Raw genomic sequence first — 56,237 nt, 5'->3', positions numbered from 1 at the left:
AACTGAACCTGCAACCCATCGGCGTGGCCGGCGAGTTGTACCTGGGCGGCGAGGGCGTGGCCCGGGGTTATCTGGAGCGTCCGGCGTTAACCGCCGAACGCTTCGTGCCGGACCCGTTCGGCAAGCCCGGCAGTCGCGTATATCGCAGCGGCGACCTTACCCGCGGGCGTCCGGATGGCGTAGTGGATTACCTGGGGCGTGTGGACCATCAGGTGAAGATCCGCGGTTTCCGTATCGAACTGGGGGAAATCGAAGCGCGCTTGCGTGAGCAAGCCAGTGTCGGTGAAACCGTGGTTGTCGCCCAAGAGGGGCCGACCGGTAAGCAACTGGTGGCCTATGTCGTACCACTGGACCGGACGCTCCTGGATGATGCTGTCGCTCAATCCACCGGTCGCGAAACCTTGCGGCGCGCCTTGAAAACCCGCTTGCCGGACTACATGGTGCCGACGCATTTGATGTTCCTTGAGCGTATGCCGCTGACCCCCAACGGCAAGCTCGACCGCAAGGGCTTGCCGCTGCCGGATGTGAGTCAGATGCAGCAGGTGTATGTGGCGCCCGAGAGCGAGTTGGAGCAACAGGTGGCGGCCATCTGGGCCCAGATCCTGGGCGTGGAGCGTGTCGGTCTGGCCGATCACTTTTTTGAATCGGGGGGGCATTCATTATTGGCGATGCAGGTAATTTCGCGCCTGCGTCAACTGTTGGGTCGGGAAGTACCCCTCAGAACAATGTTTGAGCAACCGCGACTGCAGGGGTTTGTCGAGACCCTGTGCAACTCCCATGAATCACAGGCAAGTGTGCTTCAGATCCTGCCGGTCAGCCGTCAACAGCCGTTGGCGCTGTCTTATGCCCAGGAGCGCCAGTGGTTTCTCTGGCAATTGGATCCGCACAGTGCGGCCTACCATGTACCCAGCACCTTGCGCTTGCGTGGCTGGCTGGATCATGCGGCTTTGCAACGCAGTTTCGACAGTCTGGTAGCCCGTCATGAAAGCCTGCGAACGCAGGTACATCAGGACGAAGGGCAGGCCTTCCAGATAATCCGTGAAAACGGCACTGTGGCCATCCTTCATGAGCAGGTCAATGAGGCGGACATGCAGCGTCGGGTAGAGACCGAGATCGCGCAACCTTTCGATCTGCAGCAAGGGCCGTTGCTGCGCGTAACCTTGTTGCGCCTGGCCGAAGACGACCATGTGTTGGTGCTCGTGCAGCACCATATCGTTTCCGATGGCTGGTCAATGCAGGTGATGGTGGATGAGTTGGTGCAACTTTATGCCGCCTACAGCCAGGGCCAGGACCTGCAACTGCCGGCATTGCCGATTCAATATGCTGACTATGCCCAGTGGCAGCGTGACTGGATGACGGGTGGTGAACGCGATCGGCAAATGGGTTACTGGCAGGCTCTGCTTGGCGGTGAGCCGTCAGTGTTGGAGCTACCCCTTGATCGGCCGCGACCTTCGGTGCAGAGCTTTCGTGGTGCAAGCCTGGAGATCAAGCTTGCACCGGCATTAGTGGAGGGGCTCAAGGCCCTGGCGCAGCGTGAGGATGTCACGCTGTTCATTGTTTTGTTGGCGTCGTTCCAGGCTCTACTGCACCGCTACAGCGGGCAGCAGGATATTCGCGTGGGTGTGCCTATTGCCAATCGTAACCGGGTCGAAACCGAGCGCCTGGTAGGTTTTTTCGTCAACACCCAAGTGCTAAAGGGCGATTTCGATGCGCAGCTGACGGTCACCCAGCTGTTGCAGCAGGCCAAGCACCGGGCGTTGGACGCCCAAAGCCATCAGGACTTGCCGTTCGAGCAATTGGTCGAAGCCCTGCAACCTGAACGCAGCTTGAGCCGCAATCCGTTGTTTCAGGTGCTTTTCAATCATCAGAGTCAAGCGCGTCTAGCCAGTACGAGCCAGCAACTACCCGACCTGAGGATTGAAAGCTTGGAGTGGGGCACGCAAACCGCTCAGTTCGATTTGAGCCTGGACACACAGGAAACCGTCGATGGGCTATGGGCAACCCTGACTTATGCGACCGACCTGTTCGATGCCGCCACGCCCAATCGCATGGCGCGCCATTGGCAGAACCTGTTGCAGGCCATGTTGGATGACCCTCACCAACGTGTCGCTCAGCTACCGCTATTGGAACCTCTTGAGCATCAGGTGATAGTCGAACAGTGGAACGACACGGCGCAGGATTATCGGTTGGAAGACAGCGTGCAGAGGCAGATCGAAGCGCAAGTGCGGCGCACACCGAATGCCCAGGCTTTGGTGTTTGGCGCTCAGACACTGAGTTATACGCAGTTGAATGCACGAGCCAATCGATTGGCGCACCGCTTGATCCAGGCCGGTGTCGCGCCTGATGTGTTGGTAGGTGTGGCGATGGAACGCTCCATTGAAATGGTGGTAGCACTTCTGGCTGTGCTTAAGGCAGGTGGCGCCTATGTGCCGCTGGACCCGGACTACCCGCGCGAACGCCTGGCCTACATGCTGCAAGACAGCAACGTACCGCTGCTGCTGACGCAGGCGCATTTGTTACAGGCCTTACCGGTCAGCGCGCCCTCGCACTGTCTGGTGGTCGAGCCCGACGATCACTGGCTGAGCGAGTATGCCGATACCGATCCTGATGTGGCCGTAGACGCGGAAAATCTCGCTTACGTCATTTACACCTCCGGTTCCACCGGCCAGCCGAAAGGGGCGGGTAACCGCCACTGTGCGTTGACCAATCGGCTGCTATGGATGCAACAGGCTTATACGCTCGGCGCCGAAGATACGGTGTTGCAAAAGACACCGTTCAGTTTTGACGTATCGGTATGGGAGTTTTTCTGGCCCTTGATGACCGGTGCACGGCTGGTGGTAGCGGCTCCTGGAGATCATCGAGATCCATCGAAGTTGGTGGAGTTGATCAATCGGCACCAAGTGACCACCCTGCATTTCGTGCCTTCCATGCTGCACGCATTCCTGCAGGATTCACAGGTGGCCAGCTGTCAGGGGTTGCGTCGTATCATCTGTAGTGGCGAAGCCTTGCCGGTGGGGGTGCAGCAACACGTATTCGCCGAGCTGCCGAATACAGGCTTGTTCAACCTGTATGGACCGACTGAGGCTGCGATTGATGTGACTCACTGGACGTGCGTCGATGAGCATCGTGACAGCGTGCCGATTGGCAGACCCATTTCCAATCTGCGCACTTACGTGCTGGATGCGCAGTTGCAGCCAGTCGCGGTGGGCGTTGCGGGCGAGTTGTACCTGGGGGGCGTCGGGCTGGCACGCAGTTACCATCGACGTCCCAGCCTGACCGCAGAGCGGTTTGTACCGTGCCCGTTCCAGCCTGGCACGCGGTTGTATCGTACCGGCGACCGGGTGCGACAGCGCAGGGATGGCGTGATCGAATACATTGGGCGCCTGGATCATCAAGTAAAACTACGCGGTTTGCGCATAGAGCTGGGTGAGATCGAGGCGCGCTTGCTGGAGCATCCACTGGTGCGCGACGCCTCGGTGCAAGTGCATGAAGGCAAGTATCTCGTTGGGTATGTGGTGCTGCAGGATTCGACACTCGCCTGGCGTGATGCACTGAGCACTCATTTATTGGCACATGTGCCGGACTACATGGTGCCTGCGCAGTGGGTACTGCTGGACCATATGCCACTGAGCCCCAACGGCAAACTGGATCGCAAGGCATTGCCTGCGCCGGATTCAAACTTGCACGAACGGCACTTCGTCGCAGCGCGCAATACGCTGGAGCAAGCACTTGTAGCCATTTGGCGCGAAGTCCTGGAGCTTGAGCAGGTGAGTGTCGAAGATAACTTCTTCGAGTTGGGCGGGCATTCGTTGCTGGTCCTGATGCTCAAGGAGCGCATCCGCAAAGCTGTTGGCGTGGAGCTGTCGGTGAGTCAGTTGATGCTCAATCCGAGCGTCGCAGGGCAGGCGGCTTGCCTTGAGGGAAGCGCTGGCAGTTCGTTGATCGTGAGGCTCAACAGTCAAAGCCGTGGAACACCGTTGTACCTGTTCCATCCCAGCTATGGCTCGGTGCATTGTTACAAGGCGATTGCCCTTGCGTTGCGTGAGCACAGGCCGGTGATGGGGGTGATGTGTCGCGCCTTGGCCGAGGAGGGCAGCGAGGTGCCAGCCTGGGCTGCAATGGTCGAGGACTACACGACGCAATTGTTGAAGGCTCAGCCCGAGGGTCCGTTCCGTTTGGCCGGTTGGTCGCTGGGGGGCAACCTGGCGATGGAAGTCGCCTATGGCCTGGAGCAGGCGGGCCGACAGGTCGAGTGTGTTGGCTGGATCGACGCATCCCCGCCGCAGTGGGTCAAGCCGTTTTGGGATACGGCGGTGATGGTTGACGAAAGAGATATTTCTGCCAATGAACGGCGTGTGGAACTGTTGGAGGTGATGTTCCCTGAGTTCTCCCAGCAGATTCATGCCCACTGGTCCGAGCTGCAATGCTTAGAGGCTGCAGAAGGCGAGCAATGGACTGCATTCAGCCACTGGGCCGAGGAAACCCTGGGCTCGCGTTTTGGCGAGCTCAAGGATGAGTTGCTCAGTGGCCACGAAGCGCAGATTTCCTGGGAGGTTGACCGCATTCTCGGGCAGCGCCTGCACGATGCCGACTTCAAGGCGATCAAGGCACCGATAAGTTGCTGGTGGGCGACCTTGAGTCGTACTGGGGTACATCATCAATTGATTGAGGCGAGCATGCTGGAAGTTGCAGTGCAATCAACGATCGAGCGCTCAGTGTTGATCGAGACCAGCCATGACCGATTAATCGATAACGCAGAGTTCGTCCATAGCTTCGCTGCCGCGATGAGCTGACCAGAGGCCAATATGAAAAGCCCCCAGTCACCTTGAGCGACTGGGGGCTTTTTTATGGCCCTATCTATAATTCGGACAAACAAACCGCCCCGGGCAGTCATTGCCTCGGGGCGTCTGATCCTGCTTTAGAAGTCCCAGCGAGTGCTGAGCATGAAGTTACGGGGTTCACCATAAGCGGCAGAATTGTAGAAGCCGATGTTGGTGTAATAGGACTTGTCGAAAACGTTGTTGATGTTCAGCGTCGCCGACACGTTTTTAGTGAATTGATAACGGGTCATCAGGTCCACCAACCAGTACGCTTCTTGAGAGAACTCCTCGTAGCCACCACGGGGAGAGTTATAGATATTCTGCCAGCCAACGCTCTGCCAGCGAGCGCCACCGCCAACGGTCAACTTGTCAAGATTACCCTTGAGCTTGTAAGTGGTGTACAGGCTGACCTGGTCTTCGGGTTCGAAAGTGGAAATCTTGACGTCTTTGTCGTCACGCACAATCTTGTGGGTATAGCCAGCCTGGAGCTGCCAGCCCGGAGCCAGTTCGCCGGACATCTCCAGCTCGTACCCCTTCGTCACGGCCTGGGTGCCTTTGAACGCGTAGTTCGAGGGGGTAGGTTTCAAGTTGTTGTAGTCATCGTCCGAAACGGAACGGTTGTCTTCATGGATCTCGAAGTAGGCCGCACTGGCGTTTACACGACCATCCAGGAAGTCGGCCTTTACACCCAGCTCCCAATTCTGGCCTTCGTCCGGCTCAAGCAGCTTGTTGTCCCTGTCGCGGTTATAGCTTTCCTGGGGCATGAAAATATCGGTGTAGCTGGCGTAAACCGAGTAGGTGTCATTCAGGTCGTACACCGCACCGACATAAGGTACGAAGCGTCCTGACTCGCGATAGGTAGGGTTGTAGCCGGTCACCGTGTAGTTGACTACCCGGCCACCGAGCAGCAGCTTCAGGTCGTCAGCAAGGTTCAGCCGTGTTGTCATGTACATGCCGGTCTGGCGGACGGTGTCGTCGATTTTCGATTGTGGTTTGCCCCAATCAGGTTGCGGTGCGTTGCCGTGCCAGTTATTGAAGTCCACCAGGTTGGGGGCGAGGTTCCAGTAGCCATTGCCATTCCATTCCGAAGCGCTGATGGAACCGCCGAATACCAGTTCATGCTCCCTGCCTCCCAGGCTGAAGGGGCCGCTTACATACAGATCGGCGGAGTCACTGACGGTTTCACCGGTGTATTTGCCCGAAGTCAGCTGTGACTTACCATCCAATCCCGGGGTGTCACCCTGAATGGAACCCATGAGTGCGTGGTAGCCGTTGATCTTGTGATCCAGTTGCAGTTTGGTTATCCAGCCATCCCCCAGGTCGTGCTCCAACATGGCGAAGACGGTGCGGGTGTATTGCTCCCAACTGCTCCAGTCGGCCGCGTTGTTGAACGAGCGCTTGACGTCGTTGCGATTACCCTGGGCGTCGATCAATGGGAAACTGCCCGACCAGGATGAGCCTTTCGGCAGGCTGTCCTGATAATCGCCGCCGACTGTCAGCAGGGTATCGGGAGACAGGTCGAACTCCATGATGCCGTAGTAAGTCGGGCTTTTGCGCTCGTAGCGGTCCATGAACGAGTGTTTGTCCTGATAGGCGGCGACGGCCCGGCCACGGATATTGCCGGTCTCGGTCAGCGGGCCACTCACATCCAACTCGCTGCGGTAGTTGTCCCACGAACCGGCACCCAGCGTGGCATGACCTTGGAACTCAGAGGTCGGCTTTTTGCGTACCAGGTTGATAGTGGCCCCCAGTGAACCAGCACCGGTCAGCAGGCCAGTCGCGCCCTTGAGTACTTCAACACGGTCGTAGATCGCCATGTCGCTCAGCGTGTTCCCCGCCGAGTAAGCCACGTTGCGTGCGGTGGAAGGGATCCCGTCATATTGGAAGTTGTTGATAGAGAAACCACGAGCATAGTAGTTGCTGCGCTCGGTATCGAAGGCTGAAACGGTAATGCCCGGCGTGTGGCGCATCACGTCGTCGACACTGTTCAGGCCAAAGTCGTCCATGTGCTGACGTGTGACGACGGTCACCGATTGCGGGGTTTCCTTGGGCGTCAGGACCAGGCGCGTTGCGGTGGCAATCGAGCCTGGCGTATAGGAGCCGGTATTCTCGGTGACGTTACCCAGCATGTTGCCAGTGACTTGCGTCGGGCTCAGCTCCAGCCCGCCACCGCTACCAGCAGCAGTGACGGTCAAGGTATTGCCATTGAGGTTATAGGTAGTCTGGCTACCGGCCAGCAATGCAGCTATGGCCTGCTGCGGCTGCATCTTGCCCTTGACGGCGGGGCTGTTCTTGCCCTGCACATCGCCCGGGCTGTAGAGCACCTGCACATTGGTCTGGCGGCCAAATTCCTGCAGTGCGCTCCCCAGCGACTGTGCAGGAATATTCAACTCGATCTCCTGGGCCTGCACATAGCCTGCAATCGGCATCGACACAGCCAACGCCAGGGTACTGGGCAAGAGGTTGATGTTCAGGGCCCGGCGCATGGATAGCGCTTTGCTCAGGGGGCTGAGACCGAGTCGTGCTGGCATGGATGCTTTCTCTTCTATGTTTTAAGTGGGCAATTCTAAGTGTTTATTGAGTTTAGTTCTCATTACCACTAGTGAGACGTTCCTACTTCGCAAAACCGGAAAAAATTATTCCGGTACTTCATGCAGGCTCCATCTCATGCACCACCTGACCGGCGCGCAGGCGCACCAAATGATCGGCGATGTCGAAATAACGGTCGTCGTGGCTGATCACGATGATGGTCTTGCCCAGGCGTTTGAGGTCCGGCAGCAGCTCGGTGTAGAAGATGCGGCGGAAGGCCGGGTCCTGGTCGGCGGCCCATTCGTCGAATACCAGTACCGGGCGCTCCTCCAGCCAGGCATTGACCAGGGCCAGGCGCTTGCGTTGGCCGGTGGACAGGTCAGTGGTGCTGAACACACCGTCCTTGACGCTGACCTTGTGCGCGATTTCCAGGCGCTCAAGGTATTGGGTGGCGCTGTCCAGGGACTGGGTGGCGCTGCCTTGTACCAGGTCATCGAACAGGTAATAGTCGGAAAACACCGTGGTGAACAACTGGCGATAATCATCGCGCGCTGGGTCGGTCACCGCTGTACCGTTGAGCAGGATCTCACCCGCCTGAGGCGGATACAGGCCCAGCAGCAATTTGATCAGGGTGGTCTTGCCGCTGCCGTTCTCGCCGACGACAAACACGATATCGCCTTGTTTGATGCTCAGGTTGATCGGCCCCAGGTGGAACGGTTGGCTGCCTTCAACCGCTGGCGGGCTGTAGCTGACGCCGCGCAGTTCGAGGCTGTTGACCACAGGCTTCGGCGCTTCACTGTCGTCCATCAACAAGTGGGGCTCGGGCGAAGAAAAACGTTCCGACAGTTCGCTGATGCGCCCAAAGGCAATCTTCGCCTTGCCAACGACGGGCAAATAGCCCAGCAGGTGTTCCAGCGGGCCTTTCATATACAGCAGTACCAGCACGAAGCCGGTAATCACGGTGGGATCGGGGTTGGGATTGTAGGCCTGCATCGCCAGGGCCAGGCCGATGACCACGAAGAACAGCATCGAGCCAAAGGTCTTGGCCAGGATATAGATGTTGACCGAACGCACCTGGATATCGCTGATGCGGTCTGCGGTTTCCTGGATGCGGTGGGTGTTCATGCGAAACCGCCGCGGGCGGTGCATGCGCAGTTCCTTGGCGCCAGAAGCAATCGCATTGTAGTAACGCTGCAATTCATCTTCGTGGCTGCGGGCCAGATCGAAGCCCTGAATGCCTTTGCCACCGGCGATGAATTGCACGGCGCTGCCGATGATGATTGCGACCACCATCATCAGGAACATCGGCACGGACAGGTAAGCCAGGTAACCCAGGCATCCCAGGGTAACGGTGGCGGCGATGGCCAGGGGCGTGAAGGCAAAGGAAAAATCGCTGATGGTGTCCACGTCGTGGGTCAGCACCGGGATCAGGCGGTGAGAGCGATATTGCTCGATCTGCCCGATGGGCGCTGACAGCACTTTTTCACCCAGGTCCTTGCGCAGGGCGGCAATGATCCGTTGCCCGACGTAGTTGGTGCCGATGTCGGAAATAATCGAGCTGACCAGCGCCACCACGCACAATGCGGCGAAGGTCAACACCACACCCTGGGTCATGCCCCCCGCCGAATGCAGGGCATTGTTAATCGTCGCCAACAGCAAGGTAATGGCCAGGCCGCCCGCCATGCCAAGGGCGACGGACACCGTCACGATGGTGCGAAAGGGCCTGAGCAATGCGAGCAAACCTTTGAAGGCGCCGCGCTTGGGGTCGGTCATAAATACTTCCCGGAAAGTGAAAAAGAGGGGGCTGGGCACACAGACCCTTACCCATGACAAACGAAGCTGTGGCGTGACTATTTAGCGCGGCGTGCCGGGCGGTGGCAGTGGGCGATAAATTGCCCGGGGCCTGGTTCGTTCTTGTTCTGTAGGCGCACGTGTATCAATGCCGTGCGTGGCCCTTTGAGCGAGAGCGAAACACATGACGAAAAAGAACCTGGTGTATGTCTGGTCCCTGAGAAACGCCGCCGCCGACAAGGCGGGGCAACCGGTGGCCTATAAAGACCACGAGCGCTATATGAAATCGGTGCTGGAGTTTCTGGTGGGCTCGCTCAACGACACGTCGCTGGGCGAGGCTTACAACCTCGTAGGCGTGGTGTATGACGACGATGAGCACAACCCGCGGGACCAGCAGTTGGTGGCGGACTATGGCTTTGCTTACCAGCCGGGTCGCCAGTGGTTGTACCCGGCGGATTTGCGTGTGCAAGGCACGTTGGTCAATGACCTGCTGCTCAGCGTGCCGTCGACCTATCGTCGCCTGCCAGGGGGCAGCGCCGAACATGTCGCCGGCAAGCAGGATTTCGAGCGTCGGCTGCATGACACCCTGGTGGAGTTGAAGGCTGACATCGTGGTGCTGGATGGTTTGCTGGTGATCCTCGACGAACTGGTGCGCCCGGGTGCGCCGTTTGCACGGCGCATCATGAACATTCATCCGGGCATCACCCGCCTCGAGTCGCCTTACGAACGCCGTGGGGCGTACGCCACCTGGAATGCGCTGTACGGCGCACGTGGGCAGGCGATTACCGACTGGGCAACCAAGGCGACTCAGGCGTGCGAGCCGTTGTATTGGACCGGTGCGTCATTCCACTACGTGGATAACGGCATCGACTCGGGAGAGGTGTTCCACGACGTGCTCAAGACCGAGATTTCGCCGGAGGACACCATCCTTGAGCTGCGCTGGAACAACTTCAACAACAGCCTGTTCCCGGCATTGCATGAAGGCTTGGAGCTGTTGGCCAAACAAGGCTGAACCCTGTAGGAGCGAGCAAGAACTAGGCGTCCCCTCGCTCCTACAAGGTATTAGAGTTCGCGTACTACCCGGAACCCAATCCAATCCCCCCGTGTTTGCGGGTAGATGTTGTTGCGATTGCCCGAGCGTGAAAACACCGGCGCCTCGCCCCAGTCATTGCCGCGAATCTGGTAGGCCTCGCAGTTGGGCTCCACCCAGGCACTGCCATCAGTTGGCGCGCCGACGTAGTTCGGATGCTCGCAATCAGCCACCCGCTCATACACATTGCCGTGCATGTCATACATGCCAAAGGCATTCGGTGGGTAGCTGCCCACGGGCGACGAATAGCTGTAGCCGTCCGCCGGGCCGTAGGTGTTGGCGTGCTGGGCGATGCTGTAGCCCTTGCCTTCGTCGAACGGGAAGGGGAACGGGCCGGTGGTGCCGGCGCGGGCGGCGTATTCGCGTTGGGCTTCGCTGACCATCTGGTACGTGTGCCCGGTCTTCTTCGACAGCCAGCTCACGTACTGCTTGATGTCGTCCATGTCCATGCACACCGCCGGCTGACGTGGCCCCTGGGGGTAGCGCGGCTTGCTGGCGATGCATTCGCGGCCGGGGCGGTCGTCGCCATTGGCGATCTTGACTCCGGTCTGGCGCACGTAGCTGTCCCATTCGCCGGCGGTGATGTGGAAGCGGCTCATGGCGAACGGCTTGGCGAAGGTCACGGCATGCATGGGGCCTTCGTCGGGCTCGCGGCCCACTTCGTCTTCCGGGGTACCCATGGTGAAGGTGCCGGCGGGCAGCACCACCATTTCCGGGCAGTCCTTGCAGTCTTTGAAGACCTTGCCCGGTTGTGGGGCGGCGGCATGGGCCAGGCCGGGCAGCAGGGCGCCGCACAGGGCGGTGAGTGCCAGTGCGGTGAGCGGTTTGAGTCGGGATGGCGTCATGGAGGCGTCTCGTTCAAAGGGAAAAGGGGTCATAACCGCTGGCTCAGCAGGGTCATGAAGCGCTGGATCTCATCGGAGTTGTTAAGCAGGCCCGGCGAGGTGCGAATCACCGGGCCAACGTCACGGTCCACCGCGTCCACCACCACGCGGTTTTTCATCAGGTAGGCCGCGACGGCATCGCTGTCCTGGTTCTTGACCCGAAAGAAGGTGAAACCTGCTGACAGCTCGGGGCTGCGCGGCGTGACCAGTTCGATCTGCGGGTGGGCCAGCAGTTGGTCCTTGAGTTCGGTGTTGAGGGCATGGATGCGTGCCTGCACCGCTGCCTTGCCCAGTTGCAGGTGCAACTTGAAGGCTTCGTCGGCGGCCCAGCGATGTTCGAAGGCGTGGTAGCCGCCTGGCGTCATGGTCGTGGCGAAGTTTTTGTCTTCGGAGAAGGTCGGAATCATCGGCGTGACGTATTGGTTTTCGGTCTCGCGGGCGCACACCAGGCCGGTGCCCCGCGGGCCGAACATCCACTTGTGGGTGCCAGCGATGAAGAAGTCGCAGTGCATAGCGGGGAAGTCGAGGTCTTCCACGCCGAAGCCGTGCACACCATCGACGATATAAAGCAGTCGGTCCGGCTCGTCGCGGTTGCGGTTGTGTTCGTCCACCAGCTTGCCGATCTCACCGATGGGCAGTTTTACGCCGCTGCCGGATTGCACCCAGGTCATGCCCAGTACACGGGTGTTGGGGCGAATGTTGCGCTGGATATTGCCCAGCACTTCATCGGCCGAGACCTGATTGGGGGTTTTGAACAGGCGTATCTTGCGAACCTGGGTCTGCTCCTTGCGTACCCGGAAGTCCAGGCTGAACTCGGTAGCGTAATGCTCATGCACCGTGGTGAGGATTTCCTGGTCGGCGCGCACCTTGATCCCGCCATAGATCATCGCCAGCCCTTCGGACGTGCTGCCGGTCAGGGCGATCTGCGCTGGCGTGGCGTTCAGGTAGCGGCCGGCCCACTCGCGTACCTGGCCCTCACGCTTCCAGGTTTCCTGCAGGTCCCAGTCCATGGCCAGGCCAGGGTTGCGGTCGATCTGTTGGCGGTAGCGTTCGATGGCCTCGCGCACGGGCCTGGGGTGCGAGGCCACCAGGAAATTGGAAAAATGCAGGTAATTGGGGTCCTGGTTGAACAGTTGTTTCAATCCCGTCCATGGGTCGTTCGTGGCGGCGGCGACTGCCTGAGGCAGCAACGCGGTGCCCAGCGGCAGGCTCGCGGCAAAGACGCCGGCCTGCTTGAGAAATGTACGGCGGTCGGTCATGGACTTACTTCGTGGTGGTTAGCGGTTGGCCAAGGGTTTGGCGGCTTTTTGGACCTGGTCCCACACCCGCAGGAAGTTGCCTCCCCACAGCTTGGCGATATCGGCTTCGGAGTAGCCGCGCTGGATCAGTTCGGCGGTGACGTTGCGCACTTCGCCGACGTTCTCCCAGCCCTGGAGGCCGCCGCCGTCGTTGAAGTCCGAGGCAATGCCGACATGATCGATGCCGATCTTGCGCACGGTGTAGTCGATGGCGTCGCCGAGGTCCTTGAGGGTGGCCTTGGGCTCTTCCTCGAGAATGCCGTACAGCGCGCTGGCGTATTGGCCGAAGCGTTGCTCGGGCCAGGCGGCAATGATTGCATCGCCGGGCATCAGGGCCATGGCCAGATTCGGCAGTGGCGGCAGGTCGAACCGTGCGCGCAAGGTATTGAGCTTGTCCTGGGTCGGCTGGCTCAAGGGGCGCAGGTAGGCGGGGAAGCCCACCACCTGCACCACGCCGCCACTGTTCTTGATCAGTTGCAGTTCCTTGTCGCTGAGGTTGCGCGGGATATCCACTGACGCCCGAGGCGCCGAATGGGACGCCACCATCGGCGTGCGGCTCAACTGCGCGACCTGCTCCAGGGCCTTGGTCGACATCTGCGACACGTCGATGATCACCCCCAGGTCATTGAGGCGATGCACCGCTTGCTGGCCGATCGGCGACAGGCCTTCAAGGGCGTCGGGGGAGTCATTGAAAAACGGCAGCGGGCGCGACGAGTCGGACCAGGCGTTATTGCCGATGTAGCTGAACCCGAACATGCGCATACCGCGTGCGGCCCATAAGTCCAGCTGGTTCAGGTCATTGCCCAGGGGGTAGGCGTTGAGCATGCTGATAAAAATCGCGAACTTGCCTTCACCGTGCAGGCGGCGCATATCGTCCGGGGTGTAGGCGATGCCCACCTGGTTGGGAAAGTCGCGCACCATGCCGGAGATGATCTTATAGCGCACCTCCTGCTCGTGGCGGGCCTCTTCGACAAAACCATCGGTGGGTTTGTGCGGAGCGTTATCGCCATTCCAGATTTCCGGCCAGCCGAAGATCGTCAGCGCGGCGCCCGACAATCGGCCGCGGGCGGCCTTGGCCAGGTCGAACTGGCCGCTGCCATCCTTGTCGGCCTCATTGCCCGCCGTGCCGAAATCCAGGGGCAGGGTGATGTGGCTGTCAAATGACAACAGGCGGTCCTGCATTTCATTGGCCTGCTTGATCACCTCCAGCGAGTAGCCGGCGTTGCCCTTGAACCACTGATCCCAGACCAGCAAGCCAGCCCCGGCGCCGATAGCCAGGGCCAGCGGCAGGCCGATATACAGCGCCTTTTTCGAACGTGATTTTGTCATTGCCATCTCAGTCAGTTGAGGCCTTTGCTATCAGGGAAGGACGAGCGATGACGGGGGAAATTTAGGTGGCGGGGGCAGGGCGGTAAATTTCATCGGGTTGCAAACGTTCTAGCTCTGATCAAGCCGTTTCCTAAGGTAGCCAATGACAATCTCTCGACGTGGGTTCATCGCAGGCCTGGCGCTGACCGGTGCAGCGGTGCCTGCGGCCTTTTATGCCCATCGCGAGTTGACGCGGGAAGACGAGTTTCCCATCACCCCCGGCGAAGCTACGGTCGACCTCGCTGACACCCAGGGCCAGCACCTGGCGAACACCCTGCGGGGCGTCTGGAGCCTGCGCCTGGAAGGCCGCGATGCGGGCCTTGCGGGCCTGCCGCTGCAAGGCCTGGAGTTGCTGCTGGACATCGCTCCCCGTGGGCGTGGCCTGCGCGGTTACCTGGACACCGCCGAGCAGCTGCGTGCGGACGGCGAGCCGCGCTACCGCGTCTTGGGTGATGTGCTGACGGGCGAGGGCGCCGTGCTCTATTGGCGCTTGATCGACCGCGATTCCGCCGGCGGTGTGCCGGCCTATGAATTCAAAATGACCCTGGATGAAGTCTGGGCCGATTTCAGCAATGCCGGCAGCGCCACCCTCAGCGGGCACATCCTCGATCTTGAGCGGCCCTTGGCGCTGACCGAACGCGACAACCGTTTTATCGCCCACAAACAACTGTTCCCCGAAGCCCGCCAGCGCATCGGTCTCAACCCGACCTTGCTGGCCTGGCTGGTTTCCCCCGAGCATCGGCTGTTTCACCAACTGTGGCACGCCACCCGCGATCAGTGGCACAAGCTCTCCGAAGAAAAACGCGAGGCCCTGCGTGGCATCGGCTGGCAACCGGGGCCCCGTGGCCAGGAGCGCGACGCCCGCGGCAAGCGCAAGGACCGCAATGGGTCGGGCATCGACTTCTTCTTCATGCACCGCCACATGCTCGGCACCGCACGTTCCATGCAGGACTTGCCCTCCTGGCCGCAATTTCCCGAGCCGCAACCGCCGTTGGAGCGTGATCGCCTGGGCTTTGTGCGCTACTTCGACAACCACGACGGTTTCGCGCTGCCGCCCTGTTGGTCAGCGCCGGATGATGCCGACTACACCCAGTGGGTCAGCGATATCAAGGCCGCCCAGACCTACCACAGCAATTTCCAGGTGTGGGAATCCCAATACCGCGACCCGCGTTACCTGGCCAAGTTGACCCTGGGCCAGTTGGGCTCGGAAATGGAACTGGGCCTGCACGACTGGCTGCATATGCGTTGGGCCTCGGTGCCCCGCGACCCGTCCAACGGCGCCCCGGTCCCCTTCGCCCGTGACCCCGCGGACTTTGCCCCACGTTGGTATGCGCCGGAGAACGACTTTCTGGGCGACCCGTTTTCATCCCATGTAAACCCGGTGTTCTGGCATTTCCACGGCTGGATCGATGACCGCATCGAAGACTGGTTTCGCGCCCACGAGCGCTTCAACCCAGGCGAGGTGAGCCGCCTGGAAGTCAACGGCGTAGCCTGGTTTGCACAGGGCCGCTGGGTTGAAGTAGGCGACCCTTGGCTGGGACCGGACACCCATGGCTGCAGTACCACACCGGGGCTGCAACAAGGGCGTTCGATGGAAATGGATCCGGAAGTCATGAAGCTGGCCCTGCGCATTACCTTCGGCGCCGATGAGGAGGTGCTCAAGGGGTTGTTCAAGCGCGTGCCGCGGCGGCCGTGGTATGCCCGACATTTGAAGGTCACGCACACGCTTTAAAACATGTTGCAGGCGCTCTAGGTCACCGATATCGCTGCCGAATACAGCCCGCTGACACTTCGAGGATCCCCTATCTTGTTGATCAGGTATAACTCGTTGAATTCAGACACTGTGTACCCATCGGCCTTTTTGAGCGGCTGGAACAAATGGCTGGTCTGGCCACTATTGAGTGCACGCTCCATACCGCTGCGCATGTCCGCCTCCTTGGAGAATTTGACGAGCCCAAAGTTGGGGTCATAGTAAAACCAGATCTTTTGGTCCTTCGTGATTTTGACGCCAGCGGTAACACCGTGCTTTGAATTGCTGATAAGAAAGGCTTTGGAGGTGGTGGCCGTTGCCAAATCCGAGATGATCCTGTCGCAGGTCGCACTGCGGGTGAGCTGCCCAGAGTGAAAATCATCTCTAAGGGTGTTTTGAAATCTCTCCAGGCTGTCGCGGAACCTTTCAGTATTAGGGTGTTTGGGGTGCGCCAGACTGAGGAAGAAGTTGCTGATCAAGGTGTTTTCCGAGCCATCGAGCATGGCCATAGCCATGGTATTCGCCAACGCGGCGCAGCCGCCCTCGGATGCAACGTTGACCTGGCTCAGGTAATACCCTTGCGGCATGGCGATCAAAGTGCCATGGGCGGCGGTCATGTCATCAGCGAATTTTCTGCTTAGCTCTAAGCTGGTTTCCATTGCTCGTTTTTGCAAATGCTTGAACAGAGCCCCGACTTCGGCAGACGTCAGCTTCGGGTCCAGTATCAGTTCGCGCAATTGATGCATTTTCATTGTCGGTGAGAAGCCGTTGATCCCGTCCGGAGCCCCCCTTGCGAGCGCCTCTTCGAACTGCAATTGTTCTGGCGTCGCGGGCTTGCCGGGCAATGGCTTTGTGGGCGGAATGAGCTTTTCGTAGAGTGTTTTGACTTTGCCTGGCAGCGCCTCCAGCTCGTCGATACGCCTGGACAGGCTACCCAGTACCTCGGGTGACGCGGTGGCGTCCGTGGCCAGTTTTTTCAACTGAGTGATGCCCAGCTCTGCTGAATAGCCAGAAACGCTGGCCGGGGCGAGCGTGTTGTACCCCTGATTGAATGCCGCGTGGCCTGTGGTGGTTGCTTTTGCTGCGTCAACTGCGTCGTTGAAGGCCTCCGGTATGGGTATGCCGGGTTTTGCCGGGTTGAACCAGTTGGCGACCCACTCGCTGAGGGTGCCGTTGATTTCACCCTGGGTTGCCAGGACTTTGGGCGTGAAGCCATTCACCGGCGTGCCGTAGGGTTGACGGGTGATGGGGTCGTAGTGGTGCCACTGATCGTTTTTGAATACCACAACACTATCAACCGAGCGCCCGCCGGAGGTGATCGAACCGAGCAATGCATTGCCATGCTCCTGGCTGATAGCCTTCAACCAATCATGGGCTTTATCCGTGTTTCGTATGTTGGCCAGCCACGCGGTGCTTTTGGTCAACCCTTTGCTCAGCAGGTTTGCGCCGCCAATGGCCAGGTCAGCCAGCCCGTCCAGAGGGTTGAAGTTGCTCAAGGTGACCATGCCGATGACTTTGCCCGTTCGCGCGACCTTGGTGGCAAGGGATGCGGCACTGCCGGCGACCTTGGTGAGTTTGCCGATATTGGCCGCGCCCGCTGTGAGAAAGCCAAACACATCCAGGGCCAAGTCAAACCCGCCCTCGACGTTGTTGCCTTTTTTAAAGTTTTCAATTGCCGAGCGGAAAGGAATCAAGTTCATGAAGAAATCGTTTACCTGATTGATTTTCTCGTTCGCCAGGTCCTGGGTCGTCTGCCCTCTGGCGTATTTCTTGATATCCGGGTCATCGAGATTGAAATGCTCAACGAAGGCATCAGCAATGTCTTGCGTGCGGTCGGTAGCAAAACTATCAATAGCTGCGTCCGTTGCGCCGGCGCGTTCGTTTGCGTGGTCGGCACTGACGCTTTTGGGGACGAACACGCTGGTGTTGAACGCTACATTCGCCTCCCTGGATTCACGTTCTTTCAGCGCCCACATTTCAATGGGCACGATTTCGCCTTTGGTCGGGTCGATACGGTAGCCGCTGGATTGCCCGTCGCGTTCAATTTTCACCAGCAGGTTTTTTTCATACACCGGGTCGGACTTGCTCCAGAAACCCAACTCAGTGGATGAGTTTCGATAATACGTAACTTTGCCGTACTCAAAGTTTCTACGGTCTTCCAGGGGGAGCTGCGCGATAAGGTGTTTGACCGTCGTGGCGAGGGCGATCTTTTTCTTCTTGATTGTTTCCTCAAAGCGCTTTTCGAAGTTATCGCTCACACCAAATCGGTAGCGGGCGTTCAAGTCGTTGATCGGTACACGTTTGTTCGCGGCTTCAAAGAGATAGGGCAATCTCAGATCCATCATTGCGATGTCGAGCATCGAATGCAGGCCGGGTAGCCATGTGTGTGCCTTGTTCTGCCCTCTGCGCGGAATGTTGCTGGTCTTGATCAGTTTTTGTTTGAACAGATCACCCAGGTCGCCATACCGTTCCACCAGTACGGCCATGGCCATCTTTTCTCGGGTGGGCAGTTCCAGATCCAAGGCGGCAGAGGCGCCTAGCATGTCCTGCTGTCGGGCTGTGAAGGTGGTTTTCAGGGTTTCCAGCTCTTGCACGGTGTATTGCGTGTCGTCCTTGCGGGCAATTACGTTATGGCAAACCCCCCAATCTACCAGCGCTGCTGTACGAGCTTGCGCAGCCGCCTCGGGTTGCGCCACCCTTGCATGTTCGCCTTCCTGCATCACTTGGGCAAACGTCATGTTCGGGACTTTCCCCGGCGTACTCGCTTCAATGCTCGCCACGGTAATGACCAGGTTCAGCCAGGCTGGGCTGCCGTGCCTCACGGAGGGCGGTATGTCTTTGATCAGGTAAACAGGGGCCTTCTTGGCCAGCAACACATACGCAGCCACTTTGGACAGCACAGGGCTGATCCTGCCACTGTCGACCAAATGCTTGCTCAACGTATCCAGCACTGTAGACGCGGGTTTGCCCCAGTGGCGCGCGTGCGCCAGGTCAAACCCCGCCACGTTATTACGTTGAGGGGCGGTAATGGATTCGGGGTCCAGTTGCAACTGAATGGCAGCCATCAGGTAGTCGGTGGCGCTGTTGGCAGTGGCGATACCGCCGGATTGCTCCTGCAGGTGTTTACCCAGCGTTTGGCCTGCGGAGGAACTGAGCAGGGCCTCCAGTGCTTGCGCGGGGTCACTTTGTACCTCGGGGGTTAGCGGGTGCTGGGCCAGCAAGGCATCCAGGGCGTTCAGGTAGTCAGACCTCATGGAGATAATGCGTAGTCGGCTCTGCTCAGCCTGGCTCAGGGGTATTGACCACGACAACGCGCCACCAAAATTACCCATCGGCTGCGTCAGGGCTTCCTGTTTCACCGTCTTTATCAGCTCGGTCAGCGAAAGTTGGGTGGTAGGTATCGGCCAGCCCTTGGCCCTGATAAAGCTCTCCAGTGTCGCGCCTTCACTGGGGCGCACAGGGAACGATGAGTCAGGATGAATATCCAGGGGGGCTCTCAAGGCAGCCAGTATCGCTTGAGGCGTGGTGTTCACATCCAATTGCTTCGCGATGTCTCCGAGTTTCGTGGTCAGCGTTTGCAGGTCGTGTCTGTCGCCGAACCCTTCCTTGTAGGTTTTCGGTGCAGGCGCGTGCGTCGCGCCAGCCAAGGCAGGGGGAGTGGTTAGCGGCTCGATCAGCGGTGGCTGGCGAGGTGGCCCATCGGGCTTGGTAGAGTGGAAAGGGACGTCATACCAGTGGGGGTTGGCTTGCTTGGTCGTACTGAGCATGGGCGGGGACCTGTAAGGCGAATATCCAATAGGCAAGTTTCCTGAGGAGTGCGTCTGAATTTCAGACGCATTGTTGGGTGAAGGAAAAAGCTGCGAGAGTTCCGCTCGGGCAAAGGATGGAGTGTGACCAATAGCGACATGCGGTTAGTCGCGTTTCGGTGGTCTGGACACCCTTCAGGCTCGCTCTTGTTCCCGTAATTGCGCACTCATCTCATCGCAACTGCATGACCAGTCGCTGAGCCATTGCGGCATCGGCGGCGAGGTGTCGTCCAACCCCAGCTCGCGGACGAACTCGGAAGGGGGCAGGGTGCCCTTGGCGGAGCGAAACAACCCACGTATCACCACCACGCCGACCACTCGCCCATTGCTGACGAAACGGTGCTCCATCAGGTTCCACTTGTGGTCCCAGCCGAGAATGCGAGTGTGCACTTCGAATGCTTCGAACAGCTTCAATTCCCGGCGAAACTTGCCCCAGGTATCGCCGACTATCGGCATGGCCTTGTGGCGCAGGGCCACGCGAAAGGCGCCGGTGCGCAGCACAAAATCCATGCGCGCCACGTCGGCCAGGGTGAAATATCGGCCATTGGTGACATGCCGGTTCAGGTCCAGATCCAGGGGCCAGACCCGCATGCGCACCACTGTGGTGGCCAGGCCATGGACCGGTTTGCGCCAGGGGCGGCGCAACAGCATATGCAGTAATCGAAACCAGAGATTCATAAAGACGCCAGACAGTTGATCAATGGCTGCACTGTACGGAGCCGGAATCGGCTAAGGTAGATGCGTAAATGACTTATTACATGCGAAAAGTGCAAGCTGGAGTTTTTACATGCACGTCACCTTGCTCCTGGCGGACCAATGCTCCGCTGCCAGTGCCACCCTGGCCATGGAAATGCTCAGCGCGGCCAATCTCTTCGCCGACAGCCCGCCCTTCGAGGTGACGCTGGCGTCCCTGGACGGCCTGCCGGTGACGGCGTGGGGCGGGCAATGCCTGCAAGTGCAGGGTTCACTGGCGCAGATCGCGCATACCGACCTGGTGCTGATTCCCGGTTTTCTCTTTACCCTCAAAGAAGCCATGCCGACGTTCGCCACCTACGGCCCCTGGTTGCGTGAGCAGCATGGGCAAGGCGCTGTGTTGGCTTCGATGTGCACGGCGGCGTTCATGCTGGCCGAGACGGGGTTATTACACGGCTTGCGTGCGACGACCCACTGGGCATTTGCCGGGTTCTTCCGGCGTCGATATGCCCAGGTCAGCCTGGATGAGCGGCAGATCCTCTGCGAAGAGAATCGGCTGGTCACGTGCGGTGGCGCCACGGCGGCGATGGATTTGATGCTGCACCTGATCCGCCGTTTCGGCTCGCCGGAGCTGGCTCATACCTGCGGCAAGTACTTGCTGATCGATGCCGGGCGCACCGAACAGTCGGCCTATGCGATGTGGTCGTTGCCCAAGAGCCACGGTGATGCGCAGATCCTGCGTGTGCAACATTGGTTGGAGCAGCACTTTGCGCAGTCGTTGGTGATCGACGAGGTTGCCCAGCGCTTTGGCTTTGGCGTGCGTAATTTCAAGCGACGCTTCAAGGACGCCACGGGCTCTACACCGATTGGTTATCTGCAGAGCCTGCGTCTGGAGCGAGCCAAGCAGATGCTTGAGTCGACACGTATGACGCTCGATAGCATCACGTATGCGGTGGGTTATGAAGACAGTAATTCGTTTAGGCGGTTGTTTCAGCAGCGGGTGGGGATGCTGCCGGCGGCGTATCGCAAGAAGTTCCTGATCGCCCAGGGTGTGAAGACGACCTGATACACCCACGATCCCAATGTGGGCGTTGGCTTGCCTGCGATGGCGGCCTGACAGCGTGTGATGTAGAGACTTTGCAAATCGAAGACGAAAAAAAACCGGCTGATCAGGCCGGTTTGGGGTGTCCCGCCAACAGTGCGGGGTTATACGTGGGTGCTCAGCAGACGCTCGGCACCCCCTTCAACGAGACCACGTTCCTGCAAGCGATCAGCACCGCCTTCAGCCAGACCACGTTCCTGCAAGCGATCCGCACCGCCTTCAGCCAGACCACGTTCTTGCAAGCGATCAGCACCGCCTTCAGCCAGGCCACGTTCCTGCAAGCGATCAGCACCGCCTTCAGCCAGGCCACGTTCCTGCAAGCGATCAGCGCCGCCTTCAGCCAGACCACGTTCTTGCAGGCGATCCGCGCCACCTTCGGCAACACGGGTTTCTATCAGGCGATCCGCGCCGCCTTCAGCGACAACCGGGTGGGCAAAAGCGTTTGCAGCGAGTACCGAGAAAGCGAGGCTAAGCAGGATTTGGCGTTTCATGATGGTGTGCTCCGAGTATTTAAGTTGGGTGCCGTTTGGCATGGGTTTGATGTTACGCGTTGCATTTTTTAAGAGAACTTCATTGCGCTGATGGTGACTATCGATGCCAACGATGGTCCCGCTGGCGGGACCATCACTGCGACCGTCATGGCATTTGCGGCAGTTCGTTGGGGCGCAGGTCAAACACCAGCACTTCGGCGTCTTCGCCATGGCTCAAGCGGATCTGGCGTTCGTCCCGTACGCGTACACCGTCGCCTTCCTGCAAGCGCTGGCCGTTAAGCTCAATGCTGCCGCGCGCCACATGGATGTAGGCGTAGCGATCCGGTGCCAGTTCCAGGCGGGCACTTTCGTCAGCGTCGAACAGGCCGGCATACACCCGTGCGTCCTGGCGCACTTTCAGCGAACCGTTGGCACCCTCTGGCGAGATGATCAACTGCAAGCGCCCACGTTTTTGCGCTTCAGTGAAATGCTCTTGCTGATAGCGCGGTTTGGCGCCGGCTTCGTTGGGCACGATCCAGATTTGCAGGAAGTGCACGCCGTGACGCTGGCTGTGGTTGAACTCGCTGTGGGCCACGCCGCTGCCCGCGCTCATCAGTTGCACATCGCCGGGGCGGATCACCGAGCCGGTGCCCAGGGTGTCTTTGTGCTCCAGCGCACCTTCGAGCACGTAGGAGAAGATCTCCATGTCGCGGTGCGGGTGCTGGCCGAAGCCTTTGCCTGCGGCGACGCGGTCATCATTGATCACCAGCAGGTCGGAAAAACCCTGTTCCTTGGGGTTCCAGTAGTTGGCGAATGAGAAGGTATGAAACGACTTCAACCAACCGTGATTGGCGGCGCCGCGTTCGGAAGCTTTGCGAAGGGTCAGCATGGTCCAGTCCTCAAGTGAGCGCGGGCTGCGAGATGCAGGGCGCTTGCGTTGAGAAGAAGGTTAATGGTTAACGAATGATTGATTAAGAAGATGAAAATAGAATAACTGTCGCTTTCAGGTTGACAGTTAAAGTCGTGCCATAATGCTCGCCGCACTCCTTCTCGATGGACATTTCCCGCTTATGAAAACCGTGGCCATGGCGCTGTTCCCGGACTTCCTGCTGCTCGACATGGCCGGGCCGCTGGAAGTGTTTTCGATTGCCAACCGCTACCTGCCAGCGGCCGATCACTACCAGATCCTGACCATCGGCACTGAGCCCGGCCCGTTGCAGGCCTCCAATGGCGTGAGCGTGCAGACCGACCTGCTGTTGGAACAGGCCCAGGCGGCTTATGACTTGCTGTTGGTGCCGGGCGGCCCCGGCGCCTATAACGAATGCCACCCCGCGCTGTTGCCGTGGCTCAAAGCTGCGGCGCCACGGGCTCGGCGTTTTGGCTCGATCTGCACCGGCGCTTTTGTGCTTGGCCACGCAGGCTTGCTCGACGGGCACCGCGTGACCACCCATTGGCACTACACCGAGCGGTTGATCAAGGCGTTTCCCAACGCCATCGTCGAAACCGACCGCATCTATTTGCAGGACGGGCGCCTGATCACCTCTGGGGGCGTCACTGCGGGTATCGACCTGGCCCTGTCGGTCGTTGCCCAGGACCATGGCAAGCAAGTGGCGGTGGACGTAGCCAAGGTGCTGCTGGTGGTGATGAAACGCCAGGGCGGCCAGGCCCAGTTCAGCCCGATGACTGCCGCCGTGGCGCCCCAGGAAACCCCGATCACCCGTGTGCAGAACCACGTCCTGGCGCATCTGGATCAACCCTTTACCATCGAGTCCATGGCTGAGTTGGCCGGGATGAGCGCGCGCCACTTTGCGCGGCTGTTCGCCAAGGACGTGCAGATGACGCCCATGGCGTTCCTGCAGGGCGCGCGTATCGACCGGGCCCGGCACCTGCTGGAAACCACCGACCTGCCGCTCAAGACCGTGGCCTTCCACGCCGGCTTTGGCAGCGTGCGGCATATGCGCTTTCTGTTCAGCGAAAAGCTCGGGCTGAACCCTACCCAATACCGACAACAGTTCAGTTAACGACACCCTGTCCGTCTCAGGCACCCGATTGTCCGTATTGCTCCCCGTGCCAGCATTGTCCTGTCATCGCCAACTGGCAAGATAGCGTCGAGCCCATGGAAAAGGATGCGCAGGCACTCAAGCACGGGTGTTTCAGCGCTGTGACGGACATGCAAAATGGTACGGCGGTGAGCTTTGGCCCCTACACCTTTCATCGGCAGCAGCGCCTGGTCAGCAAGGCGGGTTGGCCGGTGCCGCTGGGCGGGCGAGCCTTGGATATTCTCGCGGTACTGCTTGAAGCGCCCGGGCACTTCATCAGCAAGGCGACCTTGATCGAACGGGTGTGGCCCAACAGCGTCGTCGAGGACAGCAACCTGCGCGTGCACATCGCCGCGCTGCGTCGTGCGCTGGACGGCCAACGCTGGATCCTCAATCACCCCCAGCGCGGTTACTGCTTCGCTGCGCCTGCGCAGGACGCGCTGCCGACGCTGCTGCCTCAGCACAACCTGGCTGCACGGCTCAGCCCGGTGTGGGGGCGTGATGAACTGGTGGGCGTGCTGGCGCGACGGTTGGCCGCGCAGCGGTTGCTGACCCTCACCGGTGTGGCCGGCATTGGCAAGAGCACGCTGGCCCTGGCCCTGGCCGAGCGGGTATTGCCGCGTTATCGCGACGGCGTATGGTGGGTCGATATGGCCGCTGTGCAAGCGCCAAGCGAGCTGCTCGATAACCTGGCCAGGGTCTTGCTGTTGCATTCGGCGCCCGCCAGCCTCAACGAACTGGGCCGGCGTCTGGCATCGCGTCAGTTACTGCTGATACTCGATGGCGCCGACCTGCTGCTGGGCGCGTGTCGACAGCTACTGCGTGCGCTGCGTGAGATGGCGCCTGGCATCAGCGTGCTGATCACCAGTCGTGAAGCCTTGTTGGCCCCTGGCGAGTGGGTGGTGCGCGTGCCTCGGCTGGCGATGCCGGCGCCGTCGGCCAATGTCGAACAGGCGATGGCCTGTCCTGCGGTGCAACTGTTCGTGGCGCGCGCGCGTGCCAATCAGCAGGGGTTTGATTTGCGGCCTCAGGATGTGGCGCCGCTGCGCGACCTGTGTCGGCGCCTGGATGGCCTGCCGTTGGCCCTGGAATTGGCGGCGGCCCAGGTGGATGCGTTGGGCATCGGCGGTGTGCAGATGCAAGTACGCACGGGCTTGCAAGTGCTGGCCCGTGGGCGCCGCACGGCGGTGGCGCGCCATCGATCACTGACCGCGGCCCTGGATTGGAGCTACGAGCGCTTGAGCCTGCCGCAGTGCTGGCTGTTTCTGCAATTGAGTCTGTTCAAGATGGCAGTCACCTTACCCACCCTGAGTGACCTGGTGGCCGGTACCGAGCTCGAACATGCCGACCTGTCTTACCTGCTGGCGCGCCTGGTCAACGTCTCGCTGCTGAATGTCGAGCCCGGCCTGGGCCCGCCGCGCTATCGCCTGCTCAACTGCGTGCGCAGCTACGCCTTGGGGCAACTGCGGGACCCGCGCCAGGTCGAGCGTTTGCAACAAGGCTATGCGCCTTGCCTGGGCGCGTTCTCAGGCCGGCCGCTTGTCCTGCAACTCGTCGAGCAGGCAGCGCACGCGCAGTAGATCCCGGGTGGCGAAGCCTTCGCTGAAGCGTGCATGGATTGAACTGAGCAAGTCCCTGGCGAGCTGAATGCGCCCTTGCTGTTGCCACAGTAGCGCCAGGGATGCGCCGCAGCGTAGCTCCCAGGCCAGGGCGCCTTGCTGGTGCGCCAGGCCCAGCGCCTCCAGCAGCAGGGTTTGCGCGGCGTGCTCATCCTCTAGCTGCAAGGCGTACACCCGCAGAATCTCCGGGGCGCACCAGCCCGCAGCGCCACTGCGCGCGCGTTCCAGGGTTGGCACATCCACAGCATGGGTGCCGAAGGTGATCAAGGTGTCTTGGATCAGGCCCAGGCCCTGCCAATCCGGTTGGCCAAGAATACCGGCGTAATGCCCGGCCCAGGTCTGGAACAACTGCACAGAATGCTTGTGCGACTGCTCCAGCAGCAGCCTTTGCAGGGCTTGGGCGTCGTCTTCGGCGCCGTTGTAGCGGGCGATCACCACTCCAGCCAGGGCCAGGGTGTAGCAGATCGAGGTGCCGTGGTTGATCTGTAGCGCAAGCTCCAGCGCCTGGCTGGCGGTGCGCCAGGCGCGCTCGGGAAAACCCTGTAACCACAGGATTCGCGCCAGCACGGTCAAGGAGGCGACGCTCTGGTCGTATTGCACGCCAACCCCGAGGGCAAAGCGGTTCACGTGACCACTTTGGGACATACGCTGCAGCACCTGCTCGGCGTGGTGCCTGGCAAGAGCCTGGTTCCCGGTGTAATGCTGGCCCAGCGCACGCAGCCGCTGGGCGCTCAGGTCCAGCAACGGCTCGGTGCGTGGGTCCAGGCGATCGAACTGCTGGCTCAGCTCCTGCGCAGGGCCATAGCGCCCGGCGCACAGGTTCACCGCCATCAGCCCGGAGACCGCGCGCAACTGGCCTGCACGGTCCTGGCGCATCTCGGCCAGGCGCGCAGCCCCCTCAAACGCCGCGATGGTCCGAGGCGCAGCGCCCATGGCGTGATAGGACAGGCTGCCCAGCGCCAATTGCAGTTGCAGGGTCAATTGCGTGCAGGGCGCGCTGACCTGGCCGATCAGCGCCAGCGCCTGGTCCACATAGCCGCCGTGCTCACGCAGCAACGACAACTCTTGCCACAGCGGCATCGCGCTGACCGTCAGGCGGATAGCCAGCAACTGCGCACCGCCCTCGGCAAAGCCCCAGTCGAGGGCGGCACGCACGTCTTCGCGCAGCGGTGCGTAACGGTCGATCCACGGCTGTGTGGCGATCAAATCCCAATCGCCCTGGGCCTGTTCCATCAGTGCCAGGCAGCGGGCGGCGTGGCGCTCTCGCGTGGCATGCAGCTCGCAGGCCTGGCTGAGCTTTTCCAGGGCATAGGTGCGGGTGATGTCCAGCAGGCGATAGACCATCTCGTCATCGCTGGCCTCCACATTCAACAACGACTTGGCCACCAGTTGCGTAATCGAGCCCAGCACTTCGGCGGGGGCCACCTGCTCTCCGGCGATTACCGCCGCTGCGCTGGCCAGGCTGAAGCCGCCACGAAAGACCGCCAGGCGGCGCAGGCAGATTTGTTCGCACGCGGTGAGCAGGTCAAAGCTCCAATCGAGCGTGGCGCGCAGGGTCTGCTGGCGAGGCAGGGCACTGCGTCGCCCACGGGTCAGCAGGCGAAAGTTGTCTTCCATCTGCACCAGCAGGCCCGGCAAGCCAAACCGTTCGATTTGCGCGGCCACCAGTTCTATCGCCAGGGGAATGCCGTCCAGGCGCTGGCAGATATCAATCGCCAGGGGCAGTTCAGCGTCGCTGAGGGCAAAGCTTTCCTGGTGGGACATGGCGCGCTCGATCAGCAATTGCATGGCCGGGTAACCCAGGGCCTGGGCGCGGTTGCCGGTGGCGGGCGGGCAGGCCAGCGGTTCAAGGCGCTGCACATGCTCACCTTCGGCGCGCAGGGCTTCGCGGCTGGTGGTGAGGATGTGCAGGTGCGGTGCATGGCGCAACAGGGTTTCACTGATGAGGGCAATGTCGTCGAGCAGGTGCTCGCAGTTGTCGATCACCAGCAGCATCTGGCGTGCCTGCAGGTTGCGGGCGAGGCTGGCCAGGGACGCATTCTCGCCCGGCGTCAGGCCGAGCAGGGCGGCCAGGTTGGGCAGGATCATGGACGCTGCACTGAGCGGCGCCAGGTCCAGCAGGTGAATACCGTCGCGGTAATGCCCAATCAGCAATTCCGCGACGCGCAGGGCGACGGTGGTCTTGCCGATGCCACCGGCGCCGGTCAGCGTGATGAAGCGTTGCTGCGGCAGTTGTTGTACCAGGGCGTCGATCAGCGCTTGGCGGCCGATCATGCGTGTGCGGCGCAAGGGCAGGTTATGGCTGGGGCGTTGGGGCGCGCCGTCGGTGGGCAGCGTCATGGGTTCGATGCTCAGTGGCGCAACAAAACTGTAGCCGCGCTGGGCGACCGTGACGATATAACGCTGCCCGGCCTGGCCGTCCCCCAGTGCCTTGCGCAACGCCGCCATGTGCACCCGCAGGTTGCCGTCTTCCACCACGCTTTTGGGCCAGACCCGCGCGATCAACTCCTGTTTGCTCACCACATTGCCGGCGTGTTCCAGCAGGATCAGCAGAATGTCCACCGCCCGCCGCCCCAGGCGCAGCGGCCGGCCGGCCTCAAGCACCAGGCGCTGGCGCGGGTGGATGCGGTAGGGGCCGAAATGCACGGCCTGGTCGCTCAAGTCATTCATGGCTGCCCAGGTTCTGGAGGAAGGAAGCGGCCAGCATATTCCAGGTACGTGCAGACCACTAGGCAGCGATCACATCAGGTTTGCTACGCGAGTGGTGGTTTCGCCAGGTCATGGGGTTGACGCCTTCGCTGCGGGTGAACATATGGCAAAAGTGCGCCTGGTCGCAAAAGCCACATTCCAGGCTGATCTGCGTGAGGCTCAGGGACGAGCCGGTAATCAATTCCTTGGCGCGCTGGATGCGTTGCTGGCGAATCCATTCCTGGGGCGACAGCCCGGTGGTGCACTTGAAGGCGCGGGAAAAATGGCTGCGCGACAAGGCGCAGGCCTGGGCCAGGTCGGCAATCGCCAGGCTTTCGCCGAGGTTGGCGAGGATCAGTTGCTTGGCGATACGCTCACGCCGGGGGCACAGGCCGCCGGTGGGAGATAACCGGGGGGCATATTGCTCGAGTCGGGCCATGACAAATATCCGCAGTCGATGGGAACGTTCCCGGTGGATGGGTGCAGTGTAGACGCGCTTTATCTTGTTGCCCGAGTGCCTGGCTGACGAGTTAATCGTTGTTAATTTCGCCAGGTGCGGTGCTGGAAAAGACAGCACAGCTATGCAATCCCAGGCGTGCAGTGCATGCTTCCCTGGCCCCCTGGAAAACGTTTGGATAGCGCCCATGAACCGCAACGATCTGCGCCGCGTCGATATGAACCTGCTGGTGATTTTCGAAGCCTTGATGTTCGAGAAAAACCTGACCCGGGTCGCCGAAAAACTGTTTATCGGCCAACCGGCAGTGAGCGCTGCATTGGGCCGCTTGCGCGATTTGTTCGATGACCCGTTGCTGCTGCGCAACGGCCGTGCCATGGAACCCACGGCGCGTGCACTGGCGATACTCAAGGAGCTGCAACCGGCCATGGACACCATCTCGGGCGCCGTCAGCCGTGCCAAGGATTTCGACCCCTCCACCAGCTGCGCGGTGTTTCGCATCGGTTTGTCCGATGATGCGGAGTTCGGGCTGTTTCCGTCGTTACTCAGCCGCCTGCGCGAAGAAGCGCCAGGTATCATTGTGGTGGTGCGCCGGGCCAATTATCTGTTGATGCCTTCGCTGCTGGCCAGCGGAGAAATTTCCGTGGGGGTCAGCTACACCACCGACCTGCCGGCCAATGCCAAGCGCAAGAAGCTGCGCGATATCCCCTGCAAGGTCCTGCGCGGGGATGACGGCGAGGCGCCGCTGACCCTGGATGATTACTGCGCAAGGCCCCATGCGATGGTGTCGTTCTCTGGCGACCTGAGCGGCAATATCGACCTGGACCTGGCCCGCATCGGCCGCTCGCGTCGGGTGGTGCTGGCGGTGCCGCAGTTCAGTGGGTTGCGGGCGTTGCTGGCGGGGACGCAGATTATCGCGACCGTGCCCGATTACGCCGCGTGCGCATTGACCGAAGGCACACGCCTGCGCGCCGAGGACCCGCCGTTTGCGATTGATGCGGCGGAGCTGTCGATGGTGTGGAGCGGGGTGCATGACAACGACCCGGCGGAGCGTTGGTTGAGGGGCAGGATTGCGGAGCATATGGCGCGGGACGTGTGATGGAGCTGACTCCTCTCCACCTGACACCTCACAGGGCTATGTACTGCCCGCAGAATCAGCGCCAGACGAAGTCCTTGTGGGAGCGGGCTTGCCCGCGAAGGCGGCCTGATGGTCGACACAGTTATACCGAGTACATGCCCCCACCACTCGGCACCCCGCCTGCGTTCGGCCAGCGTGGTTTAACGGGGCGCCTGAGATCAAGCTCAAAAGCAGCTCGCTTACGCGGGAGAAAAGGCCGTAGGTTTAATCGCCTACTCAATGCATCTTGCTATGGTCCATTTTGCTATGGTCCATGCCATCCAACCCACGGGCTGTCGCTTTCACTTCGACAGCCTGCTTTTCCCCCTTGGCATCTTGCACCGTCAGGGTCAGCGGTACCTGGTCGCCTTCCTTGATCTGGCCGGTCAGGCCCATCAGCATCACGTGGTAGCCGTTCGGGTCGAGCTTGACGGTTTTGCCGGCAGGCAGGGCCACCGAGTCCACTGGGCCCATGCGCATCACGTCGTCCTTCATGCTCATCTCATGAATCTGTACGTCTTTGGCGACCGGCGAGGCGACGCTCAGCAGTTTGCTGTCGCTGTCGGCGGTGAGGGTCATGAAGGCGCCGCTGGAAGGCTGGCCGGGTACGGAAGCGCGTACCCAGGCGTCGGTTACTTGTACTTGGGCGCTGGCGTGGGCGGCGAGGCCCAGCAGGGTGAGGCCGAGGGTGAGACGCTTGAGGTGTTGAACGGCAGTCATTAGCAGACCTCCATGACGGTGAGCAGATCTTCTGCGCACTCTTGAGCGGTAAGGGATGCCTGCAAGCCAAGGCGCAGGTTGCCACGGGTGTCGAACACGAAACTGGTGGCGGTGTGGGAGAGGGTATAGGTGTCGCCGGCGGGGATCTTTTCATAAAAGATCCCGAACTCCTTGGCGGCCACGGCGATTTCTTCCGGGGTGCCGTAGAGCGCTTCGAAGCTGGGGTCGAAGGCCTTGACGTAATTGTTGAGAATCTCGGGGGTGTCGCGCTCGGGGTCAAGGGTGATAAACACCACCTGCATGATCTTGCCATCGCGGCCCATCAGTTTCTTGGCTTGGGCGGCGCGGGCCAGGGCGGTCGGACAGACGGCCGGGCACTGGGTGAAGCCGAAGAACACCACCGGCATGAGGCCGCGGTACGAGCTCAGGGTGACGGTTTCGCCGTCGGTGTTCTTGAGCTTGAAGGTACGGCCCATGATCTTGTCACTGAGGTCCTTGCCGTACTTGAAGTTCAGCTTGGGGCTGTAGTCACAGCCGCCCAGCAGGCTGCCCAGGCCCAATAGGCCCATGCCGGTCAGCACTTTGCGGCGGGTGAATAACGTACTCATCAACTGTGCATCCTGTGAAACGCCTGTAGGGCCGTGGAGCTGCTCCGCCAGGCTTTGAAAAGGAGTAACGAGAAGGGTGCAGAGTCTAGCAACCCTGGCCGGTGCGCGTAATCTGCGACGTTCTGCCACAGGGGCGCGGCGCATTTCGTCCTTTTATGGCTTCGGTGGTAGAGTCGCCGCCATGAAATTGCGCCACTCTGACCGCTCACTGATCGCCTGGGCCCTGTACTTCTGTGTGCTGATGAACCTGTTCGCCTGCGGTTTGGGGCATGGCCAGATGATGGGGCAGCAGCTCAACGGCATCGGCGGGCTGTTCTGTTCTGTGGACGGCGGGCAGTCGCCCATTTCCGACAAAGGGTTGGCAAACCCGTCTTCCAGCAACATCTCGAACTACTTTGCCTGCCCGGTGTGCAACGCGGTTACCGTCGCCCTGGTGTTCCTGATCGGCCTGGCCTGGCTGCTCGGTCTTACGCAAACCCCACGTGTCGCCCATGAGCGGCGCAACAAGGCGCCGCCGCGCTATTCCTGGCCCTCGGCCAACCCCCGCGCTTCTCCCGCATCCTGACGTGTGCCTTGGGCTTCCTGTGACCAGGAGGCATTCTCTCGTCACGATTGTGAGAACACTCTATGAACCCTCAATTGCCTGCCGGCGCCAGCCGCCTGGTCAGTAAGGCGTCGCGGCGCCTGCGTGCGCAACCGGCGCTGCCTGATTACCCGAGTAATTCGCGCTGCTTCGTGCACCTGGATGCACGCCTGCTGCCTCACTGGCATACCTTGTTCGACATCTGTCCGGCGTTGCTCAAGCTCGACCCACCGGAGGGCTTGAACCTGTTTCGCGCCTTCATGACCTGGGCCTATCGCAACCAGCCGCCGCTGGACTGGACCTACCATCTGAACGTATGCCGCTGGTTGCTGAGTTCGGCGTACCGCACACAGATTGATGAGGAACCGATCGAAGCCTTCATGGCCGCCGCTGCTGCGCGCTGGGTGCTGACGGACGACAGCCCGTCGGCAGGCATTGTCCTGAGCTGGCGCGATTGCACGCTGTTCGACTGGAAGCATCACCCTTCGATAGCCGCGCCGCGACCGGCATTGCCGCCGCCCGCCTGGGATTTTGCCTGGTGCCCGTTGGATGCCCAAGGCGCTTTCAGCGGTTGGCTGCCGGTGCCATGAAGCGCCGCGTCCGGTAAGCCTCACGACACCCTCGGAAGCGCCGCACACGGCGCAGCGTGCGGGGCCCGCAGGCTGGCACCGACTTGATGACTAGGCTCTAGGCTTCTTTGGTTTTCAGGTCATCAGGTTATGTCTTCTTTGCATCACAACACGCCCACGCTGACGGTGGTCGACCCGCGAGGGTTGGCCGTGCGCAGCGTGGCGTACCCTCGCAATACCGCGCAGCAATCACCCAGCGCGCAGGTCACGCGGCAGGTGTTCGACGCTCGCGGCCTGTTGCAGCAACAGTGGAACCCCAGGTTGTTTGAGTTGCACGCTGCCGACCCCGACGTGCCGCCCAATCTGTCTCATCGTTATAGTTTGGGCGGGCAAGTGCTGAGCACCGACAGCGTGGATGCGGGCCGTCAGACGCGCTTGCTCGGCAGTGGCGGCCAGGTCGTGCAACAGTGGGACAGTCGAGGCACGCGCCAGCGGTTCGAATACGACCCGTTGCTGCGCCCCGTGGCGGTATTCGAGCGCACGGAGGAGGTGGCGGTTGAACGCTGTGTCGAGCGCATGACCTACGCGGGCATGACGTCTACGGAGGCGGCGCGCAATCGTTGTGGGCGCATGATTCGTCACGATGACCCGGCAGGCACTTTGCTCGTTGAGCGCTACGACGTGCAAGGCAACATCACCGAGCAAACCCGGCGCCTTTGCACGTCGCACACCGCGCCCGACTGGCCGCTGCCCATGAGTGAGCGGGATGCACAGTTGCAAGCCCAGACCTTCACCACCACTTGGCAGCACGATGCGCTGGGGCAACGTCTGGAGCAGGTCGACGCGCGCGGCAATCGCCAGCAATCTCAATACGGTGTCGACGGCCAATTGACGAAAAGCGAGATTCTGTTCAAAAGCGGAGCGCGCAAGACCCTGGTGGATCAACGCAGCGTCAACGCCTCGGGCCAGGTGTTGAGCGAACGCCTGGGTAATGGCGTGGTCAGCGTTGCCGAGTATTCGGACACCGATGGACGTTTGACACGCTTGAGCGCCCACCTCAAGGATTCGGCAGGCAAGCGCCTGCAAGACCTCTTCTATAGCTACGACCGGGTCGGCAATGTGTTGCGCATCCGCGATGCGGCGCAGCCGACCCGCTGGGCCAGCAACGTGCAGGTGGAGGCAGTAAGCACATTCGAATACGACAGCCTGTCGCGATTGATCAAGGCCACTGGCCGTGAAAACGCGCGCAATACTGGCGCATCCGCACTGCCGGGCCGAATCACGTTCGGCGCCACAGACGACAGTCTCTGGGGCAGCTACACCCGCCACTATGCCTACGACTCGGCCGGTAATCTGACGCAGATGCGCCATGTGCCCAGCACCGGCAGCGGTTATACCCAACGGATGCAGGTGGGCGAACACAGTAATCACAGCGTGATTGCCCGCGAGGGCGCAAAGGCGCCGGGCCTGGGTAACGGCTTCGACCAACGTGGCAATCTCCAGGCTCTGGCGCCTGGGCAGGCATTGACCTGGAATGGGCGCAACCAGTTGGTTCGCGTCGCGCAGGTGCTGCGTGACAATGGCGAACATGACGATGAGGTGTATCTGTACGACGGCGCCGGCCAGCGAGTCATCAAGCGTCGCGTGGCACATGGCAAGACGCAGATTCACACCCATGAAGTGCTTTATCTGCCAGGGCTGGAGCTGCATCGCCACGGGCCGGATGGCGAGTGGTTGAACGTGATGCTCGCGCCGGGCGGGCGCCATTCGGTCAGAGCGCTGCAGTGGGAGCAGCAGCGCCCCGAGGAGATGCAGGACGAGCAACTGCGCTTCAGTCTCGACGACCATTTGGGCAGCAGTACCCTGGAGCTGGACGAGGCAGCCGGCCTGTTGAGCCAGGAAAGTTATTACCCTTTCGGCGCAACCGCCTGGTGGGCGGCAAAAAGCGCCTTGGAGGCGAACTATAAAACCCGACGTTATTCGGGCAAGGAGCGCGACGCCAGCGGGTTGTATTACTACGGCTTCAGGTACTACGCGCCGTGGTTGTTGCGGTGGATCAGCGCTGACCCAGCGGGGGATGTGGATGGGTTGAACCTGTATGCGATGGTGGGGAACAACCCCATGGGTTATGTAGACGAAGACGGTTTACAGCGCCGCTCGATGCTTGAGGTGGTGACGGTTCTGCTCCTGGTGTTGTTGATCGGGCATGGGATTGGTATAGAGGTTGGATACAGGGTTGAGCTGGCTTACTTTGGGCTGATTTCAGGAGTGGTGGGTGTCGCCTTTTACGCGCATCAACGGCTCAGCACTACTGAAGTTCGGCGCAGAGCGTTCTATGCGCAGTCCGCATTGGCCGGTGCGCAAGAGCTGGGCCATCGGCATGGCGCTACCGAACATGAAGTCAGCGAGTTGGCGGACTTTTTCCTGGAACACCGACTGGCCACCGCAGACACTAAGCGCCTGTCCTACGGACTGACGCCGGCAGCGCGGGGCGGGCTCTATGGGTACATTGGGCCCACCGAGCACCGGGAGCAGGCTGAAATAGCCTCACAAACGGAGCGTAACCCTAGTTTTACGCTTGCGAGGTTGGGGTTTGTCGGGATAGAACTTCGTGCCCCGGCACGCAAGGTGGGCGCCGGCCCGCTTCCTGCGGCTGGGCTGACCCACACCGAAGTACAACCGCAAACCAGGGTCACGAGCGTGGGTCGCCGAGGCTCCGCTTCTGAAGAGCCCGCCGCGCCACCGGTAAGCTCAGGACCTTCCTCCGGGCTGGAACCTGAGCGACTCGTGATTGACGTTGAGCCTGTTCTCAATGAGCTGCGTGGCGTAGGGGGAGGGATTATCAGGAATGTGATCAACCGCCTGGAAGCCCGCACCCTGGACTTTCATACCGGGCATGCCATGGCGGGCGGGCAGAATGTCCGTAGTTTTGACTTGCCGGGCTATCGCGGGCAGCGCGGTCGTGGCGCCTATCGAGTGATGATTCAGCACATCAGCGGGCTCAATTATCGGGCGGTCAGGGTGATGAACCCTCACCGCCGTTAATACGCTTAACGTCAGGCCAAAGAGCACGGGCCGTGTAACGGCCCGGCTCTGTTGTCAGTCCGGCGCGTGCGTGTCGTTTTCGTCCTCAGCGATACTGTACCAGGCGCAGTAGGTCTGGCGCCGTGTGTCGCCGTTGGCATTGACCACGCGCACCGGGCGTCCCAACGCGTCATGAAAATGTTGCTCGCTGGGGCGCAAGGTGTTGAAGGCCGCATCGTCGATATAGCCAGCACGGTCGGCAAAGTAAGGTCGCCAGGTGCGCGCCAGGCAACCTTGATTGTCATACTCCACACGGCCGCTGATCCGCCAACGGCGAGTGGCGTCGATTGGCTCGGCACCCGCGCTCAACATACCGGCGTCATCGACTGCAAAGGCCGGGCCTGGTTGCGCCTTTTCCTGGGTTTGCCGCACGCGGCCAAAGCCGTCGCTGAAGGCGAGAGCGACCTGAATCTGCGGGGTTGGCGACGTGCCTTGCCAACGGTCGGCGTGCAGTACCACGACGTGCACCGGCACTTGCCTGGCCGCCTGAATCAGGCGCTTGAGGGTTTGATGATGGGGGAGCGCAGCGCTCAGGCTGTTCAGGCGTGCCAACGCCGAGGCACGAATGTGCCCGCTGGGCAGCAGGTAACCGTTGCTTACCCATTGCGCCTGGATGCTGGCGGGTGGAATGTGCCCCATCCAACTGAACACGTCGTAGAAACACGCGCTTTGAGCGTTGAACAACGCCGCTTTCGGATCAGCCAGGGCCTGCGCCGGGCCCGTATCGGGCGTGCGGATGAAGGGCGTTTGGGCGTCATGGCCGACGGGCTTTCCTTGCTCCTCTCCCTTGAGGCCGGTCGCCAGCAGCTGCCCGTGGGCGTCGTAGTGCGCGTAGCGTTGCGTACGCTGTGCGTCAGTCACCGTCACCGGCAGGCCAAGACGGTAGTCGTACTGCGCCTGGGTCGTGCAGCCGTCCGCCAATTGCACCTTGATGATGTACAGCCCATAGCGGTCGTACTCGGACTGCGTGAACCCATGGCTCAGGCTCGCCTGATGCCGACGAGGCCGATAGAACATTTCAGCCTGGCCGTAACGGGTGTACCCCTGGCCGAGCGACCACAGGGTGATGGCCTCGTCCTGCCCGGGGGCCGGTGACAGGAACGCGGCCATGGCCCGATAGTGCTGTGCACTCAGCGTGGCAGCGACAGGGCGGCCCTCATACACCTCCAGCGCTTGCTGATCGAGTTCGGCTGTCTCGATATAGGCGGGCAGCGCCTGAAAACTTGCGGTGCCGGCCGGCAAGGGGGCGGTGTGCTCCGCCACGCAGTAGTGCTGCACCGACAGCCCCCCCAGCCTGCGTTCGGCCGCTGTTCCCAGTGGATCGGACGGGCCCTGCGCAATGAAGTGTTCATAGCTTATTTTTCCAATTGCTAACGCCTCTTTGCTCAGGACCAGCACGTTGCATCGTTGCTGGTAGGGCAAGTGCAAGCGCCAGCGCTGCGCGGCGTCAAGGTGAATGAAGCGGGCGCGGGTTTCGTTGAGGTAATACGCCTGCTGCGCCGAATCATGCGCGTCACGCCACCACTGCTGCTCGTGGGCCGGCCCCGGCGGTGGGGCGTCGCTGGCTGTCTTGCGACGAGCGTAGTCGACCACCACGCTGTGCAGATTGCCGGCGTAGCAGTCCCAGCGCAGATTGAGGATATGCCGACAGCATGGGTCGCCCGGTTGGCGCTCGTAGCGACAGGTCAGCGACTCCAGCAACAGTGGCAGCAGCACCGCCGGTTCGCCGGCCTTGGCCGACGGGCTTAGTTGGCGTATGAAATAGCGCTGTTGCTGCACCGAATACGGCACTGCTTGTGGTGGCGAGTCGGCGGCTGCATATACCTCTTCACGCAGCAGGCTACCCGCCAATGCACGCTGCATCGCGCGGCGGGTGGTTGCGCCGGGCGTAGCGATCAGCGTATCTCCTGTGCGCCCGGCCTCCAACTGGCCCAGCAGGGTTGGCCCCAGCGCGGGCGCCTGCGGGTCGCCCGGGTAAAAAGCCTCCTGCGAGGGCTCAAAGGTGTGGAACCAGCGTTTGGTCAACACCCCAGGCGGCGCATCGGCCGTAGGAGGTTGTTCGGTGTGCAACACCAGGCCAAAGCCGATGAACTGGCGTTCCTCACGGTCGTAGCAGGCTTGCCGGTAACGAAAATACTGGGTGGAGCGGTTACGGCTGACCAGATCCTTTTGCTGTTGCCGCTTGACCACCTGTACCGGGAACGCAAGGCTACTGCCTCGAGGCACTCCCAGGGTTTGCCCGTGCTGTTTTTCGTCGAGCCATTCCTGGGCGCTGCTGCGGTAGCTCAGTTGGGTGGTGGCCCCCCGGTTGTTGAGCGTGGCGGTTAACAAATACGGTTTGAGACTGACGAAGTCATACCGCCAGTGCTGGGGTGTCATGTGCGGCACGCTCAGGATCAGGCTGGAACAGCCCAGGCCTTGAAGGTCGGCAAAGCTGACCTGGCATGTCGCGTCATGGCGCACGCCCTCGGGCCAACGCAGTGTCAGTGGCTCCGATGCCAGCCCGCTGCCGGCGCGGTTCATATAGATCTGTATGTGTTCAGGCGCCAGGTAAATCAGGTCCACCGCGCCTGAGCCGTCCAGGTCGGCGAGGCGAATATGCTCGGCATCGAAGCTGGCGTGGTCGAACGCCAGCGTGGCGAAGACAAACCCTTTGCCGAAGCGTCCACGGCCGAGGTTGGGCCAGCACTTGATTTCGTTATGGCGGATGCGCACCAGGTGTTGTTGGCCGCTGCCCAGGGGGTCGCAAAAGGCGATCAATTCGGCCGGCGAATGGCTGAGGGTTGGCAGTCCCTCATCGTCGGGCGCATGGCGCACCTGCTGGCCAGGATCAAACCCGCCGTCCTGGCGCTGAGCGTACAGGCGCACGCTGCGGCTGCCGATCAGAACCAGGTCCAGCCTTCCGCTGCCCATCAGGTCGGCCAGTTGCCCGTGGGGATGGAAAAACTCCTGGGGCATCGCCGCAAAAGGCACGAAACCCGACCATTGCCGCTGCGAGTCGAGGCTGAAAAAACCGCTCAGCCCTGGTTGCGCCACCACCCATTCCAGATGCCCATCGCCGTCAAGATCCGCCAGTGCCTGGCGCGTGGCTTGGGCGGTATCGGCGAGGGGGATGCGTGGCAGGGCCTGCCATGGACCATAGATCAGCGCATTGCTGCTGGCCCGGCCGGGGGCCCTGAGCGGCTCGCGGTAGTACCAGCTTTTATCGGTGCGGTGCAGGATGCCCGGCAAACCGTCGCGGTACAGGTCGACCAGTTGATAATGCTGCCCGTCGTTGATGCCCGCCATGGCGTCGAACGCTTGGTAGCGCGCGGCGTCCAGCGTCGGCACGAAGGCGCTGTAGGCCAGCTCCAGAGGCGGCCAGGCACTGGCGTCCCCTTGGGCGTCAAAGGCCTGGTTGTGCACAGCGTTCAGGCAACTGCCGATGGCGTGGCGATGGGTGTACTCCAGCAACAGACGCCGCGTCAGCACCGGCTCGACGCCCAGGCTCGGCTCGTCGGGGAAGTAATGAAACATCAGCACTTGCTGACACCGCCGCAGGGTGCCGAGCTCAAAGCCATAGGCATAGCTGCTGATCGGGTCGTTGCGGATCGGCCAGGCATGTTGTTCGGCATAGGTCGGCACTTGGCTCAGGCCGGTGTGGCGTTCGCCATAATCCAGCAGCAGTTCGAAGTGCCATTGCTTGTCAGCGAGGGCGTCCGCACGCCACAGCGCCAGATGCTCAAGGGGCTTGAGGTTGCCGTAGCACACCCGCGCCAGATAACGCTGGGCGCGATAGTCCCTGGCGGCGCTTGGCGGCTGGTCGTCTGGTTTGTAGTGGTAATAGATCTGCTCACCCAAAGGGTTGAGGCTTTCCTGCAACAGCCATTGGGCAACACGTAGGCCGTCGTTTGGGTCTGCACAGCGCGCGATCAGAGTCTTGCCGAACAGGTGCACGCAGCCGTCGGCCCCCTGAACCAGCCAGAACCCGGCCTTGTCGCTGTCGCAAGACCAATGCTCGATACGGTCGAAGCGCGCTTCTATCACCGGAAAATAGCGCACCACTTGGTGGGGTTCATCCAGGGCCAGGCCGTTATAGTGGTCCCAGGTGGTGGCCTGAATTGCGCCATCGGCATCACGCTCAGGGATCATGTCGATGCCTTGGGGGCTGATGAAACGGTCGTCATCACCGTAGGCCGGTACGCCTTTGCGGGTATCACGGCTGATGGCGCCTGCCGACATCGCCCAGCCGAGGCCGAAGGGCCCGTTGCCTAGGGCGCTGCGATAACCCAGGCTCAGGGCCGGCGTGAAGCCACGGCCCGGCGAAATGGGCAAGGGCACCTCCAGGCACGCCTCACCCCGTGTGCCCACGGCACCCCATTGCGCCCCGGGGCCCTGGATGGCGCCACCGCCCTTGGGCAGCGCAGGAAGCTTCGGTTCCAAGAGTTCGGGCGGCCGCACGCTCATCGTTGACCTCCGGTGTTTTTAGCGGTGTAGCGCAGGTGCACGATGATATCGGTGAGGGATTCGAGCAGGGCGTTTTGCCGGGCATGGTTGGGAAAGGTCAGTTGCCAGGTGGAGATCGCTCCTGTGTATTCGAACGGCAGGTAACGCTCGTCGCTGTCGAAGTTCAAGGTAAACAGGCCGCTGTCGTTGAGCCCGCTGGACAGGGCGATTTGCTGTTTGGCGCGCAGGTCTTTTTTTACCGCAGCGTCGGTGTGTCTGGCCGCGGGGGTGAGGTACGTGGTATTGGCGGTTTGGGTCAGGATGGCCTTGATGTCTTCATAGGGGCCCAGCGTGGCGGGCAGGGACACACTGACGTGCTTGATACGCCGCAGGTAATGGCCTGGGTAGTCGTCGTCAAATAGCTTGAGGGTCAGTTCAAAGGTCAAGGCGCCGGTTTTTAGCAGGTCGGCTTTAAGCGCGGCCCAGGGCATGTCGCGCGTGGCCACAGGGTCTTGGCTGTGCAGATGGCGCAACGACACGGTTTTAGTGATCTCCAGCAAACGTTCGTTGTGGGTGACGTAGGCGTTACTCATGCTCAGTAGATTTTGCTTGAGCGCTTCGCCGGCGCTGAAGCCGCGATATTGATGGGTCCAATGCTGGGTTTGAATGAAGTGCTTGTCCCACTGAGCCCGTTCTTCCTGCCAACAGGCCTCGGCCGCCAGGCACAGCGACAGGCTCGAGTCATAGGCTTGGTAGTAGAAAGTGGAAAGTTGGCCATTGAGCCATTGATACAGTTGGGCGTTGGTAAAGCGTTTGCCGAGCTGGTCGTACAGGCTTCGTGCTTGGGCCAGGCTGGTCTGGGCCAGGCCCAGTTGCAAGCGGGTATGGGCTTGCTGTTCGGTGTAAGCCTGCAGCTGGGCGTCGACCTGGGCCAGCTCAAGGCGTGCCTGTTCCAACGAATGGGCCCACTCGGCGGCGCGTCGGGCAAACAGGTCGGTGCGGTCCAGGTGGGCAGCGTTGGCGCGCTTGTCATTGGCAATGCCTTGGGCCGTCGCGTGCAGGGCGTGAAAAGCGCCCTCGTAGCGCACGCCGCCGTTGGAGGTGCCAAAAATATTCGGTATCAGCATCGCCAGCCCCGCGCCGGCTTGTGCCACGGCGGCGGCGGTGTCCCAGCGCGCACTGTCCTGGTACTCCTGGGTGGCCTGGGCCTCGGCCGGGCTGATGCCTCGCTTGAGCTGCTGTTCGAAGAACGTCACCCGCGCTTCGACCATGCGGCGTCCTGCCAGCAGCGCCTGCTGGTTCCTCGCATCGAACTGTACGGCCTGGGCCTGTTGCTCGACGGCCAGCCTCGCCAAGTCCCAGGCTTGCTGCTGCTGGGTTTCCAGGTACTGGGCCTGCTCTTTGCGTTCGAACAACGACAGTAAGGTCGCCCCCAACTGGATCAGGTTGTCGACCGCTTGCAAGGCGTGTCCCAGCAATACCTGGAAGCGGTAGTGCGCGGCCTGGGCGGTGCGCAGCGACGGGCGCAGGCTGGCACCGACCGAACCTTGCTGGTACGCGGCAAGCAGCGTTTGAGGCGTCAGGGTCGCGGCGTACAGCGGCAGGCTCAAGGGTTTGCCGGTCAGGTCCAGGTGATGGCGCAGGTTGTGCAGGCGAGATTCGATTTTGTCCCAGCGCAGCAGCAGATCAGGGCTCAGGGATCGACACAGCCGCGAGGTGCCCGCAGGTACTGTCGTGCTGTCGAGCGTGGAAGGGTTTTGCAGTTTGTCCAGGGTCGTGGCTGCCCAGGGATCGACCGGGTTGAGCGGCGGTCTTGGCCCGAGCAAGCCCTTGGCGCGGATGTACCACAACTTGGCGTCGGCCAGGCCGTCACGGGTCATTTGCCGGTACGCCGCATCCCCGCGATTGAGCAGGATGTCGACGTACAACAGGTACAGCGCCTGACGAAAATGTACCGCGCTGCTTGTCGCCAATGGGTGGGGCAGGGCAGAGGCGTTGTGGCGTTGTGGCGCACTGGCAAGCAGCGCGGGCAGGCGCCAAACGTCAGATGGGTGGACGGGATCGAACACGTAGCGTATCCACGTTTCGGCCTCGGCGTATTGCTGCTCCTGGTTCAGGCGTTGTGCCAACAGCCAGGGCAGGTAAAGAAACAACTCCCAGTAATAGGTGCCATGGGGGCCGTGGAAGTCCAGTGGGCTGGGCTTTTCCTCGCCTGGCAATGGCGGCTCGCGCCAGGCATCCGGGGCCAAGGCAAACAGCTCATGCAAACCTGCTCCCGCGGTTTTTGCCAGCAGCCCGGCCACGCAGGTGTTGGTGCGTATGGGCGCTCGTTTGTTTTCAGGCTTATCGATCGACTCGATCGTGGACCCGTCGAAGTCAATGAATTCTGCCGCGCCATAGGGCGGGGTTGCGAGTCGCCGGATAAACGGAGCCAGTGGAATGATGGGGGTGCTGTTATCGGGCGGCAGGGTGAAGGTCGCGGTTTTCAGCGCGTAGCCCAGGATGATGGGGTCGGGGTAATGCACATCGCTTTCCAGCAGCAACACGCCGTGAATCAGCGTCAATGTGGAAGCCGTCGTGTCAGTGGAGTCCTCGTCGTAGGGGTGCAAGGTCGTGGGGGAGAGTTCGATCTGCGCCTCAAGCGTGTGCGTTTCGGAGAGTTCAGTGAACGTGTCGCGCAGGGTGCGCCGAGAAGCGTCTGCCAGGCCGACGAGTACCGTGTTATTGCGGTGAGGGCTTTCCGGTAAAGCGCTGTGTCCTTGTTTGGGATACATCAACACGGGTTTGTACAGGCGTTGTTTCTGCTGGACCTGGACCTTGTCCAGTACTAAGTCGTAGGCATGGCTGCTGGTCTGCGCCTGATTGTTGTAGAACGACAGGGTGACGGTATAGGTGGCGTCTGGCGTATTGAAAAAATAGTCGAAGGCTTCTTGGCTAATGCGTTGGTCGCGCAGATTGAATGTCGTGCTTTTCGGGTTTTCTTCATCTTTTTCAATTTGCGGCAGGGTAAAGGTCGTCGGCTGATTCGCAGCATTTTTTATAAGTTGGGCATAGCTGACGCCGGTCTCATTGCACTTGAGGGTCAAGTCGATGCGCACGTTGGAGAAGGTTGCCAGCTTGGCGCCCTCCAGGAAAATCTCGGCGGTGGGGCCTAACGCCAGCGTCTCGTTCTGGGCAGGACCGCTGCTGCTGAGGGTGATGGTCAAATTGACCAGTGCGTCTGCCTTGCTGAACCTGACAGTGCGGTGCGGTTCGAAGCGTTTCGCCAGGCGGGTGGTGACCTCCAGTACTGACGTTGTTCGGTTGAACCGAATATCGCTCTCAGCCGAAAGACTGCGGATATGCTGTTGATTGTCTTCGTAGTTCCAGCCATGGGTGGTGCCATGGGGCGCGTTATTGGTCAGAGAGTGGACTTTGACCTGGACCGTGTCGGGCGCCCTGAATTGAAATCTGGCCCTGTTGTGGTGCCCGAACAGGGCCAGGTACCGCCCCGCCAGTTCCGACTCTTTATGCCAGGAGAACATCCGCCGAGTGCTGCCCTGGGTTTCAAGCCAATGGACGTTGAAGTGCTGATCCAGCCGTACCGCTTGAAAGAAATGCCTATGCATGCCGTTGTGTGAGGAAGCCGTTTGATGGTTCGGCTGTGCGCTCAGGCCCAGGAACAGTGACGGCGGTTGGCTTTTTGAATCGAGTACGGCGATGGACGCAGTGGCGCTCATCAGGTCTTCCGAGCTCAAGTCATCCAGGCCCTGTGCCAGGCTGTATTCCTGGATGCAGGCCTGCGGCACGCTCCAACTGTCATCCAGTTTTTTATAGGAAAAGTACAAGCGTAACTGGAGATAGGTGGTCTTTATCCGGGTTTCCAGCCGTTGCTGGTATTCCTTCTCCGATTCAACATCACCGCGCCCGATCCGGGTGATGTCCCTCGACGACGACGTCGGGTTGATGCATTGGGCCCACACCACGAAGAGGCGCCCGTTGAACACCACCGGGCGAATCGTCTGTTCGGGGACGTTATCGTCAATCGACAGCGGGATCTTTTGCCAAGCGGACCAGGCTGGCGGAGTGGCCGCGTCGTCCGAGGCCATTTTCAGCGTGCGCCAGTAATAGGTGTTTTCCGAACTGGGCTTGCCGGTGAAGTAATAAGTGCTGCTGGCGAAGCTGTCTTTATCACCGTCGATATAACCATTGAGGGTCTTGATGTTGGCAAGTGCTTCGAAGCGGCTGAGGTAACTGTGGACGGCTGTCTGCAGCGGCGCAGGCTCGATGCGAAATTGGTTGAGCTTGTTCTCCAGTTGCCTGAAGTTGTCGCTTTTGTCATGGCGCAATGTAGGGCTCAGGTAGGTGGCCGGGTAGTGCTGAAGTTGCTGGTGGGCACGCCACAGTGAATAGGACAGCAACTGGTCTCGCCACTCGATCTGCTCGACAGCGCTCATGCCCTGTTCGTCGTAGCCGGGCTCCAGGCCCAGGTAAATGCCAGTGATGTACTGCTGCAGGCTGGCAATGGCGCTGGCGACACGGGTGGTGGGCACCGTATGGCGGACCTGGGGGTCGAGCAGCCAATAGGTATAGACATCGTCGACGGTCTTGACGGTATCGGCCACTGCCGTGTCTTCAGGCAGCACGCTGTTGAGGTAGAACCCCAGCATCGCGTCGCGCAGGTGTTCGTTGAGGTGGTGGGTGAGGGTGTCAGACATGGTCATTCCTTGAACCAGGCGAAATACAACGGGGTTAGGGGGCTGTGGCGATCAATGCCGAGCCAACGTGTTGCCAGTCTTCATTCATCAAGGTGGCATGCAGGTCGGCAGCCTTGAGCAAGGCGTTGGCGGAGAGGCCGGTGAGCCTGACGGCTTCATGGCAACGCAGGAGCCAGTCCAGGTCGGCCAGGGTCTTCACCTGTTTGGCAGGCAGGGATTCAACGAGCAGGTTGATTTCATCGACATCCCACTTGAGCAATGCGGCCAGTTGCGAAGTGCAAGCCCCATCGTGAGATACGGCGGAGCCTTCAACGGAGGATGAATTGGCGCGCTGCAAATAAGCGAGCACGCTGTCCTGGGCCAGTCCGTAGGTGCTGAGGCAATGGGCAAAGCGTTGCAGCAGGTACAGCGTGCTCAGCGTCAGCTTGAGCAGCGAGGCCGCGGTGTGGTCCGGGCTCAGCCAGTGCGGATGGAGCACAAAGGCCTGCAAGGCCTCACGGCTCACTGCCAGCCCCAAGGACACTTCGGCATCCGGCAGGCTCAGCAGTACATTTTTGTGCAGCTCCGTGGTGGATTCGGCAGTGGCGGTTCGGGCAATTTGTCGAACCACGAGTTTGCGCCATTGCAGGTACGCGGCGGCGTCACCGGCAAGGTGTGAGGGGGCGTTGAGCAGCGTGTCGATGTTTGCTTTAAGCGGCTGTATTTGTTGGTAGAACGCGCCGAGCTTCTTGGTCACTGCCTGTCTGGCATCGCTGTGCAGAGCCGTGTTGCGTTCTGGGTTGAGGCTCAGCGTCTGGGCTTCGATAAGCTGCACCAGCCCATTGGGCAGTTCTTTGGGCGGCGCGGGCTTGAGCAGCGGTTGGCTGTGCAGCAGCCCTTGTACGATGAGGGCATGCCAGGCAATGGGCGCCGCTTTGGTGTCAGGCTCGGGCTGGGGCAATGACAGGTCAGCGAGGTCTTCTTGCGCCAACAGGCCATGCCGAGTCAGTTCGACCACCTCATCGAGTTGGGTGATGTACGTCTGCACGTGGGGCGGTGGAGATTGGGCATCCAATAGCAATTGACGGCGAAGTTGATCGACCGTTTGACCCGTGTCGTTGAGCCAGCGGACCAGCCAGTCCATTTGCATCAGCACATCGAGCAGGTCGGCAGGTGCATTCACGCCCGAGCGACGCAGGCTCGGGTTGACCAGTTGGCCGGTGTAATCCTTTCCGCCCAGCAGCGCCGCCACATGGTAGCTATCGAGCACTGACAGCCCGAACAACTGCGCGATCCGAGCTTGGCGATACAGCGCGCTATAAAACGTCATCGTCGGGCAAGCAGCGGGTAGATGCTGGCGGGCCTGCTTGATCAGCCAGTGCAACGAATCCGGGGTATCGCTCAGGTGCAGGCCGGTGCAGAGCTGGTGGCGCAGGGTTGTCGGGATTTCCTCCCTCAGCGCCAGGGTCGGCCTGTCCAACGTCAATGCCTGGCCTGGCAACGGGCCGCGGTTGAACAGCTGGTCGTACAGTGACAGACGAGTGCCGGATGCCCACACCGGTATCTCATCCAGCACGGCCGCAAAGGCTTGCAATGACAGGCTGTAGCGGCGCTCCAGATAGCGATAGACACCCAGTGCGCGCAGGGTATTGTCGTTGGCGGGCCGCGCCGGGTCGCCCTCGTGTTCACGCCGCACGACGCTCGTTGACAGGGCGTCGAGTGCGTCGAAGGGCAATTGCGTCCAGCGTTGCAGGCGGATCATTCGGTGCAGGCGCTGGTAACGTTCCCATGAGGTATTGCGCAGGCGCGCAGCACCCTTGTCCTGTGTAGTGATCGACAGGGGCGACTGGGTCGCGCCAGCCTCGGTGATCGGCCCGTTCACGTACGCGGCACCGTCGTGCAGGCGCAGCTTGGCCGGCGGCGTTGGCAGGGCGCTTGCCAGAACATTGCTCGACAGCACCGGCACATACTTGCCGCAGGCCAGTAGCGCTTCGGTCTGATCGGCGGTGAGTCCGGTTTTTTGCAACCAGTGGGGCAACTCCTCAAGGGGCTGCTGCTGGGTGCCATAGTGCTGGGTAAAAAAATCCTCTGCCTGTACGTCTCCTGATCTTTTTAAAAAAGGCTCGGTCAATAACACCTGCTGGGCAGGGCTCAGCCCGGACAGCAAACGTTGCGCTTCATAGGCCTCGTGCCTGACCACGCCGTAAGTGTTTTGCGCGCGCTGGCTGGTGGGCAGCTTGAGGCTGATGCGGTAACTGAGTTCGCCCAATTGTGGCTTGTTGCCGGACAAACCGAGCCAACACTGCCGATGCGCACGTTCGAACGGCAGCACGAAGGGGAAACGTTGCTTGCCGAGCACCTCATCAAGTGAGCGACCGCGGTATTCACGACGGGTTTGTTTGAGGTGAACGTCAATCTGGCGGGACAGGGTTTCGTTGATCATCGAGAGTTGAGGAATCACAGCGCTGAGGCTGCGTTCGTCCAGGGGCAGCGTCTTGAGTTCGGGGCGTCGCTGGTCGAGGGTGACCTTGGGCTGTTTGCCTTTACCGCTTTTTTCCAGCGCTTGGGCAAACAGGTATAACGCCTTCAGGTAGGCGATCGGGGAGTCGATTGCCGCCATGGAAGAGGCCGAACACAGCAGGTGCCAGTCCTCTTTGAACAGGTGGGTATAGGTGGGGGAGTGCGTGTCCATTGTGATGAATCTCCTGAAAGCCCCCGGCCACTGCCAAGGGCAATGGCACGCTAGCATGGGGCGCCAGGCCGGCTCGGTCGGCCGGATCGCTGAGTGAGCGAGGAGAAATCATCGGTGCAAATCGATAGCGCGACAGGGCCTGTGGGTCACTGTCGCGCGAACTTTGCTGCGAGGAGGTAGCCGTTACGCGGCCAGCGGTTTTTTCGCCATGGCTTTTTTGTGCGCGGCCTTCATCGCTTCCATCTCGGCCCCCAGCTCTTCGAGCAGCGCTTTACCCAGCAGTTTCTTGGCCTGGGGGAACATCTCGGTTTCTTCTTCTTCGATATGGTGCTCAAGCAGCTCCTTGACCACTTTGACCCGACCGGAAAACTCGGTGGACGATGGGTCGGTCTTTTTCAAGTCCGGCAGTACCAGCGAGTCGACGGTGCGGTGCTCTTCCTTGGCTTCGTGGTACATGATGTCCTGTTCCTTGCCACCCGCTTTCCTGAACGCGGGGTAGAGGATTTCTTCTTCAAGTTGGGTGTGCAGGGTGACTTCCATTTCAAGTTTGGCCAGCAACTCGGTGCGCTTTTTCACCCCGCGTTCAGTGGATTCGCTCAACTGGGTCAGCAGGGTCTTGACGCGTTCATGGTCGGCTTTGAGCAGGTCGATGGCATTCATAGGTAACCTCACGGGGGTGTGCGGGCGTGTCGAAGTGCACGCCTCGTGGTGAGGAAGGTTGCATCAGGCGTACCAACTTTTATGGTTATAAATCATCTTTAAAATCAGATGGTTATATTTTCATGTGCGCTTGTCGGTCGTGCAGCTTGCATGGTCGGGCCGCGTTGAGGTTGCACAACGCACAGCCGGTTGCTGACACTCCAGCGCAACGGGGGGCCATAAAGGGGGGCCAGGAAAATTCTAATGGAACCCTTGGGGCATCTGCTTGACCTAACGCTTAGACTTCAGGAGGTGAATCATGCAAATTGAATATATCTGGATCGTATTGGCGGTGGTTCTGCTGCTCTTGGAACTCTGGGCGATCAATATCGTTTTGCGCAGCACTGGCGGATGGGAGACCAAGGGGTTGTGGGTCGTGGTGCTGGTGTTCGTGCCGCTGCTGGGGTTGATTGCGTGGGCAATGTTCGGACCCAAGCGTGAAATGGCGCAGCAGCGTAAGAGCTGAAGCGGTGAGTGATAAAAAACAGGCGCCCATGGGGCGCCTGTTTTCATTGCGCTAAGCCGATCAGCCGCCGATGGCCTTGGCAATCGCCTGATTGAACGCCGGTAGGTCGTCCGGCGTGCGCGAGGTGATCAAGGTCCAGCCATTGGCCTGGCACTCTTTAACCTCGGCATCCACTACGCTGGCCGCGCCGGCGTTTTCAAGGTCGATGCGCACGCTTTTATAGGCGGTCAGGGTTTTGCCCTTGACCACGCCAGCGTCGATCAGGGTCCATGGCCCGTGGCAGATCGCCGCGATGGTCTTGCCGGCCTGTACAAATTCATTGATCAGGCGCAGTGCGGCAGTATCCTGGCGCAGCGTATCGGCATTCACTGTGCCGCCCGGGATGACCAGCGCATCGAAGTCGGCGCTGACAACATCCGACAGTTGCACGTCTGATTCCACGGTCTGGTCCTTTTCCGTGTCGCCGACAAATGTCTGGGTAGTGCCGCCTTTGCTGGAGGCGTGCGTCACGGTCGCGCCGTAGCCACGCAGCGTTTCCAGAGGCTTGAGCAACTCGTCGCGCTCGATGCCGGTGTTGGAGGTGATGACGAGGATGTGCTTGCCGTTGAGTTGCGCGCTCATGGTCGAGGGTCTCCTTAGGTCATGGGTTGATTAATGGGCGTATTTGGTTTGCAGTTCCTTGGCCATTTTCAGGTGGGCTTCAAGGGTGGGCAGGGTCTTGGTGGCGAAGGCTTTCAGCTCGGGATTGTCCGAGGAGGCCGCTTCTTTCTTGAACAGTTCGACGGTTTTTTCATGGGCCGCTACCTGGTTGTTGGCATAGGCCTTGTCGAAGGATTCATCGCGCATTTCCAGGATGGCTTTCTTCGCCTGGTCGGTGAGCGCGGCGTCATCGGGTACTTCGATATCGAGTTTTTTCGCCAGGGCCATCAGTTCCTGATTGGCCTTGGTGTGGTCTGTGACCATATGCTGGGCGAAGGTCTTTACGTCCGCCGAGCTGCTTTTTTCCAGGGCCAGCTTGCCCGCTTCCACCTCGGTGATACCGCCCTCGGCGGCGTTGTCGACAAAGTCGTTGGAGGTCGCCGCCATCGCGGTGGAAATCGAGCCTGCAATCAGCATGAAGGTAAGGCCCATCGGTTTCATCAGTCGAGTTTTCATGGTGTCTCTCCTTGGAAATGGCGGGATGCCGTTACCTGACTGTTGAATCGAGAGGCGGGTAAAAGGTTTAAAATTTTTTGCGCTTTTTTGCCCAGCGGTGAGGCGAGGCAATTGACTTGAACCAATTCGGATTCCCAGGGTTCTGCTGCATAGGGCCGCCATCTCAGGGGCCTGCCACTGCCAGGAGGATTGCACTGTGACTGATCATAAAACCGCCGATAAAACCCCCGACCCCGTCAGCTCTGAAGACGCGCAAAAAGGTAATGCCCAGGCCACCAAAGGGCAGACGCTTGAACCTGCGAACCCCAAGACTGACACCATCGACAAAGTGGTGACGCCGACCTCGATCAAGGACATTGAACGGCAAACGGATGCAATCAACGAAAAGCTCAACAACGGGCGTTGAACCTGCGGAGTTGATTGGCGGCGAGGGAGCTTGCTCCCGTGGTGGCCTGAACGCTGCCACTGCTGCTTTTTATAAATAAATATAATAATTAGCTTAGATTAAAATGTGCTTTTTATTATTTATGACCATCCCCTAGTCTTGCCTGGAAGTCCCCTTAGGCCATCCAGGAAGATTTGCCATGAGTAGCGTCACGCCGATTTCCAGTGTCTTGAGCAATGTGCGCCAGCGGGTAACACCGCAAGAGTGGGAGGTGCGGGTCAAGTTGGCCGCGGCCTACCGACTGGCGGCGTTGTACAAGTGGACCGATCATATCTACACGCATTTCTCAGCGCGGGTGCCAGGGCCCGAGGCGCATTTCCTGATCAATGCTTTCGGGCTGTTGTTCGACGAAATCAGCGCCTCCAACCTGGTCAAGGTCGATCTGGACGGCACCATCGTCAATGACCCAACGGGCCTGGGGATCAACTACGCCGGCTATGTGATCCACAGCGCCATCCACGGCGCACGCCATGATTTGCAAGCGGTGCTGCACACCCACACCCGCGACGGTATTGCGGTGTCGGCGCAGAAGCAGGGGTTGTTGCCGATCTCCCAGCACGCTATCGCATTCTCGGGGCGTGTGGCTTACCACGGTTACGAAGGGGTGGCGCTGGACCTGGACGAGCGTGAACGGCTGGTGGCGGATTTGGGCGACAAGAGTGTGATGATCCTGCGCAACCACGGCTTGTTGACGGGTGGCGTCAGCGTCGAGCATGCCTTCCAGCAACTACAAAGCCTGGAGCGGGCCTGCAACATCCAGATTGCGGCACAGGCAGCGGGGAATACCGAGTTGATCTTCCCACCCGCAGAGGTGGTGGCCAAAGTCGAGCAGCAGGCCAAGGTGTTCAGCAATGGCGAAGGCCCGGGCGTGGCGCGGCATTGGAATGCGCTGGTGCGCCAGCTTGAGCGTACCGATACCGACTACAAGAACTGAGTCGGATGTGGATTGGATTGTTCCCACGCTCTGCGTGGGAACACAGCCCAGGACGCTCTGCGTCCCTAAGCGTGACGCGGAGAGGCACACGAGGCATTCCCACGCAGAGCGTGGGAACGATCATCAAAACCTCACGTCAAGGCGATAGTTGACGCGTTGCTGTGCGGCCCGACGGTACTGGCACGGTCCGCCAGGTAACGCGCCGGCGGTTGGCCCATGGCCTTGCGGAACATGGTGATAAACCCGCTGGCATTTTCATAACCCAGGTCCAGCGCCACGCTCTGCACACTTTCGCCGTTGGCCAGGCGCTGCAGTGAAAGGATTACATGCAACTGCCGGCGCCAGCGACCGAAGCTCAGGCCGATCTCTTCCAACAACAGGCGGGTCATGCTGCGTTCGCTCATGCCGATGCGCACGGCCCATTCGCCCAGGGTGGATTTATCGCCGGGGTTGGCCAATAAGCTGTTGGCCAGCCGATGCAAGCGGGGGTCTTGGGGCATCGGCAAATGCAGGGCTTCGATGGGGGCCTGGGCCAGTTCGTCGAGTAACGTCGCCACCAGGCGGCCCTGGGCGCCGTCTTCGTCGTAGAGCTGCGGGAAGCTGACCGCCTTGCCGATCAATTCGTGCAGCAATGGCGACACCGACAGCGTGCAACATTGCCGGGGCAGGGCGCTGGCGGCGTTCGGGTTGATCAACAGGCAGTACACATCCGCTTCGCCGGCACCGCGTGCCGCGTGGGTTACTCCGCCGGGAATCCACAACGCGCATTGCGGCGGCACGATCCAGATACCCGCCTCGATCACACAATGCACCACGCCGCGCAAGGTGTAGATCAATTGCCCGTGTTGATGGTGGTGAGGGGTATGTTCCCAGCGTTCGGACGTACTCGAGGCGCCCACTGCAACAATCGAGCGAGGGATCGCGGCGGCGTCGCGGACCCGGCAGGGGTCGTACTGGTCGAGGCGGTGATGAACCATGGTGATAACTGCCTTGGCTGGATTGCGAAACATTCTGGCTATTCTGTGCAATGCTGTCCAGCGCCAGGCGCCCTATGATGAGAATCAATCTCATCAAAGGAGCTTTGCCATGCGACTCGACAGTTCAACTTTCCCGGTGGTGAAAATCTTTTTCGACGCGCCTAGCGAAGGTGCGCCGGAAGACGCCTTCCTGACCTTCGAACGTCTGCTGGCCCGTGAGCAGCCCTTCTTGCTGCTGCACGAAAAAGCCGTGGATGAGAACAATCACGAACACGCCCACGAAGAGCGCAAGCGCGCGTCTATCTGGATGAAGAAAAACAAGGCTGCCTTGCGTGCCTACGTCAAAGGCATGATCCAAGTGGAGCCCAGCGCTGCCAAGCGCCTGGCCCTCAAGCCCTTTGCCGTGACGTTCGGCAAGGCCTGGGGTTACCCGCTGCTGGTGGTGGAGTCCAAGGATCGCGCCTGGGCGTTGGCCCAGGATGTGCTGGATACAGAAGTGTCGGATGTGGCGCATTTCTGAGCCTGGCCAAAGCTCGACAGCGTCCACAATTGAACTACCTTGATTGACGAGCCTTCCCACTCGGTATTCAAGCATGCGCACTTTATGGACGCGGTACCTGGCGTTGCTGGAAAACGACCTGAGCACGCAGATTTTCGACAATGTTAAAAATCTGTTGGTCTGCGCATTGTTGTTTGCGGCGGGGACCAACGCGCTGGTGGGACCGCGCGAGTTGCTGATCGGTATCTTCGCCTCCAGCGTCGCGGGCTGGGGCTTGATTGTGCTGTCGACGGTGCTGATGCTGTTGAACGTCAGCGATGGCATTCGCCGCCTGGCCAAATTGCGTTATCACTTGGCGTTGCAACTGTTGTTGATCCTGATCTACGTGGTGATTGCCGAGCGGGTGGTAGAGATTGTGTGGGTGTTGCGCGCCCATTGACGTATCCTCCGCGCCTCGTTTACCACTGATTCGAACAAAGATGACAGGACAAGCTATGCAGGCGCTGCTGGAGTCGATCCTCGACGAAGTGCGCCCCTTGATCGGCCTCGGCAAAGTCGCCGATTACATTCCCGCGCTGGCCGACGTGCCCGCCAACCAACTCGGCATCGCGGTATACGGCAACGACGGCACGGCCTACTGCGCTGGAGATGCAGACACGCTGTTTTCGGTGCAGAGCATTTCCAAGGTCTTCAGCCTGGTGCAGGCCATCGACCATGGCGGCGAATCCATCTGGGAACGCCTGGGCCACGAGCCCTCGGGGCAGCCGTTCAACTCCATGGTGCAGCTGGAATTCGAACGTGGCCGCCCGCGCAACCCTTTTATCAACGCTGGCGCGCTGGTGATCTGCGACATCAACCAGTCACGCTTCGCCGTGCCGATTCTGTCGATGCGCGACTTTGTACGGCGCCTGTCGGGCAACCCGCAGATCCTGGTCAATAGCGTTGTGGCCGAGTCGGAAGCCCAGCACGGTGCGCGCAATGCGGCCATGGCCTACCTGATGAAGTCTTTTGGCAACTTCCACAATGATGTGGACGCGGTGCTGCACAGCTACTTCAACTATTGCGCGTTGCAGATGAGCTGCCTGGACCTGGCCCGAGCATTCAGCTTTCTGGCCAATGAAGGCGTGAGTGCCCACAGTGGCGAGCAGGTGCTGACGGCGCGCCAGACCAAGCAGGTAAACTCGATCATGGCCACCAGCGGCTTGTACGACGAGGCGGGCAACTTTGCCTACCGCGTGGGCCTGCCGGGCAAGAGCGGGGTCGGCGGCGGAATTGTCGCGGTGGTGCCGGGGCAGTTTACGGTGTGCGTATGGTCGCCGGAGTTGAACGCAGCGGGCAACTCGCTGGCGGGGATGAAGGCGTTGGAATTGTTGAGTGAGCGGATTGGGTGGTCGGTGTTTTGAGATCGTTCTCTCTGTGGGAGTTGGCTTGCCTGCGAAAGCGGTGGTCAGTTGAAGAATCATTGACTGACAGGTCGCCATCGCGGGCAAGCCCGCTCCCACAGGGATCTATGCCTGGCGCCAATTCTGTGGGCAACCCACAAGCTGGCTTGCCTGCGAAAGCGGTGGTTCAGTTGAAGAATCATTGACTGACAGGTCGCCATCGCGGGCAAGCCCGCTCCTACAGGGATCTGTGCCTGGCGCCAATTCTGTGGGCAACCCACAACCAGTGTGGGAGCTGGCTTGCCTGCGAAAGCGGTGGTTCAGTTGAAGAATCATTGATTGACTGGTCGCCATCGCGGGCAAGCCCGCTCCTACAGGGATCTATGCCTGGCGCCAATTCTGTGGGCAACCCACAACCAGTGTGGGAGCTAGCTTGCCTGCGATAGCGGTGGCTCAGTTGAAGAATCATTGACTGACAGGTCGCCATCGCGGGCAAGCCCGCTCCCACAGGGTTCTATGCCGGGTGCCGATTCTGTGGGCAACCCACAACCAGTGTGGGAGCTGGCTTGCCTGCGAAAGCGGTGGTTCAGTTGAAGAATCATTGACTGACAGGTCGCCATCGCGGGCAAGCCCGCTCCCACAGGGATCTATGCCTGGCGCCAATTCCGTGGGCAACCCACAACCACTGTGGGAGCTGGCTTGCCTGCGAAAGCGGTGGTTCAGTTGAAGAATCATTGACTGACAGGTCGCCATCGCGGGCAAGCCCGCTCCCACAGGGATCTATGCCTGGCGCCAATTCTGTGGGCAACCCACAACCAGTGTGGGAGCTGGCTTGCCTGCGAAAGCGGTGGTTCAGTTGAAGAATCATTGACTGACAGGTCGCCATCGCGGGCAAGCCCGCTCCTACAGGGATCTATGCCTGGCGCCAATTCTGTGGGCAACCCACAACCAGTGTGGGAGCTGGCTTGCCTGCGATAGCGGTGGCTCAGTTGAAGAATCATTGACTGACTGGTCGCCGTCGCAGGCAAGCCAGCTCCCACATTTTGATCCTCATTGTTCTTCGAATTGTAGGTGAGCCAAAACAAAAAATGCGCCCCTTTGGGCGCATTTTTTGCTCGGTCAGCTATGGCCTATCAGGCCGTCGCATCCCAGGCCCGATCACCGTTCTCGTCTTTGATCCGAGTCGGCAAGCCCATCACATCCAGCGCCTTGAGGAACGGCTCAGCTGGCAGCTCCTCGACGTTGGCCATGTGCTTCACATCCCACTCGCCACGCGCCACCAGCAGTGCAGCGGCTACCGGTGGTACGCCTGCGGTGTAGGAGATGCCCTGGCTGTCAGTCTCGGCATAGGCCTCTTCATGATCAGCCACGTTGTAGATGAACATCTCACGCGGTTGGCCATCCTTGGTGCCTTTGACCAGGTCGCCGATGCAGGTCTTGCCGGTGTAGCCCGGGGCGAGCGAAGACGGGTCGGGCAGCACGGCCTTGACCACTTTCAACGGCACCACTTCCAGGCCTTCGGCGGTCTTGACCGGCTGTTCGGAGAGCAGGCCGAGGTTTTTCAGCACGGTGAACACGTTGATGTAGTGTTCGCCGAAGCTCATCCAGAAACGCACGTTGGGCACGTCGAGGTTTTTCGACAGCGAGTGCACTTCATCGTGGCCGGTGAGGTAGAGGTTCTGCGAGCCAACTACCGGCAGGTCGTCGGTGCGTTTGACTTCGAACATGGTGTTGCTGGTCCACTGGCTGTTCTGCCAGCTCCACACCTGCCCGGTAAATTCGCGGAAGTTGATTTCCGGATCGAAATTGGTGGCGAAGTATTTGCCATGGGAGCCGGCATTGACGTCGAGAATGTCGATCGAATCAATGCGGTCGAAATGCTGTTGCTGCGCCAGCGCGGCATACGCGTTGACGACACCTGGGTCGAAGCCCACGCCAAGGATGGCGGTGATGTTCTTCTGTTTGCATTCTTCCAGGTGGTTCCACTCGTAGTTGCCGTACCACGGCGGGGTCTCGCAGACCTTGCCCGGCTCTTCGTGGATGGCGGTATCGAGGTAAGCCACGCCCGTGTCGATGCAGGCACGCAGTACCGACATGTTGAGGAAGGCGGAGCCGACGTTGATGACGATCTGCGAATCGGTCTCGCGGATCAGGGCCTTGGTCGCTTCCACGTCCAGGGCGTTCAGCGCGAAGGCCTGGATATCGGCGGGAACCTTGAGGCTACCCTTGGCCTTGACGCTGTCGATGATGGCCTGGCATTTGGAGATGTTGCGCGACGCGATAGCAATACGACCGAGTTCGTCGTTGTGCTGCGCGCACTTGTGGGCCACCACCTTGGCGACACCTCCTGCACCAATGATAAGAACGTTCTTTTTCAATTGCTTTATCTCTCCTTTATCCGCCAGCTCAGGACAGGCTGGACAGGTAGTCGTCGTAACCAAATTCACGAACCACCTCGACTGTACCGTCGAGTTGTTTCACTACGATGGACGGCATTTTCAGGCCGTTGAACCAGTTTTTCTTGACCATGGTGTAGCCTGCGGTGTCGATGAACGACAGCCGATCGCCGATGGCCAGCGGACGATCAAATTGATACTCGCCGAAGATGTCCCCGGCCAGGCAGGATTTGCCGCACACCATGTAGGTGTGTTCACCATCGCTCGGCGCCAGCTTGGCGTTGAGGCGATAGATCAGCAGGTCCAGCAGGTGGGCTTCGATGGAGCTGTCGACCACGGCGAGATTCTTGCCGTTGTAAAGGGTGTCGAGCACGGTGACTTCCAGGGAGGCGCTGTTGGTGATCGCCGC

Annotated in this window: 38 protein-coding genes (1 of these 38 only partly in view); 16 read left to right on the top strand and 22 right to left on the bottom strand. The window is 60.6% G+C overall.

The annotated features are described in order from the left end of the window. Positions 1–4,793 (top strand): amino acid adenylation domain-containing protein (locus JMV15_RS24505; RefSeq protein WP_201491944.1); only part of this gene is annotated, 4,793 nt, incomplete at its 5' end. 125 nt (positions 4,794–4,918) lie between these two features. Here JMV15_RS24505 and JMV15_RS24500 read toward each other — a convergent pair. Continuing rightward, positions 4,919–7,351, bottom strand: coding sequence for a TonB-dependent siderophore receptor (locus JMV15_RS24500; protein WP_014718820.1), 2,433 nt, complete (start codon positions 7,349–7,351; stop codon positions 4,919–4,921). A gap of 118 nt (positions 7,352–7,469) precedes the next feature. Continuing rightward, the gene (locus JMV15_RS24495) at positions 7,470–9,122 is read right to left on the bottom strand and encodes a cyclic peptide export ABC transporter (RefSeq protein WP_014718819.1); all 1,653 of its coding nucleotides are present in this window, start codon (positions 9,120–9,122) and stop codon (positions 7,470–7,472) included. A gap of 202 nt (positions 9,123–9,324) precedes the next feature. Here JMV15_RS24495 and JMV15_RS24490 point away from each other — a divergent pair, with 202 nt between their 5' ends. Then, the gene (locus JMV15_RS24490) at positions 9,325–10,152 is read left to right on the top strand and encodes a N(5)-hydroxyornithine transformylase PvdF (protein WP_038450451.1); all 828 of its coding nucleotides are present in this window, start codon (positions 9,325–9,327) and stop codon (positions 10,150–10,152) included. A 50-nt stretch (positions 10,153–10,202) separates the two neighbouring features. Here JMV15_RS24490 and pvdO read toward each other — a convergent pair whose 3' ends face one another. The 3 genes from pvdO to pvdM are packed head-to-tail and all read right to left on the bottom strand — an operon-like array spanning position 10,203 to position 13,741. Beyond that, on the bottom strand, positions 10,203–11,075 hold the full coding sequence (gene pvdO, locus JMV15_RS24485) for a dihydropyoverdine dehydrogenase (RefSeq protein WP_014718817.1): 873 nt from the start codon (positions 11,073–11,075) through the stop codon (positions 10,203–10,205). A 29-nt stretch (positions 11,076–11,104) separates the two neighbouring features. Then, the gene (pvdN, locus tag JMV15_RS24480; RefSeq protein WP_038450448.1) at positions 11,105–12,373 is read right to left on the bottom strand and encodes a pyoverdine-tailoring periplasmic protein PvdN; all 1,269 of its coding nucleotides are present in this window, start codon (positions 12,371–12,373) and stop codon (positions 11,105–11,107) included. An 18-nt stretch (positions 12,374–12,391) separates the two neighbouring features. Further along, the gene (pvdM, locus tag JMV15_RS24475; protein WP_020303053.1) at positions 12,392–13,741 is read right to left on the bottom strand and encodes a pyoverdine-tailoring dipeptidase-like protein PvdM; all 1,350 of its coding nucleotides are present in this window, start codon (positions 13,739–13,741) and stop codon (positions 12,392–12,394) included. Between the two features lie 142 nt (positions 13,742–13,883). On the opposite strand from pvdM, the gene pvdP reads away from it, so the two are divergent. After that, positions 13,884–15,512 (top strand): pyoverdine maturation tyrosinase PvdP, encoded by a 1,629-nt coding sequence (gene pvdP / locus JMV15_RS24470; protein WP_038450446.1) that lies wholly within the window; start codon positions 13,884–13,886, stop codon positions 15,510–15,512. A 17-nt stretch (positions 15,513–15,529) separates the two neighbouring features. On the opposite strand, the gene JMV15_RS24465 is transcribed toward pvdP, so the two are convergent. Next, a complete protein-coding gene (locus tag JMV15_RS24465) occupies positions 15,530–19,297 on the bottom strand; it encodes a hypothetical protein (RefSeq protein WP_038450444.1) in 3,768 nt (1,255 codons plus the stop codon). A gap of 174 nt (positions 19,298–19,471) precedes the next feature. Next, on the bottom strand, positions 19,472–20,014 hold the full coding sequence (locus JMV15_RS24460; protein ID WP_038450442.1) for a thioesterase family protein: 543 nt from the start codon (positions 20,012–20,014) through the stop codon (positions 19,472–19,474). A gap of 109 nt (positions 20,015–20,123) precedes the next feature. On the opposite strand from JMV15_RS24460, the gene JMV15_RS24455 reads away from it, so the two are divergent. Further along, entirely contained in the window at positions 20,124–21,095 is a 972-nt protein-coding gene (locus JMV15_RS24455) for a GlxA family transcriptional regulator (protein ID WP_014718811.1), read from the top strand. A 140-nt stretch (positions 21,096–21,235) separates the two neighbouring features. Here JMV15_RS24455 and JMV15_RS28650 read toward each other — a convergent pair whose 3' ends face one another. Beyond that, positions 21,236–21,622, bottom strand: a complete 387-nt coding sequence (locus JMV15_RS28650; RefSeq protein WP_081339072.1) for a hypothetical protein — start codon at positions 21,620–21,622, stop codon at positions 21,236–21,238. Between the two features lie 145 nt (positions 21,623–21,767). Further along, positions 21,768–22,490 (bottom strand): pirin family protein, encoded by a 723-nt coding sequence (locus tag JMV15_RS24445; RefSeq protein ID WP_014718809.1) that lies wholly within the window; start codon positions 22,488–22,490, stop codon positions 21,768–21,770. Positions 22,491–22,671: 181 nt separating this feature from the next. On the opposite strand from JMV15_RS24445, the gene JMV15_RS24440 reads away from it, so the two are divergent. Continuing rightward, positions 22,672–23,622, top strand: a complete 951-nt coding sequence (locus JMV15_RS24440) for a GlxA family transcriptional regulator (RefSeq protein WP_038450439.1) — start codon at positions 22,672–22,674, stop codon at positions 23,620–23,622. Between the two features lie 95 nt (positions 23,623–23,717). Further along, complete coding sequence (locus tag JMV15_RS24435; RefSeq protein ID WP_014718807.1) at positions 23,718–25,220, top strand: winged helix-turn-helix domain-containing protein; 1,503 nt, start codon at positions 23,718–23,720, stop codon at positions 25,218–25,220. On the opposite strand, the gene JMV15_RS24430 is transcribed toward JMV15_RS24435, so the two are convergent. Together JMV15_RS24430 and JMV15_RS24425 are read right to left on the bottom strand one after the other, a co-directional pair. Continuing rightward, positions 25,167–27,929, bottom strand: a complete 2,763-nt coding sequence (locus JMV15_RS24430) for an ATP-binding protein (RefSeq protein ID WP_038450437.1) — start codon at positions 27,927–27,929, stop codon at positions 25,167–25,169. The two genes, JMV15_RS24435 and JMV15_RS24430, sit on opposite strands and share 54 nt — an antisense overlap. Before the next feature lie 58 nt (positions 27,930–27,987). Beyond that, positions 27,988–28,386: a helix-turn-helix domain-containing protein gene (locus tag JMV15_RS24425; protein WP_014718805.1), complete on the bottom strand. Its 399-nt coding sequence runs from the start codon at positions 28,384–28,386 to the stop codon at positions 27,988–27,990. Positions 28,387–28,591: 205 nt separating this feature from the next. Between JMV15_RS24425 and JMV15_RS24420 the strand changes: the two genes are divergently transcribed. Continuing rightward, entirely contained in the window at positions 28,592–29,500 is a 909-nt protein-coding gene (locus JMV15_RS24420) for a LysR family transcriptional regulator (protein WP_014718804.1), read from the top strand. A gap of 255 nt (positions 29,501–29,755) precedes the next feature. Here JMV15_RS24420 and JMV15_RS24415 read toward each other — a convergent pair whose 3' ends face one another. Together JMV15_RS24415 and JMV15_RS24410 are read right to left on the bottom strand one after the other, a co-directional pair. Next, a complete protein-coding gene (locus JMV15_RS24415) occupies positions 29,756–30,238 on the bottom strand; it encodes a copper chaperone PCu(A)C (protein WP_014718803.1) in 483 nt (160 codons plus the stop codon). Then, a complete protein-coding gene (locus JMV15_RS24410) occupies positions 30,238–30,846 on the bottom strand; it encodes an SCO family protein (protein ID WP_003191741.1) in 609 nt (202 codons plus the stop codon). Before JMV15_RS24410 ends, JMV15_RS24415 begins: the two co-directional genes overlap by 1 nt. A gap of 181 nt (positions 30,847–31,027) precedes the next feature. Between JMV15_RS24410 and JMV15_RS24405 the strand changes: the two genes are divergently transcribed. The 3 genes from JMV15_RS24405 (at position 31,028) to JMV15_RS24395 (ending at position 35,043) form a co-directional block, all read left to right on the top strand. Further along, a complete protein-coding gene (locus JMV15_RS24405) occupies positions 31,028–31,411 on the top strand; it encodes a DUF2946 domain-containing protein (protein ID WP_003191740.1) in 384 nt (127 codons plus the stop codon). Between the two features lie 62 nt (positions 31,412–31,473). Next, entirely contained in the window at positions 31,474–32,019 is a 546-nt protein-coding gene (locus JMV15_RS24400; protein ID WP_014718802.1) for a putative natural product biosynthesis protein, read from the top strand. Between the two features lie 129 nt (positions 32,020–32,148). After that, positions 32,149–35,043, top strand: coding sequence for an RHS repeat-associated core domain-containing protein (locus JMV15_RS24395; RefSeq protein WP_038450435.1), 2,895 nt, complete (start codon positions 32,149–32,151; stop codon positions 35,041–35,043). 54 nt (positions 35,044–35,097) lie between these two features. Here JMV15_RS24395 and JMV15_RS24390 read toward each other — a convergent pair whose 3' ends face one another. The 4 genes from JMV15_RS24390 to JMV15_RS24375 form a co-directional block, all read right to left on the bottom strand. Then, positions 35,098–39,528 carry a SpvB/TcaC N-terminal domain-containing protein gene (locus JMV15_RS24390; RefSeq protein ID WP_038450433.1) on the bottom strand — a complete coding sequence of 1,477 codons (4,431 nt, stop codon included), beginning with the start codon at positions 39,526–39,528 and terminating at the stop codon, positions 35,098–35,100. Next, on the bottom strand, positions 39,525–44,204 hold the full coding sequence (locus tag JMV15_RS24385) for a Tc toxin subunit A-related protein (RefSeq protein WP_038450431.1): 4,680 nt from the start codon (positions 44,202–44,204) through the stop codon (positions 39,525–39,527). Before JMV15_RS24385 ends, JMV15_RS24390 begins: the two co-directional genes overlap by 4 nt. Before the next feature lie 34 nt (positions 44,205–44,238). Continuing rightward, positions 44,239–46,875, bottom strand: coding sequence for a Tc toxin subunit A (locus tag JMV15_RS24380; protein ID WP_038450429.1), 2,637 nt, complete (start codon positions 46,873–46,875; stop codon positions 44,239–44,241). 183 nt (positions 46,876–47,058) lie between these two features. After that, a complete protein-coding gene (locus JMV15_RS24375) occupies positions 47,059–47,535 on the bottom strand; it encodes a hemerythrin domain-containing protein (RefSeq protein ID WP_020303041.1) in 477 nt (158 codons plus the stop codon). Between the two features lie 298 nt (positions 47,536–47,833). Between JMV15_RS24375 and JMV15_RS24370 the strand changes: the two genes are divergently transcribed. Then, entirely contained in the window at positions 47,834–48,040 is a 207-nt protein-coding gene (locus JMV15_RS24370; protein WP_003191730.1) for a hypothetical protein, read from the top strand. Positions 48,041–48,100: 60 nt separating this feature from the next. On the opposite strand, the gene JMV15_RS24365 is transcribed toward JMV15_RS24370, so the two are convergent. Then, on the bottom strand, positions 48,101–48,661 hold the full coding sequence (locus JMV15_RS24365) for a type 1 glutamine amidotransferase domain-containing protein (RefSeq protein ID WP_020303040.1): 561 nt from the start codon (positions 48,659–48,661) through the stop codon (positions 48,101–48,103). 30 nt (positions 48,662–48,691) lie between these two features. Beyond that, positions 48,692–49,195, bottom strand: coding sequence for a DUF4142 domain-containing protein (locus tag JMV15_RS24360; RefSeq protein ID WP_020303039.1), 504 nt, complete (start codon positions 49,193–49,195; stop codon positions 48,692–48,694). A 196-nt stretch (positions 49,196–49,391) separates the two neighbouring features. On the opposite strand from JMV15_RS24360, the gene JMV15_RS24355 reads away from it, so the two are divergent. Next, positions 49,392–49,601 carry a hypothetical protein gene (locus JMV15_RS24355; RefSeq protein ID WP_014718794.1) on the top strand — a complete coding sequence of 70 codons (210 nt, stop codon included), beginning with the start codon at positions 49,392–49,394 and terminating at the stop codon, positions 49,599–49,601. Positions 49,602–49,779: 178 nt separating this feature from the next. Next, entirely contained in the window at positions 49,780–50,574 is a 795-nt protein-coding gene (locus JMV15_RS24350; RefSeq protein WP_038450427.1) for a class II aldolase/adducin family protein, read from the top strand. Positions 50,575–50,705: 131 nt separating this feature from the next. Here the strand turns inward: JMV15_RS24350 and JMV15_RS24345 are convergent, their stop codons facing one another. Further along, entirely contained in the window at positions 50,706–51,551 is an 846-nt protein-coding gene (locus tag JMV15_RS24345; protein WP_038452182.1) for an AraC family transcriptional regulator, read from the bottom strand. A gap of 109 nt (positions 51,552–51,660) precedes the next feature. Here JMV15_RS24345 and JMV15_RS24340 point away from each other — a divergent pair, with 109 nt between their 5' ends. The 3 genes from JMV15_RS24340 (at position 51,661) to glsB (ending at position 53,453) form a co-directional block, all read left to right on the top strand. Continuing rightward, on the top strand, positions 51,661–52,071 hold the full coding sequence (locus JMV15_RS24340; protein ID WP_038450419.1) for a hypothetical protein: 411 nt from the start codon (positions 51,661–51,663) through the stop codon (positions 52,069–52,071). Positions 52,072–52,144: 73 nt separating this feature from the next. Next, a complete protein-coding gene (locus JMV15_RS24335) occupies positions 52,145–52,489 on the top strand; it encodes a hypothetical protein (protein WP_014718790.1) in 345 nt (114 codons plus the stop codon). Positions 52,490–52,544: 55 nt separating this feature from the next. Then, positions 52,545–53,453 (top strand): glutaminase B, encoded by a 909-nt coding sequence (glsB, locus tag JMV15_RS24330; protein WP_014718789.1) that lies wholly within the window; start codon positions 52,545–52,547, stop codon positions 53,451–53,453. 1,112 nt (positions 53,454–54,565) lie between these two features. Here the strand turns inward: glsB and JMV15_RS24325 are convergent. Next, positions 54,566–55,810: a saccharopine dehydrogenase family protein gene (locus JMV15_RS24325; protein WP_019817179.1), complete on the bottom strand. Its 1,245-nt coding sequence runs from the start codon at positions 55,808–55,810 to the stop codon at positions 54,566–54,568. A gap of 28 nt (positions 55,811–55,838) precedes the next feature. Next, positions 55,839–56,237, bottom strand: the end of a protein-coding gene (locus tag JMV15_RS24320; protein ID WP_014718787.1) for a carboxynorspermidine decarboxylase. It continues 699 nt past the right edge of the window; only the last 399 of its 1,098 coding nucleotides appear in the window; its start codon lies off the right edge, out of view; it ends in the stop codon at positions 55,839–55,841.

This window comes from Pseudomonas paracarnis (genome assembly GCF_904063055.1).
Taxonomy (GTDB): Bacteria; Pseudomonadota; Gammaproteobacteria; order Pseudomonadales; family Pseudomonadaceae; genus Aquipseudomonas; species Aquipseudomonas paracarnis.
Note: the sequence above shows the minus strand (reverse complement) of the source record. Positions and strands in the feature narration are given on the sequence as shown.

What these genes read in the sequence shown, in the direction of transcription:
- JMV15_RS24500 (WP_014718820.1), bottom strand. Translation starts at nt 7,351, where the DNA reads ATGCCAGCACGACTCGGTCTCAGCCCCCTGAGCAAAGCGCTATCCATG.
- JMV15_RS24495 (WP_014718819.1), bottom strand. Translation starts at nt 9,122, where the DNA reads ATGACCGACCCCAAGCGCGGCGCCTTCAAAGGTTTGCTCGCATTGCTC.
- JMV15_RS24490 (WP_038450451.1), top strand. Translation starts at nt 9,325, where the DNA reads ATGACGAAAAAGAACCTGGTGTATGTCTGGTCCCTGAGAAACGCCGCC.
- pvdO (WP_014718817.1), bottom strand. Translation starts at nt 11,075, where the DNA reads ATGACGCCATCCCGACTCAAACCGCTCACCGCACTGGCACTCACCGCC.
- pvdN (WP_038450448.1), bottom strand. Translation starts at nt 12,373, where the DNA reads ATGACCGACCGCCGTACATTTCTCAAGCAGGCCGGCGTCTTTGCCGCG.
- pvdM (WP_020303053.1), bottom strand. Translation starts at nt 13,741, where the DNA reads ATGACAAAATCACGTTCGAAAAAGGCGCTGTATATCGGCCTGCCGCTG.
- pvdP (WP_038450446.1), top strand. Translation starts at nt 13,884, where the DNA reads ATGACAATCTCTCGACGTGGGTTCATCGCAGGCCTGGCGCTGACCGGT.
- JMV15_RS24465 (WP_038450444.1), bottom strand. Translation starts at nt 19,297, where the DNA reads ATGCTCAGTACGACCAAGCAAGCCAACCCCCACTGGTATGACGTCCCT.
- JMV15_RS24460 (WP_038450442.1), bottom strand. Translation starts at nt 20,014, where the DNA reads ATGAATCTCTGGTTTCGATTACTGCATATGCTGTTGCGCCGCCCCTGG.
- JMV15_RS24455 (WP_014718811.1), top strand. Translation starts at nt 20,124, where the DNA reads ATGCACGTCACCTTGCTCCTGGCGGACCAATGCTCCGCTGCCAGTGCC.
- JMV15_RS28650 (WP_081339072.1), bottom strand. Translation starts at nt 21,622, where the DNA reads ATGAAACGCCAAATCCTGCTTAGCCTCGCTTTCTCGGTACTCGCTGCA.
- JMV15_RS24445 (WP_014718809.1), bottom strand. Translation starts at nt 22,490, where the DNA reads ATGCTGACCCTTCGCAAAGCTTCCGAACGCGGCGCCGCCAATCACGGT.
- JMV15_RS24440 (WP_038450439.1), top strand. Translation starts at nt 22,672, where the DNA reads ATGAAAACCGTGGCCATGGCGCTGTTCCCGGACTTCCTGCTGCTCGAC.
- JMV15_RS24435 (WP_014718807.1), top strand. Translation starts at nt 23,718, where the DNA reads ATGGAAAAGGATGCGCAGGCACTCAAGCACGGGTGTTTCAGCGCTGTG.
- JMV15_RS24430 (WP_038450437.1), bottom strand. Translation starts at nt 27,929, where the DNA reads ATGAATGACTTGAGCGACCAGGCCGTGCATTTCGGCCCCTACCGCATC.
- JMV15_RS24425 (WP_014718805.1), bottom strand. Translation starts at nt 28,386, where the DNA reads ATGGCCCGACTCGAGCAATATGCCCCCCGGTTATCTCCCACCGGCGGC.
- JMV15_RS24420 (WP_014718804.1), top strand. Translation starts at nt 28,592, where the DNA reads ATGAACCGCAACGATCTGCGCCGCGTCGATATGAACCTGCTGGTGATT.
- JMV15_RS24415 (WP_014718803.1), bottom strand. Translation starts at nt 30,238, where the DNA reads ATGACTGCCGTTCAACACCTCAAGCGTCTCACCCTCGGCCTCACCCTG.
- JMV15_RS24410 (WP_003191741.1), bottom strand. Translation starts at nt 30,846, where the DNA reads ATGAGTACGTTATTCACCCGCCGCAAAGTGCTGACCGGCATGGGCCTA.
- JMV15_RS24405 (WP_003191740.1), top strand. Translation starts at nt 31,028, where the DNA reads ATGAAATTGCGCCACTCTGACCGCTCACTGATCGCCTGGGCCCTGTAC.
- JMV15_RS24400 (WP_014718802.1), top strand. Translation starts at nt 31,474, where the DNA reads ATGAACCCTCAATTGCCTGCCGGCGCCAGCCGCCTGGTCAGTAAGGCG.
- JMV15_RS24395 (WP_038450435.1), top strand. Translation starts at nt 32,149, where the DNA reads ATGTCTTCTTTGCATCACAACACGCCCACGCTGACGGTGGTCGACCCG.
- JMV15_RS24390 (WP_038450433.1), bottom strand. Translation starts at nt 39,528, where the DNA reads ATGAGCGTGCGGCCGCCCGAACTCTTGGAACCGAAGCTTCCTGCGCTG.
- JMV15_RS24385 (WP_038450431.1), bottom strand. Translation starts at nt 44,204, where the DNA reads ATGTCTGACACCCTCACCCACCACCTCAACGAACACCTGCGCGACGCG.
- JMV15_RS24380 (WP_038450429.1), bottom strand. Translation starts at nt 46,875, where the DNA reads ATGGACACGCACTCCCCCACCTATACCCACCTGTTCAAAGAGGACTGG.
- JMV15_RS24375 (WP_020303041.1), bottom strand. Translation starts at nt 47,535, where the DNA reads ATGAATGCCATCGACCTGCTCAAAGCCGACCATGAACGCGTCAAGACC.
- JMV15_RS24370 (WP_003191730.1), top strand. Translation starts at nt 47,834, where the DNA reads ATGCAAATTGAATATATCTGGATCGTATTGGCGGTGGTTCTGCTGCTC.
- JMV15_RS24365 (WP_020303040.1), bottom strand. Translation starts at nt 48,661, where the DNA reads ATGAGCGCGCAACTCAACGGCAAGCACATCCTCGTCATCACCTCCAAC.
- JMV15_RS24360 (WP_020303039.1), bottom strand. Translation starts at nt 49,195, where the DNA reads ATGAAAACTCGACTGATGAAACCGATGGGCCTTACCTTCATGCTGATT.
- JMV15_RS24350 (WP_038450427.1), top strand. Translation starts at nt 49,780, where the DNA reads ATGAGTAGCGTCACGCCGATTTCCAGTGTCTTGAGCAATGTGCGCCAG.
- JMV15_RS24345 (WP_038452182.1), bottom strand. Translation starts at nt 51,551, where the DNA reads ATGGTTCATCACCGCCTCGACCAGTACGACCCCTGCCGGGTCCGCGAC.
- JMV15_RS24340 (WP_038450419.1), top strand. Translation starts at nt 51,661, where the DNA reads ATGCGACTCGACAGTTCAACTTTCCCGGTGGTGAAAATCTTTTTCGAC.
- JMV15_RS24335 (WP_014718790.1), top strand. Translation starts at nt 52,145, where the DNA reads ATGCGCACTTTATGGACGCGGTACCTGGCGTTGCTGGAAAACGACCTG.
- glsB (WP_014718789.1), top strand. Translation starts at nt 52,545, where the DNA reads ATGCAGGCGCTGCTGGAGTCGATCCTCGACGAAGTGCGCCCCTTGATC.